The sequence below is a fragment of the Chryseobacterium cucumeris genome (assembly GCF_016775705.1).
In the GTDB taxonomy this organism is placed as follows: domain Bacteria; phylum Bacteroidota; class Bacteroidia; order Flavobacteriales; family Weeksellaceae; genus Chryseobacterium; species Chryseobacterium cupriresistens.
On record NZ_CP068760.1, the window covers coordinates 2,133,848 to 2,191,518 of the forward strand.

At 37.0% G+C, this 57,671-nt stretch carries 54 protein-coding genes, 1 tRNA gene and 1 pseudogene (2 of these 56 running past the window's edge); 29 read left to right on the top strand and 27 right to left on the bottom strand.

Features of this window, described 5'->3' with window-relative positions:
- The 4 genes from JNG87_RS09655 to JNG87_RS09670 all read left to right on the top strand — a co-directional run.
- A protein-coding gene (locus JNG87_RS09655; RefSeq protein ID WP_227942397.1) for a TPM domain-containing protein crosses the window boundary here: on the top strand, positions 1 to 313 show its 3' portion. Its footprint begins 116 nt before the window's first position; 313 of the gene's 429 nt are visible here — the last part of the coding sequence; its start codon lies beyond the left edge, outside the window; its stop codon occupies positions 311 to 313.
- A complete protein-coding gene (locus JNG87_RS09660) occupies positions 294 to 1,106 on the top strand; it encodes a TPM domain-containing protein (RefSeq protein WP_062675618.1) in 813 nt (270 codons plus the stop codon). The genes JNG87_RS09655 and JNG87_RS09660 overlap by 20 nt, the downstream gene beginning before the upstream one ends.
- Positions 1,107 to 1,300: 194 nt before the next feature.
- Complete coding sequence (locus tag JNG87_RS09665; RefSeq protein ID WP_110011719.1) at positions 1,301 to 1,822, top strand: NAD(P)H-dependent oxidoreductase; 522 nt, start codon at positions 1,301 to 1,303, stop codon at positions 1,820 to 1,822.
- Between the two features lie 3 nt (positions 1,823 to 1,825).
- Positions 1,826 to 3,715: a monovalent cation:proton antiporter-2 (CPA2) family protein gene (locus tag JNG87_RS09670; RefSeq protein WP_202843736.1), complete on the top strand. Its 1,890-nt coding sequence runs from the start codon at positions 1,826 to 1,828 to the stop codon at positions 3,713 to 3,715.
- A gap of 1 nt (position 3,716) precedes the next feature.
- Here the strand turns inward: JNG87_RS09670 and JNG87_RS09675 are convergent, their stop codons facing one another.
- A complete protein-coding gene (locus tag JNG87_RS09675) occupies positions 3,717 to 4,544 on the bottom strand; it encodes a GIN domain-containing protein (RefSeq protein WP_202843737.1) in 828 nt (275 codons plus the stop codon).
- A 185-nt stretch (positions 4,545 to 4,729) separates the two neighbouring features.
- Here JNG87_RS09675 and JNG87_RS09680 point away from each other — a divergent pair, with 185 nt between their 5' ends.
- Entirely contained in the window at positions 4,730 to 6,871 is a 2,142-nt protein-coding gene (locus JNG87_RS09680; RefSeq protein ID WP_202843739.1) for a M3 family metallopeptidase, read from the top strand.
- Between the two features lie 243 nt (positions 6,872 to 7,114).
- Positions 7,115 to 7,504, top strand: a complete 390-nt coding sequence (locus tag JNG87_RS09685) for a YchJ family protein (protein WP_202843741.1) — start codon at positions 7,115 to 7,117, stop codon at positions 7,502 to 7,504.
- A gap of 190 nt (positions 7,505 to 7,694) precedes the next feature.
- Here the strand turns inward: JNG87_RS09685 and JNG87_RS09690 are convergent, their stop codons facing one another.
- Complete coding sequence (locus JNG87_RS09690; protein ID WP_202843743.1) at positions 7,695 to 8,195, bottom strand: peptidylprolyl isomerase; 501 nt, start codon at positions 8,193 to 8,195, stop codon at positions 7,695 to 7,697.
- A gap of 146 nt (positions 8,196 to 8,341) precedes the next feature.
- Positions 8,342 to 8,590: a VF530 family DNA-binding protein gene (locus JNG87_RS09695; protein WP_202843745.1), complete on the bottom strand. Its 249-nt coding sequence runs from the start codon at positions 8,588 to 8,590 to the stop codon at positions 8,342 to 8,344.
- Between the two features lie 121 nt (positions 8,591 to 8,711).
- Between JNG87_RS09695 and JNG87_RS09700 the strand changes: the two genes are divergently transcribed.
- The 3 genes from JNG87_RS09700 (at position 8,712) to JNG87_RS09710 (ending at position 13,254) form a co-directional block, all read left to right on the top strand.
- Complete coding sequence (locus JNG87_RS09700) at positions 8,712 to 8,864, top strand: hypothetical protein (RefSeq protein WP_171006328.1); 153 nt, start codon at positions 8,712 to 8,714, stop codon at positions 8,862 to 8,864.
- Positions 8,865 to 9,009: 145 nt separating this feature from the next.
- On the top strand, positions 9,010 to 10,215 hold the full coding sequence (locus tag JNG87_RS09705) for an exonuclease SbcCD subunit D (protein ID WP_202843747.1): 1,206 nt from the start codon (positions 9,010 to 9,012) through the stop codon (positions 10,213 to 10,215).
- 3 nt (positions 10,216 to 10,218) lie between these two features.
- Complete coding sequence (locus JNG87_RS09710; protein WP_202843749.1) at positions 10,219 to 13,254, top strand: AAA family ATPase; 3,036 nt, start codon at positions 10,219 to 10,221, stop codon at positions 13,252 to 13,254.
- Positions 13,255 to 13,328: 74 nt separating this feature from the next.
- Here JNG87_RS09710 and JNG87_RS09715 read toward each other — a convergent pair whose 3' ends face one another.
- Positions 13,329 to 14,354, bottom strand: a complete 1,026-nt coding sequence (locus JNG87_RS09715) for an LLM class flavin-dependent oxidoreductase (protein ID WP_202843751.1) — start codon at positions 14,352 to 14,354, stop codon at positions 13,329 to 13,331.
- Between the two features lie 423 nt (positions 14,355 to 14,777).
- The gene (locus JNG87_RS09720) at positions 14,778 to 16,916 is read right to left on the bottom strand and encodes a S9 family peptidase (RefSeq protein ID WP_202843752.1); all 2,139 of its coding nucleotides are present in this window, start codon (positions 16,914 to 16,916) and stop codon (positions 14,778 to 14,780) included.
- Between the two features lie 528 nt (positions 16,917 to 17,444).
- Here JNG87_RS09720 and JNG87_RS09725 point away from each other — a divergent pair.
- Both JNG87_RS09725 and ygiD read left to right on the top strand, forming a co-directional pair.
- Complete coding sequence (locus tag JNG87_RS09725; RefSeq protein ID WP_110011802.1) at positions 17,445 to 17,957, top strand: YceI family protein; 513 nt, start codon at positions 17,445 to 17,447, stop codon at positions 17,955 to 17,957.
- A gap of 79 nt (positions 17,958 to 18,036) precedes the next feature.
- Positions 18,037 to 18,864 (top strand): 4,5-DOPA dioxygenase extradiol, encoded by an 828-nt coding sequence (ygiD, locus tag JNG87_RS09730; RefSeq protein WP_202843754.1) that lies wholly within the window; start codon positions 18,037 to 18,039, stop codon positions 18,862 to 18,864.
- Between the two features lie 71 nt (positions 18,865 to 18,935).
- On the opposite strand, the gene JNG87_RS09735 is transcribed toward ygiD, so the two are convergent.
- From JNG87_RS09735 to hutH, 3 genes are all read right to left on the bottom strand, one after another.
- Entirely contained in the window at positions 18,936 to 20,417 is a 1,482-nt protein-coding gene (locus JNG87_RS09735) for a S8 family peptidase (protein WP_202843756.1), read from the bottom strand.
- 91 nt (positions 20,418 to 20,508) lie between these two features.
- Positions 20,509 to 20,955: a GNAT family N-acetyltransferase gene (locus JNG87_RS09740; RefSeq protein WP_202843757.1), complete on the bottom strand. Its 447-nt coding sequence runs from the start codon at positions 20,953 to 20,955 to the stop codon at positions 20,509 to 20,511.
- An 88-nt stretch (positions 20,956 to 21,043) separates the two neighbouring features.
- Positions 21,044 to 22,531 (bottom strand): histidine ammonia-lyase, encoded by a 1,488-nt coding sequence (gene hutH, locus JNG87_RS09745; protein ID WP_202843759.1) that lies wholly within the window; start codon positions 22,529 to 22,531, stop codon positions 21,044 to 21,046.
- A 130-nt stretch (positions 22,532 to 22,661) separates the two neighbouring features.
- On the opposite strand from hutH, the gene JNG87_RS09750 reads away from it, so the two are divergent.
- On the top strand, positions 22,662 to 23,423 hold the full coding sequence (locus JNG87_RS09750) for a hypothetical protein (protein ID WP_110011807.1): 762 nt from the start codon (positions 22,662 to 22,664) through the stop codon (positions 23,421 to 23,423).
- Positions 23,424 to 23,510: 87 nt separating this feature from the next.
- A complete protein-coding gene (gene uvrC, locus JNG87_RS09755; RefSeq protein ID WP_110011808.1) occupies positions 23,511 to 25,304 on the top strand; it encodes an excinuclease ABC subunit UvrC in 1,794 nt (597 codons plus the stop codon).
- Positions 25,305 to 25,708: 404 nt separating this feature from the next.
- Here uvrC and JNG87_RS09760 read toward each other — a convergent pair whose 3' ends face one another.
- From JNG87_RS09760 to JNG87_RS09770, 3 genes are read right to left on the bottom strand one after another with little or no spacing between them, the layout of a single operon-like run.
- Positions 25,709 to 26,458, bottom strand: a complete 750-nt coding sequence (locus tag JNG87_RS09760) for a hypothetical protein (RefSeq protein WP_202843761.1) — start codon at positions 26,456 to 26,458, stop codon at positions 25,709 to 25,711.
- A 10-nt stretch (positions 26,459 to 26,468) separates the two neighbouring features.
- Positions 26,469 to 27,551 carry a PorV/PorQ family protein gene (locus tag JNG87_RS09765; RefSeq protein WP_110011810.1) on the bottom strand — a complete coding sequence of 361 codons (1,083 nt, stop codon included), beginning with the start codon at positions 27,549 to 27,551 and terminating at the stop codon, positions 26,469 to 26,471.
- Between the two features lie 13 nt (positions 27,552 to 27,564).
- Positions 27,565 to 28,443 carry a DMT family transporter gene (locus JNG87_RS09770; protein WP_202843764.1) on the bottom strand — a complete coding sequence of 293 codons (879 nt, stop codon included), beginning with the start codon at positions 28,441 to 28,443 and terminating at the stop codon, positions 27,565 to 27,567.
- 529 nt (positions 28,444 to 28,972) lie between these two features.
- On the opposite strand from JNG87_RS09770, the gene JNG87_RS09775 reads away from it, so the two are divergent.
- Positions 28,973 to 30,601, top strand: a complete 1,629-nt coding sequence (locus JNG87_RS09775; protein WP_110011812.1) for an acyl-CoA carboxylase subunit beta — start codon at positions 28,973 to 28,975, stop codon at positions 30,599 to 30,601.
- 63 nt (positions 30,602 to 30,664) lie between these two features.
- Here JNG87_RS09775 and JNG87_RS09780 read toward each other — a convergent pair whose 3' ends face one another.
- Complete coding sequence (locus JNG87_RS09780) at positions 30,665 to 30,862, bottom strand: hypothetical protein (RefSeq protein WP_202843765.1); 198 nt, start codon at positions 30,860 to 30,862, stop codon at positions 30,665 to 30,667.
- Between the two features lie 529 nt (positions 30,863 to 31,391).
- Here JNG87_RS09780 and JNG87_RS09785 point away from each other — a divergent pair.
- Positions 31,392 to 34,532 carry a SusC/RagA family TonB-linked outer membrane protein gene (locus tag JNG87_RS09785; RefSeq protein WP_202843767.1) on the top strand — a complete coding sequence of 1,047 codons (3,141 nt, stop codon included), beginning with the start codon at positions 31,392 to 31,394 and terminating at the stop codon, positions 34,530 to 34,532.
- Positions 34,533 to 34,560: 28 nt separating this feature from the next.
- Positions 34,561 to 36,216 carry a SusD/RagB family nutrient-binding outer membrane lipoprotein gene (locus JNG87_RS09790; RefSeq protein ID WP_202843772.1) on the top strand — a complete coding sequence of 552 codons (1,656 nt, stop codon included), beginning with the start codon at positions 34,561 to 34,563 and terminating at the stop codon, positions 36,214 to 36,216.
- 776 nt (positions 36,217 to 36,992) lie between these two features.
- Here JNG87_RS09790 and JNG87_RS09795 read toward each other — a convergent pair.
- Entirely contained in the window at positions 36,993 to 37,400 is a 408-nt protein-coding gene (locus JNG87_RS09795) for a YybH family protein (RefSeq protein WP_202843774.1), read from the bottom strand.
- Positions 37,400 to 37,648, bottom strand: coding sequence for a hypothetical protein (locus JNG87_RS09800; protein ID WP_202843776.1), 249 nt, complete (start codon positions 37,646 to 37,648; stop codon positions 37,400 to 37,402). Before JNG87_RS09800 ends, JNG87_RS09795 begins: the two co-directional genes overlap by 1 nt.
- A gap of 162 nt (positions 37,649 to 37,810) precedes the next feature.
- On the opposite strand from JNG87_RS09800, the gene JNG87_RS09805 reads away from it, so the two are divergent.
- From JNG87_RS09805 to arsB, 7 genes are all read left to right on the top strand, one after another.
- Complete coding sequence (locus JNG87_RS09805; protein WP_202843779.1) at positions 37,811 to 38,635, top strand: GyrI-like domain-containing protein; 825 nt, start codon at positions 37,811 to 37,813, stop codon at positions 38,633 to 38,635.
- 69 nt (positions 38,636 to 38,704) lie between these two features.
- Positions 38,705 to 39,826: an agmatine/peptidylarginine deiminase gene (locus tag JNG87_RS09810; protein WP_202843781.1), complete on the top strand. Its 1,122-nt coding sequence runs from the start codon at positions 38,705 to 38,707 to the stop codon at positions 39,824 to 39,826.
- 126 nt (positions 39,827 to 39,952) lie between these two features.
- Positions 39,953 to 40,894: a 3',5'-cyclic-nucleotide phosphodiesterase gene (locus JNG87_RS09815; protein ID WP_110009678.1), complete on the top strand. Its 942-nt coding sequence runs from the start codon at positions 39,953 to 39,955 to the stop codon at positions 40,892 to 40,894.
- Positions 40,895 to 41,078: 184 nt separating this feature from the next.
- A complete protein-coding gene (locus JNG87_RS09820) occupies positions 41,079 to 41,408 on the top strand; it encodes an ArsR/SmtB family transcription factor (RefSeq protein WP_110009677.1) in 330 nt (109 codons plus the stop codon).
- Positions 41,409 to 41,484: 76 nt separating this feature from the next.
- Positions 41,485 to 41,958 carry a DUF6428 family protein gene (locus JNG87_RS09825; RefSeq protein WP_110009676.1) on the top strand — a complete coding sequence of 158 codons (474 nt, stop codon included), beginning with the start codon at positions 41,485 to 41,487 and terminating at the stop codon, positions 41,956 to 41,958.
- Between the two features lie 12 nt (positions 41,959 to 41,970).
- Positions 41,971 to 42,582, top strand: a complete 612-nt coding sequence (locus tag JNG87_RS09830; RefSeq protein ID WP_202843783.1) for a low molecular weight phosphatase family protein — start codon at positions 41,971 to 41,973, stop codon at positions 42,580 to 42,582.
- Positions 42,583 to 42,584: 2 nt separating this feature from the next.
- A complete protein-coding gene (gene arsB, locus JNG87_RS09835) occupies positions 42,585 to 43,616 on the top strand; it encodes an ACR3 family arsenite efflux transporter (RefSeq protein WP_202843785.1) in 1,032 nt (343 codons plus the stop codon).
- A gap of 55 nt (positions 43,617 to 43,671) precedes the next feature.
- Here the strand turns inward: arsB and JNG87_RS09840 are convergent, their stop codons facing one another.
- The gene (locus JNG87_RS09840; RefSeq protein WP_202843787.1) at positions 43,672 to 44,964 is read right to left on the bottom strand and encodes a hypothetical protein; all 1,293 of its coding nucleotides are present in this window, start codon (positions 44,962 to 44,964) and stop codon (positions 43,672 to 43,674) included.
- Between the two features lie 328 nt (positions 44,965 to 45,292).
- On the opposite strand from JNG87_RS09840, the gene JNG87_RS09845 reads away from it, so the two are divergent.
- Positions 45,293 to 45,772, top strand: a complete 480-nt coding sequence (locus JNG87_RS09845) for a PhzF family phenazine biosynthesis protein (RefSeq protein ID WP_202843789.1) — start codon at positions 45,293 to 45,295, stop codon at positions 45,770 to 45,772.
- Between the two features lie 136 nt (positions 45,773 to 45,908).
- On the opposite strand, the gene JNG87_RS09850 is transcribed toward JNG87_RS09845, so the two are convergent.
- The gene (locus JNG87_RS09850; protein WP_202843791.1) at positions 45,909 to 46,361 is read right to left on the bottom strand and encodes an Hsp20/alpha crystallin family protein; all 453 of its coding nucleotides are present in this window, start codon (positions 46,359 to 46,361) and stop codon (positions 45,909 to 45,911) included.
- A 569-nt stretch (positions 46,362 to 46,930) separates the two neighbouring features.
- Here JNG87_RS09850 and JNG87_RS09855 point away from each other — a divergent pair.
- Entirely contained in the window at positions 46,931 to 47,503 is a 573-nt protein-coding gene (locus JNG87_RS09855; RefSeq protein WP_238349715.1) for a lysoplasmalogenase, read from the top strand.
- Positions 47,504 to 47,514: 11 nt separating this feature from the next.
- Positions 47,515 to 48,495 (top strand): sterol desaturase family protein, encoded by a 981-nt coding sequence (locus tag JNG87_RS09860; protein ID WP_202843794.1) that lies wholly within the window; start codon positions 47,515 to 47,517, stop codon positions 48,493 to 48,495.
- A gap of 62 nt (positions 48,496 to 48,557) precedes the next feature.
- Here JNG87_RS09860 and JNG87_RS09865 read toward each other — a convergent pair.
- Positions 48,558 to 48,642, bottom strand: a tRNA-Ser gene (locus JNG87_RS09865).
- Between the two features lie 283 nt (positions 48,643 to 48,925).
- On the opposite strand from JNG87_RS09865, the gene JNG87_RS09870 reads away from it, so the two are divergent.
- On the top strand, positions 48,926 to 49,297 hold the full coding sequence (locus JNG87_RS09870) for a helix-turn-helix transcriptional regulator (protein WP_317193504.1): 372 nt from the start codon (positions 48,926 to 48,928) through the stop codon (positions 49,295 to 49,297).
- A gap of 69 nt (positions 49,298 to 49,366) precedes the next feature.
- Here the strand turns inward: JNG87_RS09870 and JNG87_RS09875 are convergent, their stop codons facing one another.
- The 3 genes from JNG87_RS09875 to holA all read right to left on the bottom strand — a co-directional run bounded on the left by JNG87_RS09875 (position 49,367) and on the right by holA (position 52,411).
- A complete protein-coding gene (locus tag JNG87_RS09875; protein ID WP_202843797.1) occupies positions 49,367 to 49,579 on the bottom strand; it encodes a glyceraldehyde-3-phosphate dehydrogenase in 213 nt (70 codons plus the stop codon).
- 524 nt (positions 49,580 to 50,103) lie between these two features.
- On the bottom strand, positions 50,104 to 51,048 hold the full coding sequence (gene trxB, locus JNG87_RS09880; protein WP_202843798.1) for a thioredoxin-disulfide reductase: 945 nt from the start codon (positions 51,046 to 51,048) through the stop codon (positions 50,104 to 50,106).
- 325 nt (positions 51,049 to 51,373) lie between these two features.
- Positions 51,374 to 52,411 carry a DNA polymerase III subunit delta gene (gene holA, locus JNG87_RS09885; RefSeq protein WP_202843799.1) on the bottom strand — a complete coding sequence of 346 codons (1,038 nt, stop codon included), beginning with the start codon at positions 52,409 to 52,411 and terminating at the stop codon, positions 51,374 to 51,376.
- Between the two features lie 7 nt (positions 52,412 to 52,418).
- On the opposite strand from holA, the gene JNG87_RS09890 reads away from it, so the two are divergent.
- Both JNG87_RS09890 and JNG87_RS09895 read left to right on the top strand, forming a co-directional pair.
- The gene (locus tag JNG87_RS09890; RefSeq protein WP_062670636.1) at positions 52,419 to 52,850 is read left to right on the top strand and encodes a type I restriction enzyme HsdR N-terminal domain-containing protein; all 432 of its coding nucleotides are present in this window, start codon (positions 52,419 to 52,421) and stop codon (positions 52,848 to 52,850) included.
- A 202-nt stretch (positions 52,851 to 53,052) separates the two neighbouring features.
- A complete protein-coding gene (locus JNG87_RS09895; protein WP_202843800.1) occupies positions 53,053 to 53,796 on the top strand; it encodes a dienelactone hydrolase family protein in 744 nt (247 codons plus the stop codon).
- A gap of 59 nt (positions 53,797 to 53,855) precedes the next feature.
- On the opposite strand, the gene JNG87_RS09900 is transcribed toward JNG87_RS09895, so the two are convergent.
- The 7 genes and pseudogenes from JNG87_RS09900 to JNG87_RS21670 all read right to left on the bottom strand — a co-directional run.
- Positions 53,856 to 54,236, bottom strand: a complete 381-nt coding sequence (locus JNG87_RS09900; RefSeq protein ID WP_202843801.1) for a PEGA domain-containing protein — start codon at positions 54,234 to 54,236, stop codon at positions 53,856 to 53,858.
- 241 nt (positions 54,237 to 54,477) lie between these two features.
- Positions 54,478 to 54,849, bottom strand: coding sequence for a cupin domain-containing protein (locus tag JNG87_RS09905; RefSeq protein ID WP_079241244.1), 372 nt, complete (start codon positions 54,847 to 54,849; stop codon positions 54,478 to 54,480).
- Positions 54,846 to 55,373: a GNAT family N-acetyltransferase gene (locus JNG87_RS09910; protein WP_202843803.1), complete on the bottom strand. Its 528-nt coding sequence runs from the start codon at positions 55,371 to 55,373 to the stop codon at positions 54,846 to 54,848. Before JNG87_RS09910 ends, JNG87_RS09905 begins: the two co-directional genes overlap by 4 nt.
- A gap of 3 nt (positions 55,374 to 55,376) precedes the next feature.
- Entirely contained in the window at positions 55,377 to 55,979 is a 603-nt protein-coding gene (locus tag JNG87_RS09915; protein ID WP_062670647.1) for a DUF2911 domain-containing protein, read from the bottom strand.
- A gap of 204 nt (positions 55,980 to 56,183) precedes the next feature.
- On the bottom strand, positions 56,184 to 56,714 hold the full coding sequence (locus tag JNG87_RS09920) for a CDP-alcohol phosphatidyltransferase family protein (protein ID WP_202843805.1): 531 nt from the start codon (positions 56,712 to 56,714) through the stop codon (positions 56,184 to 56,186).
- Between the two features lie 59 nt (positions 56,715 to 56,773).
- Entirely contained in the window at positions 56,774 to 57,289 is a 516-nt protein-coding gene (locus JNG87_RS21665) for a methylated-DNA--[protein]-cysteine S-methyltransferase (protein WP_238349716.1), read from the bottom strand.
- A 21-nt stretch (positions 57,290 to 57,310) separates the two neighbouring features.
- Positions 57,311 to 57,671: pseudogene (locus tag JNG87_RS21670) on the bottom strand (bifunctional transcriptional activator/DNA repair enzyme AdaA); its annotated part runs 149 nt beyond the window's last position; the annotation flags it as partial.

Below are 57,671 nucleotides of genomic sequence, written 5' to 3' on the forward strand. Positions count from 1 at the left end.
CGATGCCAAGACTGCATTTGAAGTTTTCAAAAAACTGGCTATGGATAAAACAGCAGACAGAAATGCAGTACTCTTCCATGTCAATTTTGAACAGAAATATCTTACCATCATTGGAGATACCGGCATTCATGAAAAAGTAAAACAGTCTTACTGGGATCATCTTCACGATTATATCACCGCAGAATTTGCCAAAGGAAATTATTATCAGGCTCTGAAAAGTGCCATCCTGGAAACAGGACTTGAACTCAAAAAACATTTTCCTGTAGAAGGAGAAAACCCAAACCAACTTCCAAATGAAATTACGTTCTCTTAAAATAGTATTTTCATTTTTACTGCTCTGCTTTTACACTTTTGTATCAGCACAATATACCATTCCTGAAAAGCCAGCAGTGCTTTATCCTGTTTTTGATGAAGCCGGATTACTTTCCCAACAGGAAAAAGATGCACTTAATCATAAACTGATCAAGTTTGCAGATTCTACCTCAACGGAAATTGAAGTTGTCATCATCCGTTCTACCAAAGGAGAAGATGTAAATTTTCTGGCCACCATGTTTGGTGAAAAATGGAAAATCGGAAAAAAAGGAGTAGACAACGGAGTGGTTTTCCTTATCGCAACAGAAGACAGAACGATGTCTATCCAACAGGGGCGTGCCGTAGAGCAATACCTTACCGCTTCAGTAGCTGGACAGATCTTAGATTACATCGTCACCCCAAATTTCAAAAAAGGACTTTGGTATGAAGGGATCAATGGTGGAACCTCAGCGATTATGGAGGCTGTTGAGGGAAAATTCAAACCTGTAGCTACAACGGCTCCTTCCGGTAATGGAAGTGCCTTTAAAGTTCTTATCATTGCTTTTATTATTTTCATCATCATTGCTATCCTTTTTGGAAACAGAGGTGGTGGACGTGGCGGAAATAATGACGACGATGATGATGTGATCATCACCAGAAGAGGACGCAGAAATTATCCTGGCGGTTTCTTCCCATTCCCTGGCAGCTTCGGAGGAGGTGGCTTTGGCGGTGGAAGTTCAGGTGGCGGAGGCGGATTCGGAGGCTTCGGCGGCGGTGGAAGTTTCGGAGGAGGCGGTGCATCCGGTGGATGGTAATCAAGAAATATTCAAAAATGATATAGAATCAGATCATCACGATCTGATTTTTTTTATTTAAAAACCAAAATAATACTGATTTATTAACTTTTATTAATGTTAAATTGATATTTAGCTGTTAAAAAGTTAATAAAACATCATAAAAACCACCTTTTATTCAATATTTTTTCACTATATTTACGGAAAACAGGATTATGAAGAAGACGCTGGTAGTATTTGCACACCCTTATCTGGAGCACTCCAATTCGAATGTAGAGCTCATCAATTTCTACGTTCGCCACCAGCATTATACCCTGAGAGATCTTTACGAAGAATATCCTGACTTTCATATCGCAGCTTTCCGGGAAAGGAAACGCCTTAAAAACTATGAACGTTTTATCTTCCAGTTTCCCCTGATATGGTTCGGAATGCCTCCTCTTCTCAGATTATGGATTGATGAAGTTTTCGACAGAGACTGGCTGAAAGAGGGCGAACATAATCCACTCGAAGGAAAAGAAGTCTATATTCTGGTAACCACCGGCGGAAAAGAAAGATCTTTCAGCAAAACCGGAACTTATCAATATACCATAGATGAACTCATCAGCGGGCTTATTGTTTCATTAAAAGTTTTTAAAGCGGATATCAAACATATCAAAATTGTATACGAAGCCAATAAGCTCTCTAAAAAAGAAATTATTTTACACAAAAAAGAATTTACAGAACTACTCAATCAATAGCATATGGAATCCAGCTTAGCGATGAACACATTAATTTTCCTGGGTGTAGCCATTATCATGGTTCCATTGGCCAGGAAATTAGGGCTGAGTTCTGTCATCGGTTATATTTTAGGAGGAATTATCATAGGCCCTTATGTCCTTAAACTTACAGGAAACAATGTTAACGATATTATGCATGCCAGCGAGTTTGGCGTGATCATGCTTTTATTTTTGGTAGGTTTGGAACTGGAGCCACGGAAGTTCTGGGAAATGCGAAAGAAGATAATGGGATTGGGACTGTCACAGATGGCTCTTACCATTCTGCTGCTTTTCCTGGTATTCACAAGCGTAGGCTGGAGAGTAGACAAAGCCATTGCTATTGCCATGTGTTTTGCCCTATCTTCTACAGCTATTGTTCTGCAGACTTTACAAGAAAAAAACAACCTCAAGACTACCGCTGGAGAAGCTTCATTTTCTACCCTGCTGTTTCAGGATATTTCGGTAATTCCTATTCTGGCCATATTGCCTATTCTGGCCAATTATAAAGCCAAGCATCATGACAATGAAATTCAGATTCTGATCCAGAAACTCCCGGAATGGCTTCAGGCCGGGACGGTTATTTTCGGAGTAGCATTGCTTATTTTATTGGGGCGATATGTATTTGTTCCTTTTCTGCGCTATGTTTCAAAATCGGGAATGTCAGAGCTATTGACTGCTTCTTCATTATTTCTGGTTATTGGGGTTTCGGAGCTGATGGTGGTGATCGGCCTTTCACCTGCTTTAGGTGCTTTCCTGGCAGGAGTAATGCTTGCCAACAGTGAATTCCGTCATGAGCTGGAAGCACAGATTGATCCGTTCAAAGGCTTGCTTTTAGCTGTTTTCTTTGTGAGTGTAGGGTCTACCATTAATTTTAATATTATCCAGCAAGATCCCTTATTTATCTTCAGTACTGTTTTTGCCGTGCTGGCTGTAAAATTCGTGGTTTTATACACCATTGGAAAATTCTTCAGGATAGATACTCCCCAAAGTCTTTTTTATGCATTTGCCCTTTCTCAGGTAGGAGAATTTGCATTTGTACTGCTTAATTATGCATCGGATCTTTATCTTTTAGGGCCGGAGATGAATGCACAGATGATGGCTGTTACGGCAATTACCATGTGTATCACTCCTATTCTTCTCATCATCAATGACAAATTTATTACTCCGACATTTATCAAAGAAATTCCTGAAGAGGAACATGACTATAATATTCTTGACAGCAATGTTACTCAAAAGAAAATCATCATTGTAGGTTTCGGGCATTTTGGAAGTACCGTAGGACGTCTTTTAAAAGCCAATAAAATATCAGCTACCGTTTTGGACCGGGATTCTGACCGTGTGAAGCTTCTCAGAAGCTATGGTTTTAAAGTCTATTACGGTGACGCAACGAGAATTCCTATTTTAAGAGCGGCAGGAATTGAAGATGCTGAAATTCTCGTTTTATGTCTGGATGATCCGGATGATAATAAGTTTATTGCAGAACTTGTCCGTGAACATTATCCCAATGTGAAAATTTTTGTAAGGGCAAAAAACAGGATTGATGCTTATGATTATCTGAACAGCGGAGTCAATCACATTTACCGTGAAACATTAGGAACGGCTGTGGATATGGCTGTGGATGTACTTCATGAAACGGGAATGAGAAAATACGCAGCAAGACGTCTCGGACAAAGATTTATGGCTATTGATAAAGCGTCAATCCGGAAGCTGGCAAAAATGAAGGAAAATGATGAAGACATTACCCTGTTTACCACAAAAGAAATCCTCCAGCGAGAGGAGGAATTATTAGCTTATGATAATCTTAATTTTGAAAATAAAAACTGGGAAGGTTCCTCATCCGCAGATGAAGAAGATGAGGAAGAAACCCAGGATTAATTTATTGGATGTTTACGCTTCCACCGCTGCTTTCGTCTTTTATCACGCTCTTAAGCTCTCCTTTTTTCGAGATATCCACACTTCCACCAGATGATGCCCCGGCATTTACACTGGAAACAGCACTTATATGTATACTTGCTCCACTGGAAGCATCTGCCTCTACATCATCAGCGATAACTCCTTTAGCAGAAACGCTGCTCCCTGAAGAAGCACTCACGTCTACTTTTTTTGCTTTACCGGAGAGATCAAGAGTTGATCCTGATGAAGATTCAATATCAAGGTTTACGGCCCATATTTTACCATCGAAACTACTGCTGCTGCTTACATTGATATCCATATCATTCGCTTCAAGGTCTCCGGAAATACTTCCTGCACTTGATGCTTCGATATCTGTTTTTTCCTGGGTAAATTTATCTTTTACAATAATTCTTGCTGCTGAATCGGCAAGGAGTTTTTTAAAGTCTTTTGCATAAATCTTCGCTGTCACTTTACTGATATTCATCACTCTGATCCCCGGCTTATAATGAATGTGCAGTTTCCCGCCATCATTTTCTACCAGAATTTCATCAATGATACTTTGAGGGGCTGAGATTTCAACCTTCTCAGTTTCAGATTTTATAATTTCTGCTTCAATGGCCTGTGAAACCTGAATTTCATCAAAATCACCATTAAATTCCTTATGCTGTATCGGGCCGCTTTCTTTGCTCACTACTTTCTCTACCCAATTACTTTTGTCTCCTTCACGGTCTCTGTTTCTGTTCTCATGTTTATCATTACATGAGGCTAAAGCCACTAAGGCTGAAAAAATAAATAAAGTACTTGTTTTCATGCTTATTCCTTTTGTTAATTTTTTTATTGATTTCTTTATTTAAATAACAACTAATTTATAAAAAATATTACATTACATTTGAAAATACTGTAAATACCACAAAGGGCTTAAAGAAATACATCCGCCGAAATATGTTCTATGATACAAGTTTTTAATATCTTTATGCTTTAATAACAACTATATTTATGAAGAATATTTCATCGGTATTATTAATTTCTGCCTTGGCGTTCAATCAATCTTGTACTACAATGAAACAGACCGATATTCAGCAGGAGCTACCTGCACCTGACCCCTCTTTAGCTTCCAATCCTTTTATGAAGAAGAGTAAGCTTCAATACGAAGCTCCGGAGTTTGACAAAATCAAAAACGAACACTTCAAACCAGCTTTCAATTATGGTTTAAAGCAACATGAAGCTGAAATTATAAAAATTGCCAACAATCCGGCTGCCCCTACTTTTGAAAATACCATCGTTGCATTGGAAAAAAGTGGTGAAGTACTGAGAAGAGCACAAATTGTGTTTTCAAATCTTACCAGCGCGAACACAAACCCTACTTTACAGGCTCTGGATGAAGAATATGCCCCTGTTTTTGCTGCCCATTCTGATAAACTGTACCTGAATGAAAATCTTTTCAAAAGAATACAATCCATCAAAGAAGATGGTCTGGATTCTGAAAGCAAAAGACTTTTACAATATTATAAGCAGAATTTTGAAATCGCGGGAGCAAATCTTTCCGCAGCGGATAAAGAAAAATTAAAGCAACTCAATCAGGAACTGGCTTCTCTTTCTACTCAATATGCCAACAAATTACTGGAAGCAAGAAAGCAGGGAGGCGTATTTTTCTCTGATGCGAAAGAACTGGAAGGACTTTCTGCTGATGAAATTGCAGCTGCTGCAGCTGATGCCAAAACGGCAGGACAACCCGGAAAATATCTTCTGGCTTTACAGAATACAACACAGCAGCCTCTTTTACAAAATTTAAAAAACAGAGCAACCAGAGAAAAGCTATTTAAAGCTTCATGGACAAGAGCTGAGAAAGGAGATGCTAATGATACGAGATCAACCATCGAGCAGCTTGCTAAACTAAGATTGAAGAAAGCACAGATTTTAGGCAAGAAAAACTTTGCTGAATGGAAACTTCAGGATCAGATGGCAAAAACCCCTGAAGCAGCTACTAAACTGATGAACCAGATTGCTACTCCTGCAGTAGAAACGGCAAGACGTGAAGCAAAAGATATTCAGGATCTTATTGATCAGCAGAAAGGAGGCTTCAAAGTAGAACCGTGGGACTGGAATTTCTATGCTGAACAGGTAAGAAAAGCTAAGTTTGACCTTGATGAAAGTGAAATTAAACCTTATTTTGAAATTACAACCGTTCTTGAAAAAGGAGTTTTCTTTGCTGCTGAAAAATTCTACGGACTGACTTTCAAAAAGAGAACAGACCTTCCGGTTTATCATCCGGACGTAGTAACGTATGAAGTTTTCGATCATGATGGAAAATCTATTGCCATTTACTATCTGGATTTCTATACTAGGGATTCTAAAAACGGTGGTGCATGGATGAGTAATTTTGTAGAACAGTCTTATTTATTAGGAACAAAACCTGTAATCGTGAACTGTTACAATTACCAGAAACCCGCTCCGGGGAAACCTTCATTAATCAGTTATGATGATGTTTCAACTATCTTCCATGAATTTGGTCACTCTATTCACGGAATGTTTGCCAGCCAGAAATATCCTTCACTTTCAGGAACAAATGTACCGAGAGACTTCGTGGAATTCCCATCCCAGATTAATGAGCACTGGGCTTTAGATCCGGTTGTTCTGAAGAATTATGCTGTACATTATGAAACAAAACAGCCTATTCCGCAGGCTTTGGTAGATAAAATCAAAAAGGCCGCTACATTCAATCAGGGTTATATGACTACAGAATTGGTTTCGGCCGCTGAACTTGATATGGATTGGCATACGGTAAGCAATGAAAATCAGTTCATTCCTGTTTTAGACTTTGAAAAGCAGTCTTTAGCCAGCCATGGATTTAATCTGGCTACAGTTCCGCCAAGGTATCACACGCCTTATTTCGCCCACATCTGGGGAGGTGGATATTCTGCAGGATACTATGCTTATTTATGGTCTGAAACATTGGATAACGATGCATGGGAATGGATCAGTAAAAATGGCGGATTGACCAGAGAAAATGGTGACCGTTTCAGAAAATATATTCTTTCAGTTGGAAATTCTGTAGATCTGAACCAGGCATTCAGAGACTTCACAGGACACGATCCGGATATCAAACCTTTATTGAGAAACAGAGGGTTTATTAAATAAATCAAGGGAAGCATTCTTTAATCAGAGTGCTTCTTTTTTATACCTATCTGTGATAAATAAAATTTTCTATGTTTCGGCTAAAGCCGGTGGATTTTTGTTTATTTATTTTGAACGGGCTAAAGCCCGTTTCTATTGAATATAGAACAATTCAACATATTAATTCCATTATAAAATTCAAATAGGCAGAACTCCTTTCTAATGAGATTCATTATTTTTGCAGTTCAAAATTTAAAATACAATATAATGGACTGTCCGTGCTGTTCAGGAAAATCATATGAAGAATGCTGCAAACCTTATCACACAGGAGAAAAACATGCTCCTACCGCTGAAGCTCTGATGCGTTCAAGATTCTCCGCTTTTGCCATTCCGAATGGTGAATACCTGATGGAGACTACCCTACCGGGAAAAAGAAAATACCACAATAAAAAAGATCTGCAGGAATGGGGAGAGATCAACCAATGGACGAAACTGGAAATCATCAGAACTTCGGCTTTAAACCATGTAGAATTTAAGGCTTATTATACCGATCAGGACGGACATCCGCAAGTTCATCATGAGTTTTCTGTTTTTCAGAAGATGCACGAACGCTGGTATTATGTTTCCGGGGAGTTTTTGGATGAGGAAACGGATTGAGAAAATAAATTTAGTGATGCTTTGCGTATAGAACCACCCCGTCAAAAATTCTTTGAATTTTTGCCACCCCTCCACCGGAGGGGAATGCCAAGCAACCAATACCTATTTATCAATAAAAATGAGCCACAGGATTATCTGTGGCTCATTTTCTTATCTGAAACATGTCCGAAAAAATCGGGCATTTATATTTTTAGTGACCTTCAGTACCGTCAATTCCGTGAGCATGACCATGCGCCAGCTCTTCTTCAGTTGCCGGACGAGTGCTTAAAACTTCCACGTCGAAATCTAATACTTTCCCAGCCATCGGGTGGTTAAGATCTGCTACTACAACTTCCGGAGTAATTTCTACTACAAAAGCCTGGAAATTATTCCCCTGATTGTCTGATAAAGGAAGAATAGCTCCTACAGGCGGAAGTCCTGATTCTTTAAACATTTCCACTGGTAACTGTGCAATGGCATCCGGCTGTCTTTCACCGTAAGCTTCTTCAGGCTGAATTACAAAAGCCGCTTTGTCGCCAGCTTTTAAACCTAAGATATTCTGTTCAAATTTTGGAATCATCATTCCCACACCATACAAAAATGTAAGTGGATTTTCTGTTGTTGTTTCTTCTACAAGAATCTTACTTCCATCTGGTTCGATCGTATGAAGTATATACTTTACAGCTACAACGTGATTGTTTTCGATTGTCATATTTTTTCTTTTTTTCGTGATTTTCTTTCACGATTAATCATACAAATATACTCTTTTTGAAATGATTCAGTGAGCCTGGTGGCTGGAGGTTGGAAGAAGGAAGCTATGAAAGGCATAAAGAAATGGAGATTTTCTTTTTACAGCCTTTATTTTTTTCTACTTTCGTCTCTCTTTTTTTGTCTTAGCATAAAGAGATACAAGCTCTCGACTTTTGTTCTAGCCCACGGTGTTTTCCGCAGAAATTTAAGGGAAGAACTTATGCTTGGGTTATCTGTAAAACATTTAATATTGATCTGCTCGCCCAACCTTTCAAAACCTTTATAATATTCTACCAGTTCTTCCAGGATAGCATCAAGTCTTTTTCCGTGTAGAGGATCTTTGAACTGCTGTTCCATCTTTTTTTTACAAAATTAATTGATTATAAGTTTATATGGAAATCTACACCTCTTCTTCCTTTTTTGTTTCTTATTTTTGAAGAAGCTATTCCTTACCCATAAAAATTATCCGTTACAAAACATGAGCAAAAACAACGAAGCGAACAGGAAGAAAAATAAAAAGAAAATTGATCAGAAAAAACGTAAAATACAAAATGCAGAAGCTGAAAGAAAAGCAAGGTTAAAACAAATCCGGGAAGATTTCAAAGCAAGAGAAGCTGACAATAAGCTATAATTGTCTTGATCCGAAGTAAGGGAAACCTTAATTTTTAAAATGAAGTATTCTCTATCTTTACATTGTAATAACATCAAAATAATTCTCTGCGAAACAACTTGAAAATTACGCTGCATATATTCTTTTTAATTCTCAAATTTACATTATGAAAATCCTCCACACTGCCGACTGGCATTTGGGTAAGCGCCTCGACCGTTTTTCAAGACTTGAAGAACAGGTTTTGGTTATGAATGAAATTGTTAAGATGGCCGATGAGCAAAATGTTGATTTAGTTCTCATTGCCGGTGATCTTTTCGATAATTTTAATCCAGGTGTTGAGGCTGCTGAACTTTTTTATAAAACATTAAAACGTTTATCCCTGAACGGAAAACGTCCTGTAATTGCTATTTCCGGTAATCATGATTCTCCCAGCTTAATCAATGCTCCCGATCCTCTGGCAAGAGAGTGCGGAATTATTTTAATTGGTCATCCCAAAGCGGAAATTGTGCCTTTCGGTACGGAACATTTTAGTATCATCAACTCGAAAGAAGGTTTTATAGAGCTGAAAATTGATGGGATCAACTTTCCTGTAAGAATTCTTCATACTCCTTTTGCGAATGAGGTCCGGTTAAAGGAATACTTTGGTGAAAATAAAGAAGAAGAAATTAACAAAGTACTTGCACAGGAATGGAAAAATCTTGCGGATCAGTTTTGTGATGATTCCGGAGTGAATCTTCTGACAGCTCATTTGTATATGAATAAAAGAGGTGCAGAAATTCTGGAAGAACCCGAAGGAGAAAAACCTATTAAAATTGGAAATGCAGATCTGATTTTTTCGGACAGTATTCCTGAGCAGATTCAATATACGGCATTAGGTCACCTTCATGGCTTTCAGAATATAGGAACGAAGGAAAAGCCTGTGATTTATTCATCCTCTCCTCTGTGCTATAGTTTCAGTGAAGCGGGACAGACGAAGTATGTTTCCATTATTGACGCAGAACCTGGAAAAACAGTTTCCTACGAGAAGAAACTTTTGAAAAGCGGGAGAGCTTTAGTCCGAAAAACATTTACCGCCATTGATGATGCTGTTCAGTGGCTGGGTGAAAATCCCAATACATTTATTGAACTTACGCTGGAAAGTGAGACTTTTTTAACGGCAGACGAAAGAAGATTAATCTACCAGTCTCACAACGGAATTGTACACCTTATCCCTAAAATAAAAAATATGGAATTGGCAGAAAATCAAAACCAGGAGATCAATTTAAGCCAGGATATTGATATTTTATTCAAGGATTATTTTAAATCCAAAAACGGCGGGCAGGAAGCCAATGAAGAACTGATGAATTTGTTTAACGAAATTTTAAATGCATAAGCCATGATCCCTGTTCAATTAACTATCGAAGGACTTTACTCGTACCGGGAACGCCAGACCATTGATTTCAGAAATCTCACTGAGGCGGGTCTGTTTGGGATTTTCGGAGCTGTGGGTTCCGGAAAATCATCAGTTCTTGAGGCCATTTCGTTTGCTTTATACAGTGAAACGGAACGTCTGAATATGCGCGATAAAAGGGCTTATAACATGATGAATTTAAAATCAAACAGTTCTTATATTGAATTTGATTTTATCAATTATGAGAATAAACTTTTCCGTGCTTCCCGTGATTTTAAGCGAAATTCAAAGAAATTTGAAGAAGTAAAGCCTAACGCGGTTACATTTTATGAAAACATCAATGGCAAATGGATTCCTTTGGATCACTCGAATGCAGAACCTATTATTGGATTAAGCTATTCCAACTTCAAAAGAACCATCATTATTCCGCAGGGACAGTTCAAAGAATTCCTTGAATTGGGCGCTGCAGAAAGAACGAACATGATGAAGGAAATTTTTAACCTTCAGAAATTTGACCTCCAGAACAATGTTTCTGTACTCAATGTAAAAAACAGATCTGAACTGGATCAGCTGGAAGGACAGTTAAAAGGTTTCGAAGAAATCAATGAAGAGAAGATCCGGATTCAAAAAGAGCAGCTTGCAGAGGAACAAAAAAAGCTCTCCGAATCCAATGAAAAACTGGAAAAGGTTTCCCAGACCTATCAACAGCTAAAAAACCTGAAAAGTGACTTTGACAGTTTACAGCAAAACAAAGAAAAATTCAGTAAACTCTCAGAAGAAAAGCCTCAGATGGATGCTCTGGAAATGCAGGCAGAATTATACGACAGGATTTTCAGAATTTTCAACCCTTTGATTATTGAGAAAAATAAACTCTCAAAAGAAATTGCTTCAAAACGAAACGAAAAGGAGCAGCAAATCAAAGACTGGCAGGAAACTGAAAGGGCTTTTAATACTGTAAAAGAGCAGCTCATGACTCTTGAACCACAGTTTAAGGCATTAGAGCAATCCAGAATTCAGGAAAATGATCTGAACCTTATTATTCAGATCCTGAAATTTTCTGAAGAAATCAAGATCCTGAACGAAAGAACCCGGAAAGGTTCTGAAAAAGTAAAAGAAGTAAATCTTCATAAAGAGAAAATTCAAAAGACTATTGATGAGCTTTCCGCACAGATTAAAACCTTAAAAGAACAAAAACTGGATTCTGCCCTGCTTTCTGAAGTGGGCAACTGGTTTATTCAGCAAAAGAATTTAAAAAAATCGCTTCAGGAACAAGCTGAAAAGATCGGGAAACATCAAAAGCAGATCGGAGAAATTACAGAAGAATTAAAGCCTTTTGCTTATACCGAAAATTATAAAGAAGATTTCAGAATCAGAAAAGAAACCTTAGAGGCTCAAAAAAAGGAACTTTCCCAGAAACTGGATCATCTCAAAATACAAAAAGAACTTTCCCGTTTTGCCAGTGAACTTCATGACGGAGAAAACTGCCCGCTCTGTGGTTCTAAAGAACATCCGCATATTGTGGAATTTCATGATGTAAATACTGAACTGCAGGAAATTCAGGAGAAAATAGCATCGCTTGAACAGGAAGCAACAGGACTTCAAAAGCAGGAGGCTGAAATTGACAAGATTCTGGACCGTAAAAAGATCTTTGAGGAACAGCTTTTTTCGGAACAAAAAATACTGCTGCAGATTCAGAAGGATATTGAAAATCATCTGCTGAATTTCACCTGGAAACAATTTGCTTCCAACCAGGAAGAGGAATTTGAGAAAAAACGCTCAGACTCGTTTACGCTGGAGAAAAAGATTGAAGAAACGGAACGGAATATCGCTTTAGCAAGGGAAAATTTTGACAGAGAATCCAAAACACTGGAAAAATATAAGAGTGCTCTTGAAGCTTTCCGTCTGGAAGAAGTTTCGAAGCAGGAGCAAATTAATATCAGCCGTTCCGGTCTTAAAATTCTCGAATGGGATCTGTATGCTCAAAAGGAAATAAAAGAAATTGAAGAATCATATCAAAAGCTTGCTTATTCTAATAAAGAGATTGAAGAGAATTACCTGAAAACTGTAGAACAGGAAAAAATTCTTTCTCCGAAACTGGCAGAGCAAAAGGCTATTGTGAGCCAATCTGAAAAGCAGATTACAGAGCTGGAGAAGGAAATTTCAGGGAATGAAGAAGCAGTTGTCAAAGCATTGGCTGATCAAAATTTCACAGAATTTAAAGAAGTTGAGAATATTTTACTTCAGGAAATTAATGTTGAGCTGGTGAGGACTAAAGTTCAGCTTTTCAAAGTTGAATTTGAAGCTTTAAAGAAATTCATCGGAGAGCTGGAGTTAAAACTGAAAGGCCTTTCGTTCAATAACGAACAGTTTTCTATCGCTGAACAGCAGTTCACCGAAGCACAAACCGAACAAAAGCAGATTAGTGATTCTGTAGTCACAAAAACTGCTGAAATAGATCGTCTGGAAAAGGAATTTGTAAAAAAAGAGGAACTTCTGAAAGAACTTGCACAACTTCAAAAACGCTCAGAAAATTTAAAAATCATGATGAATCTTTTTAAAGGTGCGGGTTTTGTACAATATGTTTCATCTATTTATCTGAGACAGCTTTGTGATCATGCTAATGTGCGTTTTCACCGGATGACCAGAAATCAGCTGAGCCTCCAGCTGAATGAGAATAACGATTTTGAAATTATTGATTACCTCAACGAAGGAAAAAGCAGAAGTGTCAAAACACTTTCCGGAGGCCAGGCATTTCAGGTATCTTTAAGTCTGGCTCTGGCTCTTGCAGAAAGTGTTCAGGCCAATGCGCAGGCCGATAAAAATTTCTTCTTTATTGATGAAGGTTTTGGAACTCAGGATACGGAATCTGTGAATATCGTTTTTGAAACGCTCACCAACCTGATGAAAGAAAACAGGATTGTAGGAATTATTTCGCACGTGGAAGAACTGAAAGAGAAAATTCCTACAGCACTCAATATTATTAAAGACGAAGAAAGAGGAAGTCTGATTGAGATTGTTTAATACTATATTTAAAACAACAAAAGCCACAAAAGAAACAGATCTTTCGTGGCTTTCACACCTCACAAACTTTCCTGTTACAGTCCTTTTATAACAGGCTTCACTTCATTTCCAAACAATTCTATCGATTTCATCATCACATCATGAGCAGGATCTCCTACATCCATGTGGCCGATAAATCTTGTAATTCCGAAAATTTCTTTCATATAAGCAATCTTGTCTGCTACTTCCGCCGGACTTCCGATAAATAATGCACCATCTTTACTTCTTCCACCTTCATATTGTGCTTTTGTATAAGGAGCCCAACCTCTTGAAACTCCAATTCTGTCCATCTGTGATTTATAATTATGGAAATATCCATCCACTACTTTCTGATCATCACTCACAAAAGTATGGGAGTGAATTGCGATCTGCATTTTTGAAACATCATGTCCCGCTTTTTGGTATTCCTGCTTATAAAACTCGATCAGATTTCTAAACTGGATTGGCATTCCTCCAATAATAGCTACCACTAATGGCATTCCCAATTGTGCTGCACTCAAAACAGACTGCGGCGTTCCCCCAACGGCTCTCCAGATGGAAATTTTTCCGTCATTTTTTGCTCTTGGGTATACCGTCTGATTCTGCATCGGTGCACGAAGTTTTCCTGACCAGCTTACATTTTCTTCAGAATTGATTTTCAGTAATAATTCCAGTTTTTCATCAAATAGCTGTTCATAATCATTCAGTGAATAGCCATACAAAGGAAATGATTCGATGAAACTTCCACGTCCGACAAAGATCTCTGCTCTTCCGTCTGAAATTAAATCCAGCGTTGAAAAATCCTCATACACTTTTACCGGCTCCGAAGAACTCAAAACAGTAACTCCACTGGCCAGTTTTATATTTTTTGTAATGCTTGCTGCTGCTGCCAAAACAATCTCCGGAGAGGAAACAGCATAATCCGGACGGTGATGTTCTCCCATAGCAAAAACATCAATTCCTACCTCATCCATCAATTTTACCTGATCCAGTATTTCACGGATCTTAATTCCTGCATCTCTATATTTCCCGGTTGACTGGTCAAAAGCCAGATCACCGAACATTCCTATTCCTAATTCCATATTGTTGATTTTAGTGATACAAAGTTACCACTATGGAAAATCAAAAACATTGATGTTTGTTAAGATCGGAAGGGCTGTTGAATACTGATGATTCTTTTGTTGGAAAACGCAAAGGCGCAAGGAATTTTTATTTTTATGATTTTTTAAGGCGCAAGAAAATCAAAGATTTTCAGCAAAGGCAGAATGATATTTAGATTAAATTTTATCCCAAATCAAGCAGATTACGCAGATTTCCATTGCATCTGCTTAATCTGCAAAATCAGCGTGAAATAAAATTACAAATCATAAAATTTTATCGCAGATAAAATCCTTGCGTCTTACAACATAACCTATTTAATAATCTTGCGCCCTTGCGTTTTCCAAAAAACATAATACTTGTGTAGCAAAAACAAAAAATCCAGCCTTTCCGACTGGATTGTATTATTATTTCTTCAGATACAAATCAAAATAATCTGTAATTTTCTGCATCAGGTGAACTCTGTCTTTCCCGATCACATTATGCGGATGTCCCGGATAAGTAAAGTAATCCAGCTGAACTCCGTTATCAACAGCAGATTTGATGAATTTAATAGAATGCTGCCATACGACTACATCATCCTGTGCACCGTGAATCATCAGTAATTTTCCTTTCAGGTTCTGAACTTTATCCAATAGATTTGCAGCCGCATAACCTTGTGGATTTTCCTGCGGAGTATCCATATATCTTTCTCCGTACATGATCTCGTACATGCTCCAGTCGATTACAGGTCCTCCTGCTACACCCACTTTGAATACATCCGGCTTACGAAGCATAAAACTTGTTGTCATAAATCCTCCGAAGCTCCATCCATGAATTCCCATTTTATCTCCGTCTACATAAGGAAGAGATTTTAAGTACTCTACACCTTTCATCTGGTCGTTCATTTCTGTAGTTCCCAGGTTTCTGAATACAGCCTGCTCAAACTTCATTCCACGGTTAGAAGAACCTCTTCCGTCCATTGTAAAAATAATGTATCCGTTCTGAGCCATATATTCATACCAAAGGTTTCCTGAGGCCGGAAAGCTGTTCGTGATCAGCTGTAAGTGTGGTCCGTTGTACAGATAAACAATAGTCGGATATTTTTTGTTCGGATCAAAATTGGTTGGAAGAATAATTTTTCCATACAAAGGAGTTCCGTCATCAGCCTTTAACACTACGTTTTTAATTTCCGGTCTCTGATAATTTTTTAATGGATTTTCAGAAGTAAGGATATTCGTAGTTTTTAAATTAGCTGTATTGATAATGTTGGCAACTCTCGGTGAATTCGCATTGCTGTAAGCATCATACAGATAATTCCCATCGCCGCTCAAAGTTCCGATGTGCATTCCTTCTGCATTATCAAGCTTTTGCATTTTGAAGTTGGTCCAGTTGATTCTGTATAAATGTCTTTCCAAAGGAGTCTCTTTTGTTGAGGTGAAGTAGATCTCCTTTTTCTTTTCATTGAATCCTAAAATATCAGTTACCAGCCAATCTCCTTTTGTAATCTGAGCTACCAGTCCTTTTTCAAGACTATAATGGAACAAATGATTATATCCTGTTCTCTGGCTCTGCCAGATAAAGTCCGTATTAGAATTCGGGAAGAAAGTAAGCGGGTGCTGCGGCTCTACATATTTGCTGTCTGTTTCTTCAAATAATGTTTTTACCAATTCTCCTGTTACAGCATCATACTGATTCATTTTCATATGATTCTGGCCTCTGTTCAGAACCCCTACAAAGATATATTTTGAATCCGGGCTCCATGTAACCGCTGTCAGATATTGGTCTTTTTCTCCCTCCACCTTTAAGAAAGTGGTAGATTGGGTTTTAAGATTGAAAACGCCTAATGTCACCTGATGAGAAGTCTGACCAGCCATCGGGTATTTGATATTGTTGTTTACAGCAGGTGTTACAGACCAATCGATGATCGGGTAATCTGCTACCATGCTCTGATCCATTTTATAGAAAGCTACACTCTCAGAATTCGGGGCAGGAAAAATTCCGGTATCAATTCCGAATTCATTTCTATGAACTGCCTGACCACTGATTATATTTTCGTTGGCTTCGTTAGTTACAGCAATCGTTTTTCCGCTCTTGTTTACAAACAAATTATTCTTTACTGTGAAGGCAAAAGTCTGGTTATCACCAAACATTTTTAGGTTGGCGGCATCCTGATCAATGACAGCTGTACTTTTTATTTTCCAGTCATTTCCTGATTTTTCAATCCATGACATTTTACCTTCTGTAGTAAAGTATCCTTTAGAATTCCCTGTAAATTTGATTGCGGGAACAGTTTTAAGCTTATCAGCAGAAAGGTTTCTGTTCAGCTGACTCAAGGAGATCAGGGTATCCTGTTTGTTGGTCTTCAAATCTGTGATCAGATAACCGCCTTTCACCGCCTGGATATAAGATTTTCCGTCTGCAGCCCATGAAAACTGAGAGATATTTTTCACAGCAAGGTTGGTTCTCATCCCATTTACAGCCTCCGCCATGGTAAACTTCTGGGTTTGGGCAAATGCTGAACTGCCTACAACCAGCATCAATAAAGAAAATTTATGTAATTTCATTGTATAAAATTGAATCCTTCAAAAATAAGAAATAAAAATCATTCGTTAAGAAATGTTAAATTAAAACATTGATAAAATGGAATTCATGTATTCAAAGGAATTATTCCTTAACTTAATAGTAGAATTTTTAACGGGATTAGGATAGGTGAATTGTGAATAGTCAATCCGCTGCGCTGTCAATTGGATGTTGAAATAAATTCACCATTCACTTGCGAAGCGAAATTCACCATTGATTATTAAATGAGTCAATCATGAACTGTCAATCCGCTGCGCTTGTCAATTTGGATGTTGGAATAAATTCACCATTCCTTGCGAAGCAAAATTCATCATTGATTATTAAATGAGTCAATCGTGAACTGTCAATCCGCTTCGCTTGTCAATTGGATGTTGAAATAAATTCACCATTCACTTCCGGAGCAAAATTGACGATTGACAAAAAAACTCATTTCTTATCCTATATCAATGACTTGTATAGGTACGCTGTCCTAAATTTGCATTATTAATAACAAACAAAAAATACGAAATACAATGGCAACAAAATGGATTTTAGACCCTACGCATAGTGAAATTACTTTCAAAGTAAAACACATGATGATCTCTAACGTAAAAGGAAGCTTCAGAACTTTCACTGCTGAAATTGACTCTGAAGATGAGTTTTTTGCAAATGCTAAAACTACTGCTACTATCCAGACGGATTCTGTATTCACCAACAATACAGACAGAGACAATCACTTAAAGTCGGCGGAGTTCTTCAATGCTGAAGTTCACCCTACGATCACATTTGAATCTCAGGCATTAAACAATACTGTTGTAGGTAATCTTACCATCAATGGAATTACAAAACCTATAACACTTGATGTAGATTTCGGAGGAATTAATGTAGACCCATGGGGAAATACAAAAGCAGGTTTCTCTTTTGAAGGAAAAATCAGCAGAAAAGATTTCGGATTAAACTGGAATGCTGCTCTTGAAGCAGGAGGTGTAATGGTAAGTGATGATGTAAAAGTAGCTGGTGAATTACAGTTTGTAAAGCAAGCATAGTTAATAACATATATTTTAAAAGGTTCAGGGATTTTTCTAAAAGCCTTGAACCTTTTATTTTTTATAATCTTCAATATTTATGAACCTCAACGATCTTCAAAACATTAGCGACGGTTTTAAAAGTACACAGAGAATGCCTGTTTTATTTCTTGGACATGGTTCACCAATGAATGCCATTGAAGAGAATCAATTTGTACAGGGTTTCCGGAAAGCAGCCTCAGAAATTCCAAAGCCCAATGCAATTCTTTGTATTTCTGCCCACTGGTATACGGACGGAACTTTTGTAACGGCTATGGATATGCCGAAAACCATTCATGATTTTTACGGTTTTCCCAAAGCCCTTTTTGATGTGCAGTACCCTGCACCGGGAAATCCCGAACTGGCAAGAGAAACTGCAGAGTTACTTCTTCCTGTAGATGTGGAAGAAGATCATAGCTGGGGACTTGATCATGGGGCATGGTCTGTGATCAAACATATGTATCCTGATGCAGATATTCCGGTGATCCAGCTGAGTATTGATTATACAAAACCTCCTCAGTATCATTATGATCTGGCAAAAAGACTGAACAAACTTCGTGAAAAAGGTATCCTGATCATCGGAAGTGGAAATATTGTTCATAATCTTCGTCTTATTGACTGGAAAAACATCAATACAGTAGGAGCCGGCTGGGACTGGGCAGTGGAAGCCCGTGAAAAAACCAACAACTGGCTTCTGGATGGCAATTTTCAGAATATCATAGATTACCAGAAACAGGGTACGTTCTTACAATATGCTGTTCCTACTCCTGATCATTATCTCCCTCTATTATATACTTTAGGATTGAAAGATCAGGCTGAAGAGCTTACTTTATTCAATGATGAGCTTATCGGGGGTTCATTGAGTATGACAAGTGTAAGGATTGGATAGCCTTCTCTATATTAAAACAAAAAGGAAATACCTCAGCTGAGATATTTCCTTTTTTTTATAGGGTTATTATTTTATTGTACAGCTTTTAAAACATTGATATTTCCATAGCCATAGCTTGAATTAACATTTGGATAGTAGGTTGAAGCCTGTCTCATTTTAGTAAGAACCTGGTCTCTTGTCCATGATGGATTTTTAGCCCAAACGAGTGCCGCAATTCCCGCTGTAGCTGCTGTAGCCACTGAAGAACCACCCACATAATCTGCCTGACCATTGTAATAGCTCAATACAGGAACGGTATTTCCTGAAGATCTCTCCATCTGGAAGGTAAAATCAATCTGACTTCCCGAGTGGCACACATCACATTTCTGATTGGAAGTATTTTCTTTCACTCCCGTTATAGCCTGAGTTTCCGGCATGGATGCAGGGAAAATTACTCCGACAAAGCTGGTAAAGCTGGTTGAGGTACCTCCGGCGCAGAAAATCAGTTTTCCTTTAGAATAAGCATATTTAACACCGTCTTCAATTTTTCCAACGGAAAAGATGTGTCCCATCGACATAGAAATGATTTTTACATTGGTATTGTTACCCAATTCAGTGAAAGCCGTTTTTACAGCAGTTTGCTCACTGGATGTTTCAAGAACAACATTTTCTGCGGCTCTGTAAGCGATCAGATTGGCATTATAAGCTACTCCTACAGGTAATCCTGCATTATTTCTCGGAGCTGCTATTACAGAAGCCATTTTTGTTCCATGCCCGCACTGATCTCCTGATCCATCTGAATTATACACTCCGTATTTGCTGATTGTTCTTCCTGAAGAAGCTCCATTATTAAAACTTCCACCCAATAAAGTCTGTTCAGGAGAAACACCTGTATCAATAAGCCCGATGGTTACGCCTGCTCCGGTACTATAGCCCCAGGCTTCAGGAATGCTGTGTTTAGTAAAAGCCCACGGTATTTTTGCACCTGGCGTTGTTGAGGTATAGTCTGCAGTACTTAATGTAGATGATGAAAATCCACACCCTGACGAACCGCTTCCTGAAGATTTTGCAGCTGCATTATATTGAGCTTCAAATTCAAAATAATGATAATCTGCCGGTTCTACATATCGGATGTTCTTCATTTGGCGAAGTGCGGAAACAGTTTCCTCATTTTCAATGACAACATCCATCTGATTAAGATACTGATCTGAAAGAAGAAGGAAATTTCTTTCGTCTTTTCCTTCATACTTTTTGATCACAGAAAGAACTTCTTTTTCGATATCATTGCTGTTTGGAGATTTACTTCTATCGAAATCATCTTTAGAAGTTCCAAAACCGATCGATACCATTTTATTTCCGCGGAAAATAGCACTCCATACGAAATGATCGGATTCATTCTTCCAATTGAAAGTACCGTCCGTTTTAATCGCCTGATTGATCCTTTCGTTGATTTGTTTTGCAGTCAACGGATCTTTCTGGGACATTTCGGTTTTTACATTTTCGTTCTGAAGATCTTCTCTGGTGCACGAGTTTAAGGCAAAAAATATTGCCAGTAGGAATACAGTTTTTTTCATATGTTATAATTTTGGTTGAGACCACAATATAACACTTTAACGGGAATTAAAAATTGAAAAAAAATGAATTTAGCATTACATGAATATTAAATTACAATACTTTCTCGTAGCACACACTTTGCTCTATTCCAACGTATTGACCATAATTAGGTATTTTGTAAAAACCACTTTTTTCATACACCGAGATGGCACTCTTAAGGTCCCTGGAAGTTTCCAATACAGCTTTTGTAAAGTTCAATTCTGTTGCCCAGCTTTGAAGTTCTTTCACAATAGCGGAACCTAATCCTTTTTTTCTGAAATCAGGATGGGTAAACATTCTTTTTATTTCTATGGTATCTTCTGAAAATGGTTTGAATGCTCCGCAGGCTGCTGGAATATCATCTATATAGGCTACGATACAGTTTTTGATAGTATCTATTGTATTGAACTGAGCAAAGAAGTCATCATTTTCTCCATTATGTTCGGATAAAGTAGCGTCAAGGGATTTTACAAGAGTTTGAAAATCTGTATTGGCAGAATCTGTTCTGAGTATATTCATCTAGTTGATTTAACGATTTAAAAATTGAAGGATTTAAAGATTTGTGAAAACAAAAAGCTCCCTTCCGGAAGCTTTCAAGTATTTTGTATTAGTTGACAACAAATTTTCGTTCGTTAATCAATTCTGCAATGGCCAGCATATCTTTACCGATCAGTCTGTCATCTTCAAGCTTGGCAACTTTAGAACGAAGAATTGCAAAGTTTTCTTCAATTACTTTAGAGCATTTCGCAGGTCTCCTGAATTCAAGTCCCTGAGCGGCAAACATCAGCTCAACAGACAGAATATTCACAAGATTTCCCAGAACCTGATTGAATTTTCTTCCTGAAATACTTCCCATAGAAACATGGTCTTCCTGTCCTAAACTTGTTGGAATAGAATCTGCCGACGCCGGGAAGCATAATGTTTTATTTTCTGTAACCAAGGCTGCTGAAGTGTACTGAGGGATCATAAATCCGGAATTCAATCCTGAGCTTTCCGTTAATAATCTTGGAAGTCCATATTTTCCTTCTAATAATAAGTAGCTTCTTCTGTCTGAAATATTCCCTAGCTCTGCAGCTGCTAATGTAGCATAATCTAAAGGTAATGCCATCAGCTGTCCATGGAAGTTTCCACCTGAAATAGATTCTTCAGCACTTAATACGATCGGATTATCCGTAACGGAATTCAATTCTGTTTCTGCCATTCCTCTAAGATGCTCAAAAGCATTTCTGCTGGCTCCGTGAACCTGTGGTACACATCGCATGGAATAAGGATCCTGCACTCTTTCACAGTCTTCGTGAGCTTTCAAGTTTTCTGATCCCTTTAAGAACTTAAGCATTCTTGCCGCTACTTTTTTACTGCCTTCAAACGGTCTGATCTCATGAAGTTCTTTTTTGAAAGGGCTTGCAGAACCTCTGTACGCTTCAATACTCATAGCTGCCGTCATATCCGCCAGATCCAGTAAGTATTCAAATTTTTCAAGTCCTTTGATGGCATGGGCAAGGATAAACTGTGTTCCGTTGATCAGCCCTAATCCTTCTTTCGGACCTAAAGCCAGTGGTTCAAGGTCATGCTTTTTCAACACTTCCATGGTATCGGAAACCATATCTCCTTCCCAAACCTGTCCTAAGCCAAGTAAAGGCAATACGAGATGCGCTAATGGAGCAAGGTCTCCGGAAGCTCCTACAGATCCCTGTTCAGGAACCACAGGAATAATATCTTTCTCAAGCATCAGAATCATTCTTTCAATCACCTCCAGGGAAACTCCTGAAAATCCTTTAGAAAGAGCATGTACCTTAGCAATCATCATGATTTTGGAAAGTTCTTTATCAATAGGCTTTCCAACACCCACCGCATGAGAAATGATCAGGTTATATTGTAACTGAGCGGTTTCATCCGCTGAAATTTTCGTGTCACATAATGGCCCGAATCCTGTATTGATTCCATATACACATCTGTCTGACTCTACTATTTTCTGTACGTTTTTCTGAGATTTTAAAATTTGTTCTTTTGCAGCTTTGTTCAGCTTCGCTTTATTTGGTTTTTTACATATTTCCAGAACATCATGGAAAGTAAAAACATCTACCCCGTATATCATTTCTAAAAAATTTCCTTAAAATTACGCATTTAACAATAATTGGAAAAGCTAAATTTCAATCTTCTATATTTTTATAAAACAAGCGAATTAATTTACTACATTTAGCCCCGAAAATTAAAAACAATAATACATGAGACTGAAAACTCTACTCCTTGCTTTATGTGTAGCAAGCACAGCTGCTTTCGCCCAGAAAGTAAAATATTCAAAAGAAGAAAGAAAAGAAATGAACCGCTATCTGTTTAACGAAGGTTTCAATACCGCAACAGATAAAAAAGTTTCCACCATTATTTTAAAGGATAATACAGAACATCAGGGTTACAGCAAATCCTGGGAAAAACAGAGGGGACAGATTCTTTCCATCACCATTGAGGATGTTGATACCAGAAAGCCTATAAAATTCGAAGCAGCCGATATTGCTGAAATGTATTTATATGCGACAGAGACTGAAAAGTCGATGAAAGCGGCAAAGTTTATTTCAAACATGAGAAATTACAGCACAAAAAAGTACGGCAAATCTGTCACCGACGATGCCATTCCTTACGAAAACCAGATTGTTTCTTTAAAAAACAAGAAAGAGCCAAGAGCTTTTTTAATGCAGGTCATCAATCCTGAATTTAATGAGCTTATTACGGTTTATCATGATCCGTTTGCTTCAGAAACAGTGAGTACCGGGTTTGCTGGCGCACCTGCATTTGGCGGAGGTGTTATTAAATCCTATTATGTAAAGAAAGGCAATAAAGTAATGTGGCTTCACAAAGATGATTTTGAAGACAACTATGACTTTTTATTTGGTGACAATCCTGAATTCATGAAAAAATATCCAAAAAATTCTGTAGAGTGGAATTATTTAAGCTTTCTCATCTATCAGTATACCGAAATGAACCACGGATAGGATACACTGTCAAAATACCGGAACCTGTAGAATTATCTGCAGGTTTTTTCTTTTTTTAAATAGGGAAAGTTTCCTTAATTTTGTTATATGAATCCTTCTTTAGAATTACAGCTCAAAACCTTACCATCCGAACCCGGCGTTTATCGTTATTATGATAAAAACGAACAGCTTTTGTATGTGGGAAAAGCTAAAAATCTGAAAAAGAGGGTACTCTCCTATTTCAACAAAAACCTCTCAGGATACAGGATCAAAATAATGGTCAGCAAAATCCAGCGATTGGAAACGACGATTGTAAACAGCGAGTATGATGCACTTTTATTGGAAAATAATCTGATTAAAGAGTACCAGCCGTTTTATAATGTTATGTTGAAGGATGACAAGACCTATCCATGGATCTGCATCAAAAATGAAGATTTTCCAAGAATTTTTCTGACCAGAAATATGATTAAAGACGGATCCGAATATTATGGTCCGTATGCAAAAGTACGTCCTGCAAAAATATTGCTGGATACTATAAAACACATTTATAAGCTTAGAACCTGTAATCTGAATCTTTCCCCATCCAAAATTGCGGAAGGCAAATATAAAGTCTGCCTGGAATATCATATCAAAAACTGCGAAGGGCCCTGTGAAGATCTTGAAAGCAAGGAAGATTATGACGAAAAAATAGATGCCATCCGCGGAATTATTAAAGGGGATTTCCGTAAGGCAAAGGATTATCTGGTGAATCAGATGATGAAGCTGGCTTCCAATCTTAAATTTGAAGAAGCTCAGATCATTAAGGAAAGACTGGATATTCTTGAGGATTATCAGGCTAAAAATACCGTTGTAAATCCGAATATTGATGATGTAGATGTTTTCGGGATGACCAGTGATGAGACCGCTGCTTATGTCAATTTCTTTAAAATCAGAAACGGAAATATCATCCAGAGTTTTACCACCGAGATTAAAAAGATTCTTGAGGAAACGGATGAAGATATTATGGAAGAAGCTTTGATTGAGATCCGTCAGAAGTTTTCTTCCGATTCTAAAGAAGTTCTTTTACCGTTTCACCTTTCTGTAGAAATTCCCAATGTAAAACTGATTGTTCCTAAGGTTGGAGACAAAAAAAGAATTGTAGAACTTTCTGAAAAGAATGCTAAAGAATACCGTCTGGAAAAGCTGAAACAGGTTCAGATTGTAGATCCTGAAAGACATACCAACAGAATCATGGCAGAAATGCAGAAATTGTTGAGAATGCCTGTTGAACCAAGGCATATTGAAGGTTTTGATAACTCAAACATTCAGGGAACCAATCCTGTGTCTGCATGTGTTGTTTTTAAAGATGGAAAACCGAGCAAAGCAGATTACAGAATTTTCCATCCTAAAACGGTAGAAGGACCTAACGATTTTGCTACGATGGAAGAAGTAATCTACCGCCGTTACAAAAGAATGCTTGATGAGGGAGAAAGTCTTCCCCAGCTGATTCTGATAGATGGAGGAAAAGGACAGCTTTCTTCTGCTGTAAAAAGTCTCAGGTTATTGGGACTTTATGGAAAAATTACCATTGTAGGAATCGCCAAGAGGCTGGAAGAAATATTCTTTCCGGAAGATCCTATTCCTTTATATCTGGACAAAAAATCTGAAACGTTGAAAATCCTTCAGCGTGTTCGTGATGAAGCTCACCGGTTTGGGGTAAAACATCACAGAACGAGAAGAAAAAACTCTACGATAAAATCTGAACTTGAAGAAATTCCTGGAGTTGGAGAAAAAACAATCGAATTGCTTTTGTCTAAACTGAAGTCTGTAAAACGCATCAAAGAAGCCAATTTTGAAACTCTTGAAGAAATTCTGGGAAAAAGCAAAGCTAAAGTGATTTGGGAATTTTTTAATGCTAACTGATAAATTGATGCACTACGGCAGCTAATTTATCACAAACAAAATGAAGTTTTCATACAAAACTCATATACTTTTTTTATTTCCTCAATAAGAGACAAAAACCAACAATCCCCATTACAAAAAGGAAATTTATCAATGAAAAACACAAACGAATAAATATTTCATTAAATATTAGTATTATTTATATTTTTTCCATAAATTAGTATTATCAACTAATGACAATAATACTATGAAAATTCTTCTCTTTTTTATAAATCTATTCACATTTTCATTTGCTATTTGATACCCCAATTACTTTCATATCTATAGGGCTCTGTCTAAAATACTAAAAGAATGAAAAACACATCAACATATATATTATAAAAGGCTCTTTTTAAGAGCCTTTTATGTATTTTGTTATGTACAATTTATTTTGCAATAAAAACTTCTTTGGAAAATTTGCCATCGGCCTGGGGAATATCAATCACAATACTTCCATTTTCAAAATATCCTATTGTAGTAGTTGCGTCAGCTAGTTTAACTATGAAAACAGAATTCTTAGAAGTTGATTTGAAAACAGCAAATGGTACGGAACTTCCGGATTTTGCCAAAATAAACTGATTAGAGTCAATCTGTATTTTCTGAAGATCAAGTTTCCCGTTTGAATAGTTATTCGCCTCCGGAGTTATTGCAGATACAACGGTTTCAGAAACTGTATTCTGTACGTTTTCAGTAGCATCTGACATTTTAGCAGGTTTCATTTCTACCGGGCTGGAAAGTGGAACATGTGTCAAAGCCTGCTTTAAAGCATCAGGAAATCCTTCTTCAAATTCTTTTATATCTGAGCGCCCTTTAGATTCTAAAATGACCTTTTTATTGCAATCTTTGAACTGCAAAATCACTTTATTTGTAAATAAGCTCTTATCATTCAGCACTTCAGCATTAATTACATTACAGGAATTATTTCTAGCCTCAGATGGCCATTTGTCCATTGCCTCAGTTAAAATTTCATACTTCTTTCCCTGCAGCCCTTTAGCCAGATAAGCTTCCAATCCAAAACTGCTGTTTTTAAAGGTTTTAAATTTTTCGGGAATCACTACATATTTATAATCTGAAACCTTCTGCGTAAAAGCCATTGTTGAGCTTATTACCAACATCAGCATTAATAACTTTTTCATTTTTATAATTTTAATCGTTTCTAAATGCTCCCATATCCAGTTTTAAGGAGAAGAAATTGGAATAGAAATTAGATCCGCCAATCCCTGAATTTGTAATGGCATAATCCAGTGTAAGCCCTCTGTATCTTATTCCAAGACCTGCACTTGGCTGGAAAGAAACTTTTCTTTTAAGATCTTCTATATCTGTAATAGACTGGAATCTGTTGATCCCCAATCTCACAAAAATCATTTTCTGGTATCCCAGCTCAGCTCCTGCGTAAGGACTGATACTGGCAAAGTCTGTAGAAATTAAGGATGCTGTTTTAGCAAAATCCACATTTATACCTGCTTCCGGCAATACATATACGCTGCTGTTGATTTCGAATAATTTGCTGGCCCCTACATTCAGTTTAGGCATTGTAAGTTCCAGTTTATCTTTGGGAGCAGGGTTAAATTCTTCTCCATTTACAACAGTAGAAAGTTCTTTCTGATTGACCGTCCAGAAGTTGACAGTAGTTGTAATATCTCTCACCATCCCCCCGAACTTCCATCCGTTATCTGCTTTATAAATCGCCCCAACATCGAAACCAAAACCATAACCATTAGCAAATTTACCCACATTTCTATATACAATCTTAGCATTTATCCCGACATCTAATTTTGGATTTCCTCCTGGTCTGAATGCATAAGAAAGAATTGCAGCATAATCGGATTGAGAGAACTTTGTAATTTTATCATAATCAATATTCCCTTCAGAATCGATCATCTGGGTTGTATTTAAAATATTATCTACTCCCAGTCTTACTACGGAAACCCCAAAAACACCTTCCTCAAGTACTTTTGCATAAGCCAGATAGTCATATTTTGCAATAGACTCAAAGTATTCTGCGTGCATTGCTGCTCCCTGCCAGTCTCTTTCGATAGACATTAAACCTGCGGGATTCCACATAGGAGAATATACATCATCCTGGTTGGTAATTACCGCTCCTCCCATTGCAAGTCCTCTTGCTCCGGCTCCGATATTTAAAAATTCATTGGAATATTTTCTGATAATCTGAGATTGAGAAAGCCCAAACAACAGTGAAAATGCAAGTAAAAAATATTTTTTCATCATATAAATTTGATGCTTAGTTTAAGTTTTTAGTTTTTCTGGCTTTTATTAATCCGTTTGCAATGATTGCCAGTATCATAACACCTGAAGCGACATAAAATACAGGGCTCATATGTTCTGATTCCCCAAAGATAAAAAAAGCTAGTATAATTCCGTAGACAGGTTCTAAATTAACTGTTAAAATTAAAGTAAAAGGTGATATATATTTCATTAAATTCACAGATTCCAGCATGGGAAAAGCAGTAAAAACACTGGCTAACAAGCATATTAACGCCAGATCCCTGTAGTTTATTTCATTCATCTGAAAAATTTGCCCCGAAAGCAGATAAAATATCATTAAAATAAACCAACCACAGAAGATTTCATAAAAAATAATGTTTCCCGAACTTGTTTTCCCAAACATCTTACCATTAAAAACCGAAAAAACAGTCCCGAATATCGCACAAAGAATTCCATAAATAATACCTTCTTTAAAATGAAATTCTGTTTTAAAAATCAATAATATACAGGCCACAATAACAGTTCCCATTACCACTTCAGATATATCAATTTTCCTTTTGAAAATAATGGGTTCCAGAATCGAGGCAAAAAGCGTCGATAAGGAAAGGCAGCTTAAGGCAATTGAAACATTGGAAACTTTAATAGAATAAAAGAAACAATACCAGTGAAGTGCCATTGCAAAGCCTATAGCAGCCAGCTGAAAGAATATTTTCCTGGAAACCTTAATGCTTTCCTTTTTGAAGAATCTGATAAATACATACAAAAAGATTGAGGCAAACAACATTCTGTAAAACACAAGAATCTGAGCATTGGCCTGAATCAGTTTTCCTAAAATTGCGGTGAATCCCCATAAAAAAACTATTAAATGTAACCTGAAAAGCGCCAATTTATGCATAACCTATCCCCTTTTGATTTTAACGTGCAAATTTACAAATACGCTTTTATAAATCTTACAAAAAAACATAAATTTATATTAATAAAAAGATGATAAATAATGTTTTTAATAGTTTTTACTCTTAATTCAGGACGTTTTATAATAATTTAGTAAAAATCAAAACCAATATGATATTAAGACAGGATTGAAATCAAAACAACATCTGACCAAAACGGTCTCGTAAATATCATATAGAAAGTATTACTGGCAAACGCATATAGATGTAAAAAACCCTGAAAATTTGTTAAACTTTCAGGGCCTTCAAATAATAAACTATTAAAAAAATAAACTAGGAACTTAGAGTATTTTGCAGAGAATATCACCTCTGTTACTCTAGTGTAAAGTTAGAAAAAATATAAATTATTTAAAAATATTTTTTAGTTAAAAATTTCACAATTTACTAGAAACCAAATAATTAAACATCTGTTTTACTTCCAATTTATATTCCTCATAAAAATAGTATCTTTAAGCGTAAAAAATTGAAAATTTTATGGACATCGAATTCAATAAACGGGAGGATCAGAACAGATTAAAATTATCTGAAATAAATCGCTTACTCACTGAGATTAAAAAAGGAGGTGGTGAGAAAAGGCTTCAAAAGCTTCGTGATGAAGGAAAAATGACAGCAAGAGAAAGAATAGATTATCTTCTCGATAAAGATTCAGATTCCATAGAAATTGGAGCATTTGCAGGATATGAAATGTATCAGGAGCATGGAGGATGTCCTAGCGGAGGTGTTGTAGTTGTTATTGGCTACGTTTCCGGAAGACAATGTATTATTGTCGCTAATGATGCATCTGTAAAAGCCGGTGCATGGTTTCCTATCACAGGAAAGAAAAACCTGAGAGCACAGGAAATTGCTATGGAAAACAAGCTTCCCATCATTTATTTAGTAGATTCTGCAGGTGTTTATCTTCCTATGCAGGATGAGATCTTCCCGGACAAGGAACATTTTGGACGAATTTTCAGAAATAATGCTAAAATGAGTTCTATGGGAATCATCCAGATCTCTGCCGTTATGGGGAGTTGTGTAGCTGGAGGAGCTTACTTACCCATCATGAGTGATGAAGCTATGATTGTGGATAAAACAGGCTCTATTTTCCTTGCAGGAAGTTATCTGGTAAAAGCAGCTATCGGAGAAAGTATTGATAATGAAACACTGGGTGGGGCAACCACTCACTGCTCTATTTCAGGAGTAACGGATTATAAAGCTAAAGATGATAAAGATGCTCTGAACAGAATCAAAAACATCATGAAATCTGTCGGAACTACTGAAAAAGCAGGCTTTGACAGAATAGAAAGTTTCCCGCCAAAAGAAAATCCTGAGAATATTTTCGGAATTATGCCGGTCTCAAGAGCTGAACAATATGATACCTACGAAATTATCAAATGTATTGTGGATAACTCCGAATATGAAGAATACAAACCAGACTATGGTAAAAGTATTATCTGTGCAACAGCAAGAGTTGACGGCTGGTCCGTAGGGATTGTAGCCAATCAGAGAAAGCTGGTTAAAAGCGGTAAAGGAGAAATGCAGTTCGGAGGAGTGATCTACTCTGATTCTGCGGATAAAGCAACCCGATTTATTGCCAACTGTAATCAAAGAAAAATTCCTTTAATTTTCTTACAGGATGTCACCGGATTCATGGTGGGTTCAAAATCAGAACATGGCGGAATTATTAAAGATGGCGCCAAAATGGTAAATGCGGTTTCCAATTCCGTAGTTCCTAAATTCACTATTATAACAGGAAATTCTTATGGAGCAGGAAATTATGCAATGTGTGGAAAAGCTTATGATCCCAGATTAATTGTTGCATGGCCCTGGGCAGATTTAGCAGTAATGGGTGGTGCACAGGCAGCAAAAGTACTGGCTCAGATTCAGGAATCTACTTTAAAGAAGCAAGGAAAAAATATCTCTGAAGAAGAGCATAACGAAATTCTGGATACCATCTCAAAGAAATATCAGAAACAAACTGAATCTACCTATGCAGCAGCAAGATTATGGACTGATGCCATCATCAATCCTGCTGATACCAGAAAATGGATTTCTATGGGGATTGAAGCAGCAAACCACTCTCCTATCACTGAGAAGTTCAATCTTGGAGTAATACAGGTCTGATAAATAACCCCGGCTATTTTAATTTGAAATAGCCGGGGTTGTTTTTTTAATTATATGATATAATTAGTTGCCGTATTCCTCTTTACAAAATTCTTCAGGCCCACCAAGTTTCATACAGCATTGATATTTGCTTAAACAGATTCCATTTGGCCATCCCGGAGGATAGCACATTCCAAACGCCGGATCATCCGGACATCCAGGCCCTCCGCTTCCTTTTAGTGATTTTAAACTCTCCCTTGAAATCTTTACTAGATTTTTCATAGTTATTTAGCTTTTGATAATTCCTACTCTATTACAGCTTTTCGGATTCCACTTCCTCTAAAATACTATTTTTTCTATACATAGTGAAATTTAAGTGAAAATTTTTAATCTAAAAATATAATTAATAATACAATTTAAAATAAATTGTTTGCTTAGGCTCCTAAGGAATTACATTGCTTATGCGTGGTAGGATTTAAAGGAAAAAACATCCCTTATCACATTGGTAAGGGATTTTTTATATCCATTCTAGAAATTGACAATAAAAGTACTTTATAACCCTTTATTTAACAGACAAAAAGCTTATATCATATAAAAAAAGCAAAAAAAATAAAATTCACAGATAAGTAATATATGATCTTTTTTTATATTTTCAATATTGTCAATTGCAGAATATTATACATTAAAATCAACATTAAACAATAAAAAAACAAAACATTAATCACTGATAACCAACATCTTATATTTAAATTTATAATATTCGTGCCATATTTTTTTTTAATATTGCAGTAATAAGCAAATGATGAACAAAATGAAACAATTAAGTACAAGACTTCCCTTGGCTGTTGGTGTTTTTTGTTTTCTATTGGGTACAAACCACCTAAGTGGTCAAAATTCAAAGAAGGATTCTATAAAGAATAAACAAATTGATGAAGTTGTTGTTACTGCACTTGGGATAAAAAGAGATCAGAGAAAACTAGGCTATGCCATTACCAAAGTTGAGACCAAAGACATTACCCAGGCTGGTGTCGTTAACCCCATGGAGGCTCTTCAGGGAAAACTTCCTGGTGTGGAAATAACAGCAGGATCCGGAGGTCCGCAGTCCAGTGCCAGAATACAAATCCGTGGAAATACATCATTAGGCAACAATAACCAGCCGCTGATAGTAGTTGATGGAGTAATTATTGACAATGGAGTAACCGGTGCGGATTCCTGGGGTTCCGGTTACGATTTCGGTAATGAAATGAAAAACCTTAACTCAGATGTTTTTGAGTCCGTTTCCATATTAAGAGGTGCTGCAGCATCTGCACTTTATGGTTCACGGGCTGCTAACGGGGTTATTGTCATTACAACCAAGAAAGGAAAAGGTACGAATGGATTAGGTGTCAGGATAAATTCTTCTCTTACTACACAGCACGTCTATAGCAGCCCCAGGTTTCAGAATGAATTTGGTGCCGGTTTTGGATCCAACTTTTCAACGGATACTAATGGAAACCGTTTTATAGATCCCAACAATTTTTTTTACAGCTACGGGCCAAAATTTGACGGAAAACCTGTACAGGATATTGATGGAAGAACAATTCTATGGAATCCTCAGCCGGATAATTATAAGGATATTTATCAGGTAGGATTTGATCGTAAAAATTCATTCGAACTCTCCGGAGGAAATGATAAATCTACTATTCTGTTGAGTTATACCAATCAGGAAGCTGAAGGTATTCTTCCCCGTAATAAGTTTATAAAAAACGCTTATTTTATCCGTGCAACCCATCAGTTTAGTAAATATTTGCAGGTAGATGCAAGTTTCAACTATAACCGGTCTTTCGGGCAGAACCCCGTACCTCAGGGAGGAAATGAAAGTCCTCTCTTCAGTTTTATATATGGCACTCCAAGAAGTTTTGATGCTGTTTATTGGAAAAACAATTATCTGGATCCTGTAAATGGGGGAAGGAAACAAGACAGTGCGGATCCTTATGGTATGACGTCTACTTATTTTAACATTTTCCAGAACACAAGAACCCAGAAAGAAAACAATTATATAGGCAGGCTTGAGCTCAAATCTCAGTTAACAGACTGGTTAAACTTAATGATATCAGGCAACTTCAATAATTTTGATTTTCTGAATGAATCTAAAATACTTGGAGAAAACCCCGGATTCAATGGCGGTGGGTATAGCATTTTGGAAGGGAGAAAGGAGCAGTATACAACGAAATTTCTACTGAATGCCAACTTTAAATTAACAGAAAATCTTACCCTTAACGCCTCTTTTGGTGGAGAAGATTTCAGATCCAAATATAAAGCCACAAGGCAATGGACTAATGGAGGACTTAATTCTCCGGGCGTTTTCCAGATCCAGAACTCAATAGATCCGGCAGGAAGCGAGGCCTATTATACCGATGGGAATCAGTCCCCGAAAAGAATTCAGGGGTTGTATGCTTTTGCTAATTTCGCCTGGAAAGATCAGCTATTCATTGACATTACAGGTCGCAACGACTGGTCTTCCACATTGGCATACCCTGATGGACATGGAAGTATAAGCTACTTCTATCCTTCATTTGTTGGAAACTGGATATTTTCTAATTCTTTTAAGCTTCCAAAATGGATCAATTCCGGAAGTTTGAGAGGAAGTCTGGCATGGGTGGGAAGAGATACTTCGCCATACAACACAAGCTCCGGCCTCTATTACAGACACGACCCTTCTGCTTATAATTCCCCTGATGGCGTGCGCATTCCGTTAGTGGGTTTCAATAGTAATTCTCTTGCGAATTTAAATTTAAAAAATGAATTGAGCAGATCCATAGAATTTGGATTAAATATGGCCTTTTTCAATAACCGGCTGGATTTTGATGTTTCTTTTTATAAGACCAATACTACCAATCAGCTGTTAACACTTCCTTTACCACAAGAATCAGGACTCAGTCAGCAGCAGATTAATGCCGGAAATCTGCAAAATCAAGGCATAGAGGTAATTGTCAACGCAATTCCGGTGAAACTACCTAACTTCAAATGGAATACCACAGTTACATTTTCTCAAAACAGGGATAAACTTATTGAGCTCTATCCAGGAGTTACGGAATATGTCCTGAACTGGGCCATGGGCACTGACGTAAAAAGTATAGCAATACCTGGCCAGCAATACGGTTTGATACAGACCAAATATGCCTATGCAAGATATCAGGCATTAGATGCGAATGGTAATAAAATTGATGATCCCAGAAATGGAATGAAAGTTCTGAAAGCTGATGGCTCTTACATGAGATCAGATTCTTACCAAAACCAGGGATATACTACAGTAGGAAAGTTAACTCCCGATTTTTTAGCCAGCTTCAGAAATACTTTCAGGTATAAAAATTTATCTTTAAGTCTACTGATTGATGCAAGAGTAGGGGGTGATATTCTTTCTGCCACATACAATTATGGTGTTCAGTTTGGCAACCTTTCATCCACATTAAAGTACAGAGATGAAGAAAGAGGTGGAATCAAATATATTGATTCGCAGGGCAACACTCAATACGGGGTAATTCCCGATGGAGTATTCGGCCAGAATTCTATCATAAAGGATAAACAAGGAGTCACCAGAGATGTAAGCGGTATGACTTATCAGGAAGCTTATGAAAAAGGGTGGATCAATCCCGTAAAAACATCTTCCTACTACAACAGATTAGCCTCATGGGGAAATGGTATCCGGGAGCAGGCTGTATTTGAAAATACATGGGTTTCCCTACGTGAAGCACGCCTGACCTATTCTTTTAAACCGGAGATGATTAAATCTCTTGGAGTCAATACTCTCAACCTCTCCCTTATCGGCAGAAACTTATTCTATATCTACAATAAATTACCGGATGGGATAAATCCTGAAGGAAAATATTCCAACAGCGCAGGCAGCTTTGCGGAGTACGGAGGTGCACCTATGTCAAGGTATATAGGATTTAACCTGGATTTCTCATTCTAGCTATTTATTATTCTAAAAATTAACAAAAATGAAAAAAATACTTATACTTACGCTGTCGATTTCTCTGTTTGTATCTTGTACCAGTGATTTTGCTCAGATTAACACCAATCCGGTAGATCAAATAAAAGCTACACCAGAAGAACTTCTGCCTTTAGCAATGATGAAAGGATTTGATGGCAGCTTTGAATATTATTATGATTACTACCGCAGAATTATGCCCTGGACTCAGACGTTGGTTCCCAGCACAGGCAATTCTCCTCAGTTTATGGCTGACGGCTCCAATATGAATCAAAGAAAAGATATCTTTTATGGAGATCATGGTGCTTTACTTACAGACATTATATACAAAATTGATCATATGCCGGCTGAAGATCAAAAAAAATACGTGAACATTAAAAGTATTGCCACGATTTTAAAAGTTTATTATGCATGGTATGTAACAGATGTGAATGGAAGTATAGCTTATACAGAAGCATTTCAGGCCCGTTACGGGGGAACACAAACTCCTAAATATGAAACACAGGAACAATTGTATGATATTTTTGACAAGCAGTTAGACAATATATATACTGCAATTCAAAGTGCTGATCAATCTGTACAGGTAAATCCGGGAGATAAAGACTTATTCTTTAAGGGTGATATAAGCAAATGGAAACGGGTAGCTAATTCACTCAGATTAAAAATTGCGTCAAGACTCATGAAAAGGAATCCTGCCAGACTGACTGCCATTGCTGTGCAGGTTTTATCAAGGGATGAGATTAGCAGTACAGCAGAGAGCTTCATGTTACGGACTAAAAGGCTAACGGAGCATGGTAATTTCAATCCTGCAGGTATGTCTGCTGCAAAACCTATGGTTGACTTTATGAATGAAAGCAAAGATCCCAGAATATCGATATTTTTCCAGCAAAATGATTATTCCCAGGAAAACATAGATAAGCTGGTAGCAGCCGGTAAAATGAAAAAAGCTACGGAAAGCCAGCGTTATGTTGGTGGTTTTGTCAGCCCTAACATGGTTTCAGCGGATATGAGCCGTTATTATACTTCAGCAAAAAGATTATTAAACGGAGTGAATTATGATACCATTTCCAGATTACAATATAGAATATGGAGGCCGGAAAATACTTCAAAAGGTATCATTGGGACAGGAAATGCTATATTCCCAATTCTTACCTATGCTGATTATTCACTGTTGAAAGCAGAACTGTCTGCAAGAAATCTTATTCCTGGTAATGTAAAAGATCTTTATGAACAAGGAATCAGAGCATCTATTGAAACCTATAATTATATTGCCAAAGAAGCATTGGTAGATGATTATAAAACAGCCTATGATACCGATATTTTAGCTTATCTAAACCAGCCTCAAATCAAATTTGATCCATCATTAGCCCTGGAACAGATTATCATTCAGGAATATTTAAACTATTTCAAGCAACCCAATGAAGTATGGGCATTGATTAAAAGAACAGGATTGCCTAATGTATCGACTGCGCTTAAACTGGAAAATCCATTCAGTGAATCCGGAGTTCTGTTGATAATGCCAAGAAGAATTGTTCTTCCCACTCCTTCAAAAGATAATCTAAATTATCAAAATCAAAAGGAAGCACTGGACCAAATGAAGCAGGATCCTGAATTTGGAACCAGTGAAAGCGATATACAAGGCCGAATTTGGTGGGATAAAAAATAATTCCATTAATATCCACTTTTATTTTGTAATACGGAAAAGTGCAGCATAACATCATCATAGCTATTCAGTTAATTGAAAGATTATTCAAACAGATAAAATTTATCTATTAGCAATAGAATTTTTACAATTTTTAAGTCATCCTTAGGGTCCAAGCGTCATACTTTACAATCTTCATTATTTTAGGCTCTTGGATCTAGAGGATGATAATTTGAATTATGGAGATTAACAAAATAAATGAAAGATGCTATCAGGAGCTGTTTCCCGCTATCCATTCATACTCCTCGCGCCTGCGCTCCCGCCCTGAGCAAAGCCGCAGGGTCCCACGCTCCAACCCATTCACCCTCCAACCCAGCTGCGGGGTAACCATTCCTATCGGGGCTAGGATGGTGAATGAATCATCAATGATAAATTATAAAATGATGTAACGAAGTCCGGGATACCGATTCCGTGTTTATCTTTCAATGGAGTTATTGGTTGCAATGGCGTCTTTCTTTTTATTTGGCCTGCTTCTTTCCTACTGTGTCATTCCGCAGGAATCCAGCCTCCTTTATTAGAGTCTTTATGATTTTTTTAACTCACAAGTGCATATGAAAAATAACGTGAAATTAAAAACATACAAAAAACAAAATCAGAATAGGAAAATTCCTACTCTGATTTAAGTATATTTGAAATATTAAACTAGTCAACCTTTTTCAGGACTAGTCAGTTTCTGAAAGACTTTATCCCCACCCTTGTCAAGGTTTAAAACCTTGACAAGGGTACAATTATTTCAGAATTTATACCAGATTGTCATTTTTAAGCACAGCAGAACCGAAAGGATTGTCAACCAGCCACAGCCACTCTCCTTCTTCATTTTTTTTCATGATACAGGAAGTATTGCCTGTCATATGAATAGAATGCCCATCCGGAGCAGTTCCCGTTATTTCCCACTGATCCTGCCACATCGCCAGATCATTTACAACAGTGATATGTGGAGTTTCACCTTGAATATCCAGTTGTAAGCGGCAAATCTCATTCATTGCCCTTTCTATCTGCTCAAACCCTCTCCACTCTCTTCCATCGCGGTCTATGTAGACTGCTTCAGGATGAAAACAACTTAATGCTCCTTTTACATCTCCGTTTCTGATGCAATGCCGAAAATAGGCTACAGCACCAGTTTCTGTTTTTCTGTTAAATTCCTGCATTACTTCACATTTCTGGAGTCCATTTCCCTTTTCAAGCCTTTCTTACCTTTATTCCAGCTGTTGGCCACAAAAAAAGCAAGAAGTATCGGTAAAAAAGTAGTGAAACTGACCCCTTTGGTTATGGTACTATAAATAGCAATTCCAGCCAATACCCCCAGGATGATAGCATTCACAACATTTCTGGATTCAATAGTTCTTTTTTTCTCTATCAGCTCCTGATCCGTTAATTCTGACAAATCTTTTTCCATATTTAATAGTATTTCTTGGTTTTTCGTTTTAGAGCGGTAAAATTCATTTTTTTTAAATCTATTTTTACCGAAAGCTAAATTACAATATTGTCAAGATATTTTTTTATTTCTTTTATTTGTAATTTATTTCATATCACCAGTTTCTGAAAAAGTTCAATGCTTATGGAAGACAACCTGAATTGTATTTACAGAGTTATCAATTTTATGGAGAAGAATTACGACCAGCCTGTTTCTGTAAAGGAACTGGAAGACATTTCTCATTATTCTTACCGGAATATCCAGCGCATTTTCAAGTACAGCTGTGGGGAGACAATAGGTACTTTCCAGCAAAGATTAAAAGTAGAAAATGCCTATAAACGCATTCTTTATACTCAGGAAAATCTTACCTCCATTGCCATTGAAGTTGGTTTTGCCAATATCGCTTCCTTTTCCAAAGCTTTTAAACAACATTTTGGGATTTCCCCTAAAGCTGCAAGACAAAGTAAGGAACAACTCCTTTGTGGAGGTGCCATCATTCCTGTTACCTCAGAGGTCTTGCTGGAACCCGAAATTGTTTATCTGAAACCTGTCCAGGTATATTATCAGAGCATTAACACCTGTTATAACAATGAAGAGATTGAAGTGCTGTGGGAAAAGTTCATGGAAAATGATTTTCCTGACTCCGGGATAGAATATTTTGGAGTTATAGCCGATGAACCATTAATAAAAACAGAAATCAACTGCCGCTATGATGCATGCTCATCCGTTCAGTCCGGAAATAAAAAGCTACCTTCAAAAATGATGTTCGGAGGTAAATATGCCCGTTTTACCCATCATGGAAGCTACGAAACAATAGACGACACGTATACGAAGATCTATTCACGCTGGATTTTCAATTCAGGTCTTGAGTTTTCACACACTCCTATCATTGAAAAGTATGAAAATCATGCTGAAAACGAAGATGATCAGGAAAAACAACTGACCTATATTTTATTACCTTTGAAGTAAGTTGTCAATTTGGGACAACTTTAAGAAAAACAATCGATCTAATTTTGCCCTGTTAAAAATAGATCAGTTATGCAAAAAAAGAAAATCATGTTCCCATTATTACCTCTTCTTCTATTATCCTGCTCATCAGCGGACTTAACAGAATTACCGGGTACGGTAAATCCGGAAACCATTGTTTACAAAATGCCTGAAGAATCAGCTCCACATGAAGGAACCTGGCTTCAATGGCCTCATCAGTATCAGTATGGAGTGACTTACCGCAACAGACTGGATGCCACCTGGGTAGCGATGACCAAAGAACTTGTACAAAGTGAAAAAGTTCACATTATTGCTTATGATGGTGCAGAAAAGAATCGTATTATAGGCCTGCTCAACAATGCTGGAGTTTCCCTCACCAATATCAACTTCAAAATTTATCCAACGGATGACTTCTGGGTAAGAGACAATGGTCCTATCTATGTAAAAGACCAGAACGGGCAGTTATTCATTCAGGACTGGGGATTTAACGGTTGGGGAAACAAAGCCGATTACAGCAAATGTAACGTAATACCTTCTAAAATAGCAGCCGATACCAATATACCAAAAATCAATCTTAACTCAGTGATGATCAATGAAGGCGGAAGTGTGGAAATTGACGGAAACGGAGTGTTGATGGCTTGTAAAAGTTCTATCCTGAATAATAACAGAAATCCGGGAATGACGCAACAACAGGCAGAGGCTATATTTACTAAAAACCTAGGAGTAACCAAATTTATCTGGCTGAATGGAAAAGCCGGTCTTGATATTACCGATATGCACATTGATGGTTTTGCCCGGTTTGCCAATTCTTCTACCATTATTACAATGAGTCCTGATGATCTGGCCTACTGGCAGGTACCGGACGGAGATATTGATAAACTGTATGATGCTACTGCGAAAAACGGTTCTCCATATCAGTTTGTAAAAGTGCCTTTAACAAGAAATGATGTGATTACTACGTACGGAAAAAATGTAGGGCGTGCTTCTTACATCAATTATTATATTGCGAATAACCGTGTATTGGTTCCTAATTATAACGACCCTAACGATGCAGTTGCCAACAATATTATCCAACAGCTTTATCCTGGCAAACAGGTGGTTGGTATAGACTGCCGGAATTTATTTGCCAATGGCGGAATGGTACATTGTGTCACCCAGCAACAACCTCAATAAAATAATCGTAAGAATAAAGCCTGCTCATTTCAGCAGGCTTTACTGATAGACAGCTTCAGTCGTCAAAAAAATAGCGTAAATTTGCCCTGTCCATCCCGAAAAAGATGGTTTTCTATTATACGTATTATGAAAAAAACAGCACTTTCTTTATTGGTTCTTCTGAATATGGTTTGCCAGGCACAGAATTTTGATGTAATTCCCTTAGGAATATATGGTGGTGAGCAGGAAGACAATTTATCAGCCTATCTGGTAGGCGCTCCGAAAGACAATGCATTTCTCTGCCTTGATGCCGGTACGGTAAATGCCGGAATCCGGAAAGCAATCGAAATGAAAAGCCTTGAAGGAACTACAGAAACAGTTTTGAAGGATCAGATCAAAGGATATTTTGTATCTCATGGCCACCTGGATCATTTATCAGGGCTCATCATCAATTCTCCGGCTGATTCGAAGAAAGATATTTTTGCGATAGCTCCTGTGATTCAGATTCTTCAGAATCACTACTTTATCACGGATACCTGGATCAATTTTGCTGATCAGGGGCAAAAACCTATCCTTGGAAAATACCATTATAATGAACTGCAGGAAGGAAGTGAAATTCCCGCCCCAAAAACCCCCTTTTTTATAACCGGCTATGAACTAAGCCATGTAAATCCTTATAAGAGCAGTGCAGCCTTGGTAAGAAGAGATGATCACTATCTGCTTTATCTTGGAGATACGGGCGCTGATCGTATAGAAAAATCTGACCGCCTGGATCAACTTTGGAACGAAGCAGCTCCACTTGTTAAGAAAAAACAGCTCAATACGATATTAATTGAAGTTTCCTTCCCTAACAGCCAGCCGGAACATCTGCTGTTCGGACACCTTACTCCTAATCTGCTGACTGAGGAATTGAGTAAACTTAAAGAAAAGACCGGACAAAGCAGCCTTGAAGGCCTTAATATTGTGGTTACTCATAGAAAGCCGACAGGTGATAATCCAGAATTGATCAAAAAGGAATTATTAGAGAACAATCCTCTAAAAGTGAGGTATATCTTCCCGGAACAGGGTAAAAAGATTAGTTTACCCTAACAATAAATTAAAAGATGAAGCGGAAACAGGCTTCATCTTTTTTGATTTACAACTGTATCATTCATAACAAAACAATTTTAATATACTGAAATTCAATAATTTAATTTTATTTATCTGAAATTAATAAGTTTTTTCATGGTTATATTAATTTATCATCGTAATATTGCAATATAAAATTACAACAATGGGAGTTACTAAAACAGACTTTTATACTGAAGAACAAAATAAGCTGGCTTCTCTGCTTAAAGTTTTGGGACATCCGGCAAGAATCGCTATTTTACAGTACATCATTAATCAAAAAGCGTGTATCTGTAATGATCTTGTTGAAGAACTAGGATTGGCACAGGCCACTATTTCGCAGCATTTAAAAGAGCTTAAGAATATAGGAATCATCAAAGGTTCCATTGAAGGAAAGTCTGTATGTTACTGCATTAATGAAAGTACATGGAAACAGTTTCAGAATGAATTCAACCTGTTTTTTAATCAGGATGTTACTATAAAACAATGCTGTTAAGGCATTTTTTTGAACACAAACATCGTAATATTGCAATATGTCATTACAAAATTATAACACTAAATTTTAATCTACTATGAGACTATCAGAAATCAAAGAAATTCTTCCTGCATTGGAAAATGTTGAATTTCAATTAGAAAACGGAAATTTTGTTCCAGAACATTTCCACGTAACAGAAGTGGGTCAGATCACAAAAAATTTCATCGACTGCGGCGGGGTCATCAGAAATGAAAAAGTGGTTAATTTTCAACTTTGGGATGCTGATGATTACGAACATCGTCTAAAACCTGGAAAGTTACTTCATATCATTCAGCTTTCCGAAGAAAAGCTTGGAATAGAAGACTCGGAAATTGAAGTTGAATATCAGGGAGAAACCATTGGTAAATATGACCTTGAATTTAACGGAAAAAACTTCGTACTGAAAAGCAAAACAACAGCATGTCTTGCTCAGGACGCCTGCGGAATTCCTTCCGAAAAACAAAAGAAAAATCTGTCTGAACTATCTGTAACCCCAACATCGGCCTGCACTCCGGGATCCGGCTGCTGTTAATTTTTATTAATTATGTATCAGGAATTATTAAACACGATTCAATCTCTGAAATGGGAAAGTATAGATGCCGACAGAAAAGAAGTTCTGGAGCCTTTGATCAGTTTTATCCAGCAAAAGGTGGATGACCGCAAAGAAATCAACCTGAATTTTATCTGTACCCACAATTCACGCCGGAGCCATCTGGCACAAGTTTGGGCACAGACAGCGGCTTCTTTGTTTGCCATTCCGGAAGTTCACTGCTATTCCGGAGGCACGGAAACAACGGCATTATTTCCTAAAGTCGCGGAAGTCCTGGCGAAACAAGGCTTTTCGGTTTTCAGCATTGCTGAGACCACCAATTCTGTATATGCTGTAAAATATGATGACAACAGTCTTCCGGTAATTGGTTTTTCAAAAAAATATGACAGTCCGTTCAATCCTGTATCTGATTTTGCAGCAATTATGACCTGTTCGCAGGCAGATGACGGATGTCCTTTTATCCCTGGTGCGGAAAAAAGAATTCCGATCACCTTTGAAGATCCAAAGATTTCAGATAATACACCGGAACAGTCAGCAATATATACTAAAAGAAGCTTACAAATTGCAGAAGAAATGTTGTATGTTTTTTCTAAAATCAAAAAATAATCATGCAGCCCAGACTAAAATTCTTAGACCGTTATCTTACCTTATGGATCTTTCTGGCTATGGGGACAGGGATTGCTTTGGGGCATTTTTTCCCGGCTATACCTGATATTATCAATTCACAGTCTCTTGGAACCACTAATATTCCTCTGGCCATCGGTCTCATTCTGATGATGTATCCGCCACTGGCAAAGGTTGATTATACTCTCCTGCCCTTGGCTTTCAGGGATAAAAAAGTAATCGGCATTTCTTTATTGCTCAACTGGATTATTGGTCCGGTTCTGATGTTTGTTCTCGCTATTCTTTTTTTAAGACATGAACCTGATTATATGTCCGGATTAATCCTCATTGGACTGGCCAGATGTATTGCTATGGTGATTGTCTGGAATGACCTCGCTAAAGGAAACAGAGAATATGCGGCATTGCTGGTTGCTTTAAACAGTATCTTTCAGGTATTCACCTATAGCTTCCTGGTATGGCTGTTTATCAATGTCCTTCCCGATCAGTTAGGTCTTGCAAGCTTTAATGTGAGTGTTTCTATGCAGGATATCACAGAAAGTGTATTGATCTACCTTGGAATTCCTTTTCTTGCAGGTTTTCTTACCCGATATGTCCTGATCAAATCAAAAGGTGCTGAGTGGTACAACAGAAAATTTGCACCTAAAATTTCTCCTGTGACATTGTACGCTCTGTTATTTACCATCGTACTCATGTTTAGTTTGAAAGGCTCTAAAATACTGGAATTGCCAATGGATGTCATTAAGGTAGCAGTCCCCTTGGTAATCTATTTTGTTCTGATGTTTTTTGTAAGTTTTATCATCAATAAAACATTAAAAATTCCTTATGATAAAAATGCATCCATAGCCTTTACTGCTACCGGAAATAATTTTGAACTGGCTATTGCTGTGGCCATCTCAGTCTTTGGTATTCATTCGCCTCAGGCATTTGTAGGGGTGATTGGTCCATTGGTAGAGGTTCCAGTATTAATACTTCTCGTAAAAGCCAGTTTATTTATGAAAAAGAAATGGTATCATTAATTTCATTACCAAAACAAGAAGCATCGCCGAAACAGTGATGCTTTTTTTATGGATATCAGTTCTTACTCAATTTATAATTTCCACTGCCTTCATCTTTAGTGATTGTATAACCATGCTTCAGTTCAAGAGTCCATCCGTCACCTGACACTTTTCTATTTTCAGTTTTCACTGGATTGGATATTGAAATTTTATCCCAGTTTGGACTCATTAATGCTCCGTCTTCAATTGTCAGAATACCCCACAAATCAGTAATCCGGATATTGGGATATACTGTCCCTAGATCTTCTACAGGCATAATATTTCTCGGATCAAAGGAAACATTCATTTTTTCAAATTTGATTTCAAAATGAGGCTGTTGAATGAATTTCAGCTTGTATTCAGCAATAAGCCTCTTAGTTTGTTCTTCTCTTTCGGTTTCCTCCTTTATAATTGATTGTCCGTTATAATGATCAGATCGTTTCTTAACTTCTTTTTGCAGGTCAGCCTGAATTCTTATATCGAGTGCTTTACTGAAATAGCTGGTCAAGTTAGTTTTTGCATCAATTTTTTTATTCCAGTCCGGATCTTTTTGATACAGCAAATATCCATAAACAGGTGTTGTATAATAAGCAAATGAACGTACAAATGTGGGATTTTTCATAAAACCATCAATACCATTCAAAAGAGAAGACCTTGCCTGCTCTTTATTTCTGCCGCTCACAATGAGCCCCGTAAACTCAGCAATTCCTTCATTCAGTTCCAGCAGATTTTCTGTTGTTTCAGAACCTTTGTAAAGTGTATTCCTGTATTTCCTAAAAGTAAAGGCACTGGTGAGATGCTGCTTCATTTCTTTTTCTGAATTTGAGCGGATTGCCTGCTTTAGCGCTTCCAATTCGAGACGCAGGTAAATCCTGCCCTTCTTCTGATCCAGATGATTATTTTCCGCATTGTTAAGCGTAAATCCCAATGAAGGCTGAATGCTATGAAAAGATTCATGAGCCAAAAGATTAATCCTGTTTTCTTTATTTTCAGAAAGGGGGAGCATAGCCATTGCCCATCTTTTTCCACCCCAATTGACCGCGGTATTGGCAATATTGACAGCAGCAGGTAAAATTCCAGAATAAGTAGTACCGTTACCTTTCAGAATGCCCTCCAAATCCGGCTCATTGGCAAAAAGCTCCCTGGTTTTCGGATCAATTAAAATCATAGGACCATATAAATCTTTGTTCCAAAGTCCGATATTCTTCTTTGAAGCTGTTTTTAACTCATCGAAAAAAATAGAAACTGTATCAGGGGAAGTAGATTGCGTTTGTGCTTTTACACCTAATACAAACAAGAAAAAGAAAGCTGTAGCAACAGTCTGCTTCATGGTTAAATTCTTTATGGTTAAGTTTTTCTCTAAAATAGATGGCTGCATCTACAATAGTACGCACATGATAAATGCAAATTAAATACTTTAGAAAGCTAATATAATGAATTATAGCAATCAAGAACAATTACAGCCCCAAAAAACATCTGTAAGAAAATGGCCATCCGGTTGTGGAAAAATTATTACAAACCGGAGAACGAAGGAATAAATATTTATCTGTATAAGAAAATAAATCAGAGACCATTAAATGTTGTATGGAATTATAGACAAATAAGGACTTTATCTCAGAAATAGATTATCTTTATAGGGAACGAAATTTTTATTAATAATGAAGTTAGAATTATATCAGATAGATGCTTTTACAGAATCTGTTTTCCATGGAAATCCGGCATGTGTTGTGCCATTAAAAAACTGGTTACCCGATGAAATCCTTTTAAAAATAGCCCGTGAAAATGCAGTGGCAGAAACCGCCTTTTTCATTGATAACGGTGATAGCATTCACCTGAGATGGTTTACCCCTGAAATTAATCTTGATCCGGGTGGTGTTATTGTAACATCGGAAGGTACCGACAGTGATTTTGTTTCAAGGTATTTTACCCCGCAGTCCTCCATTCTTGAAGATCCGGTTACCGGCTCTGCACACTGTTCACTTATTCCCTTCTGGTCATCAAGGTTAGGAAAAGATCAGCTTTTTGCCCGTCAAATCTCTGAAAGAGGCGGACAGCTCTATTGTGAGAACAAAAAAGAAAGGGTCATTGTGGCGGGGAAAGCCCAAACATATTCTGTCGGACATTTCCGGGTAGAGTAAGAGAAGAGAATACAATACTGCAATATTAATAATAAAAACCTTGAATCATTCGATTCAAAGATTTAAGTTGATCTGCATTTTCAAAAATTATAAAAAAAATTGGCTACTCTTTTGGTAGCCAATTTTGTAATTATTTCTATGATATTTCAATCATTCTTGGTGGTTTCTGCTTCGCATCTTCTTTTTTCGGGATGGTTAACATTAAAAGGCCATTTTCATATTTTGCATTAATATTATCCTGATCCACAACATCTTTTGGAAGCTCAAAACTTCTCTGGAAAGATTGGTAACTGAATTCTCTTCGTGTGAAGTTTTCATCTTTTGTCTCTTTACGATCTTCCTTCGTTGATGAAATAGTAAGCAGGTTACCATCCAGCCTGATCTGAAAATCATTTTTATCCATACCTGGTGCTGCAACCTGAACTTCATAAGCTTCTCCGTTCTCCTTTATATTGACCGATGGTACGGTTGTACTGGTAGATGAGTAATTGTTATTGCCCCAGTTAAAAAGTTCACGACCAAAAAAATCATCAAAGACACTTGAAAAGCCCAAGTTGCTGTTTCCGTTTCTTCTTATTAGATTATTCATAGCAATCATTTTTAATTAAGTTTAACAATCATTAAAAAACACGTCAGCTGGCCAGCTGTACATAAAAATTTACAAAAAAAATACCATTTGAGTACGAATGAAATTTTTTCCGGTTTTCTGTCATTTTTTCAGAATTTCTGACACAAAACACTGATCCTGAGAACATTCACCACTTTTAATAGTAGTCATGCAACCCTAAAGTTCAAAGAGGAAGAATTTTTTCAAAAAATTCGAAAATTACTTTGGAAAAGATATGATTAAACTGCATAAACTTAAATAATATTTCTAATAATAGTCTATTTCTAAAATATAAAATAAACTAAAGTGTGATGCATTGTATTTTTATATTTCAAAAGTACTTTATCTTCATTTTATTTGTAATTTAACAATATTAGATAAGTGTCACATATAGAATAACTTGGTACAAACCTGAGATATATCCATATTGTAACAAGAAAAAGATAATTAAAGAATTGCAATAAAATAATACCATGATAAAATCTTTCAATATCAAATTGTTATTAGTTCTTCTGTCCATTGTTTTTGCATTTGATTTAGTATTTATTGCTATGGATCATAGTTCCTGGCGGTTTTTTACCAAGCCACTGTTGTTACCTATTATTATCTGGTTTTATTTTACTTATTCTAAGCAAAACGTATGTCTGATCAACAAATGGTTTTTATCTGGATTAATTCTGAGCTTTTTGGGTGATGTGTTTTTGTTATTTGGATGGGGATTTATGCCCGGTTTGGGAAGCTTTTTGTTGGCTCATATTTGTTACATCGTTTATTTTTTAAGGATTAAAAAGAAAAATGTCTGGATTTGGCTTCCCTTTGTTTTGCTTTATTTAGGCTCATTTATTTACTATATATTTCCTTATTTAAACGAAATGAAAATACCCGTGGTGATTTATGGAATTACCATTGCTACGATGCTGTATTTTAGTATCAGAACTTATTCTTTATTATTAATCCTGGGAGCTGTTTTGTTTGTAATATCAGATTCCGTATTAGCCATTAATATGTTTGTACAGCGTAGTATTGGGAAAGAACTTGTTGTGATGATTACTTATGTTTTAGCCCAATTGATTTTGGTGTTGGGAGTGGTTGGTATTGAAAAAAAGAACAGAATTATCCGATAAAATCAAGACTTATGAAAAGAAAAGATAACCGGTTTTTTCATAGTATTGCCCTATTCTATCCATTGGATTTTACTGATCCTGTTACTTATTTTATTCCTGTGTTTATCTTGTTGATAGTAGGGGAAATATTTTTGTATCAGATTCCTCAAAAAGTATTCACCAAAAGACTCATCAAAGATAATGTATCGAGTATCGGATTGGGGATAGGGGCAGTAATGTTAGACTTTGGGATGAAAGCTATTTCATTATCCTACTTTTTTTGGATTTACAATCATTTTAGGCTTACTGATATTTTCGGGATCAAAGATTTCAATAAATTCTTCACTTTACAATGGCATGCAGATCACTGGTGGCTTTGGTTATTGGTTATGATTGTTCAGGACTTTGGCTTTTACTGGCATCATCGGTTGAGTCATAAAATCAGATTGTTCTGGACAGGTCATGTCAATCATCATTCGGCTACTCATTTGAGTCTTGCTATTGCATTGCGTCAGGGATGGTTTGAAATTATATATCGGGACATTTGGTATATCCCTTTTATCATTATTGGTTTTCATCCTATTATGATGGCTATGATGCATCAATTTAACCTGATTTTTCAATTTTGGCCGCATACCAATGCTATTGGAAAATTAGGGTGGTTCGATAAGGTATTCAATTCTCCATCCAACCATCGGGTACATCATTCCCGAAAAATTGAGGATTTAGATAATAATTATGGGGGTATTTTGATGATTTGGGATCATCTTTTCGGCACGTACAAAGCGGAAGAAAAGAAAACGACGGATTACGGAATCTATCATAACATTCATACTTATAATGTTTTTCATATCGTCTTTGATGAGTTTGGAAATATGATAAAGGATGTCCGGAATGCACCGACATGGAAAGCGAAACTGGGGTATATATTCAATGCTCCGGGCTGGCATCATAACGATAAAGATGAGCGGATTTCTACTTTGAAGCGGGAATTAGAAGAAAAGATGAATTGACCGGAAATCAAGCCATTTAGGACATAAAAAAAGGAGACGTTAATAAATAAACGTCCCCTAAGCGGAGAGTGAGGGATTCGAACCCCCGGACCTGTTACAGTCAACAGTTTTCAAGACTGCCGCAATCGACCACTCTGCCAACTCTCCCTAAACTCCGGCTATACCGTTGTTTTCAGTGGTGCAAATATAGAACGATTTTTAATTTCTGCAAAACTTTTCCCCCACAAATTTTAACAAAACTTAATAATAGACTAGGAATCAGGGGAATTATTTTTCACTCTTTCGCTAAAGTTTCAATATAAAAATCTAAAACACCCATGTTTTGGGGAATCCCATCATAGAAAGGCTTTTGTATGACAAAACTTACAGCTATATTTACAAACACACATATTTTTCACTACATTTGTAAAAACACAGGTATCCTATGACAATGGAAAAACTAAGAACTTTAAGAAAGCAGAAAGGCTATACTCAGCAGCAGATTGCTGATCTTCTTGCCACCGATGTCTCCAACTACAGCAGAAAAGAAAATGGAGATGTCAGAATATTTGATGACGAATGGGAGAAACTGGCTAAAGCTTTGGAGGTTTCTGTAGAAGATATTAAAGAAGAGAAAGAACCGAATGTTGTACAGAAAAATGAAAACATAACATTTAATGACACTAGTTCTTTTCACCAGTCTGGTATTTATAATTGTAATGTTCCCAATTACTTATTAGAAAACCAACAGGAATACATTAATCTTCTGAAAGAGCAGATTAAAGCTTTAAAAAAAGAAAATGAAAAACTAAAAAAGGGATAATCACCACCACATAAAGAACAAAACGGCTTCCAATGGAAGCCGTTTTTATTTTATACCTGTAAAAGCTACCTATTCCCGATCAACAATGGAAATAAAACTGTTTTTTAAAAAATCAGACGGATATACAAACTGATCTCCATCTTCTCCCTTTACTACAATTGCGCCCTGTTCATCATTAAGGCATTTGTCCAGCTGGGTTTTCATGTCATTAAGGGCTCCATTGGTAACTTCAATGATGTAAGTTCCGGTAACGTGTGTAACTTTTATGATTTTTGTTTCCATTTTGTTTTTGATTACGGGCTAATTTAGGGATTTTACTTTACGCAAAACAAGATGATCATAATAACTTAACTATCACTTTTACTCAATTGTATAGTTTTAACCACCCCGTCAAAAATTCTTTGAATTTTTGCCACCCCTCCACAGGAGGGGAATGTGTACGTCTTCAGTTGTTATATATGTGGTCATGAGGATTTTGGAAATATTTCTGGAAAATAAAGCTATTTATCTAATTTCTTAGCGAATATTGGGTATGGAGAGATGTTAAATGTTGTAAGTGCAAAGGCGCAAGTAATATTAAAAAAAGACTGTTATAAGGTGCAGAGATTTTATCTCCGATAAAATTGATAACGTATATTCTTTACTGAAAATCTCATATTGAGCGAAGTCGAAATGTTCTTACACCTTAAAATCATACATAAAGTGAAAAAAAACTTTGCGACATTGCGATTACCCAACAAAGCTCAGGTATATAGGAACAAAAAAGCGCACCCTTCGGGTACGCTTTGTATTGTATACACTGAATACTATCCGTGTAATTCAGCTAAATATTTTTCTGCATCCATTGCCGCCATACATCCGCTTCCCGCAGCTGTAATAGCCTGTCTGTAGATATGATCCTGAACATCTCCGGCAGCAAATACACCCGGAAGATTGGTTCTTGAAGACCCTTTTTCAGTCACAATATATCCGTTTTCATCAAGATCTACCTGACCCACAAAGATATCTGTATTCGGTTTGTGACCAATGGCAATAAAGATTCCTTCAACATCTACTGTAGATTTCTCCTGAGTCTGATTGTTGATGATTACCGCTCTTTCTACAAGGCTGTTTTCTCCTTCAATCCCGATTAATTCATGGTGGAATTTCACTTCGATATTCGGCGTATTTTCCACTCTGTGAACCATTGCCTTTGACGCTCTGAAAACATCTTTTCTCACCAACAATGTTACTTTTTTACAAAGTTTGGCAAGGTAAGTAGCCTCTTCAGCAGCTGTATCTCCCGCTCCTACTACCACCACGTCTTTTCCTCTGTAGAAGAAACCATCACACGTAGCACAAGCTGATACACCGCCTCCTGCATATTTTTTCTCATCTTCAAGACCTAAATACTTTGCTGTAGCTCCTGTAGAGATAATAACTGTTCTGGCAAGGATCTCTTTGTTTCCTGCATATAATTTGTGAACACCGCCTGTTTCCTTAGAGAATTCAGCTTTAGTGATCATTTCGTAATGAACTTTGGTATCAAATCTTTCTGCCTGTTTTTGCAGATCCATCATCATTTCAGGACCTGTAATCCCGGCTGGATACCCTGGGAAGTTATCCACTTCAGTAGTGGTTGTTAATTGTCCGCCCGGCTCCAAACCTGTATACAATTCAGGTTTTAAGTCTGCTCTTGCTGCGTAGATAGCAGCTGTGAAACCAGAAGGCCCAGATCCAACGATCACACAATCTAAAATGTTTTGCTCCATAATTTGCTTTGTTCGAAAAGATTTAATTTGAATTAGACCGCTAATTTCGGAATTTTTAATTTCTTTTTAAAGTTATTTTAATGATACTTGTCAATATCTGATATGTTGTATTTCGATGGTAACTGTTGTGGGGTGATTTCCGGGGTCCGGGGTTCGGGATTCGGGGTTCGGGTTATTGTGTTACGGAATTAGATTGGCAGAAAATTTAAAACTTTTTTAATGTCCTTTACCCATCATATCCCGAATCTCACTATCTCGCAACACGCATCACGCAACACGCAACACGCTACCTCGCATCACGCGACTCGCTACCTCGCAACTCGCCTCACACCTTCATCTTAATCTTATCTACATTGATAATCTTATACACAAGTTCCCGAATCAGCTCAGCTTCTCCCATATTTACCGCTCCGAGCCCTTTACCTTTCATATCGAATTCACGGAGAATAGAAATCACTCTTGTAGCATGTTTCAAAGGGTAAAGTCTGGCACTTTCCGCATAGTCTTTGATAAAATAAGGGTTCACTCCCATTTGCGAAGCAATCGTCTGTGGAGACTGCCCTGCCATGGTCTGATAAATAATAACGTTGGAAAAATAATTATAAAGGCTTGCCAGCATCATGACAAAAGGATTATTCTTCGGGTTTTTACCCATAAAATGAGCAATCTTAAAGGCTGCATTGGCATTTTTAGTTCCTAAAGCCTTCTGGAGCTCAAAAATATTATATTCTTTGCTGATCCCGATATGATTTTCAACGATGGTTCCGTCAAGGATTTCACCTTCTTTAAGGATCATCTTCAGCTTGTTCAGCTCGTTGGCAATTCTGGACAGGTCATTTCCCAGATATTCTGCCAGCAGATGGGAAATATTGGGAGCTGTATTGATTTTAAGCTTTACACACTCATCTGAAATCCATTTCGGCAGATTGCTTTCCTTTACAGATTCGCTAAGGAAAAGAACTTTGGCTTTATCTAAAGCTTTGGCAGCCTTTTTTCTGCTATCCAGTTTCTTGTGTTTATGAGCAAAAACCAATACCGTTGAAGGAACGGGATTTTCTACATAGGCTTCCAGAATTCTGTTTTCCTCTTCATTGAATCGTAAATCCTGAGCTTCTTTCACAATAATCACCTGTTTGTCTCCCATCATCGGAAACTGTCTTGCCAGGGAAAGAACTTCCTGATAAGAAGTATCTTTTCCATAAGTAACTGTCTGGTTGAAAGCTTTTTCATCTTCTTCCAAAAAGTTATGTTCAAGAGCCTTTACAGCGACATCAATAAAGTAAGCTTCTTCTCCGTGGAAAAAATAAATAGGTAAAACTTCTTTATTTTTAATATTTTTGAGGATTAAATCTAATTCTTTCATCTTATTAATGGAACTTCCAAAACTGAATTTTCAGGAAACTTTTGATTTTAAATTCAAGAAAGACAAAGATAAGTTTTTTATTTATGATTTGGTCCGCAAAACTTATCTTCTGCTCACTCCTGAGGAATGGGTCAGACAACATTGGGTACATTATTATCTTACTGTAAAATCCTACTCAACATCGGCTCTGATTACCGAAAAAAAGATTATCCTGAATGGTCTTACCAAAAGAATTGACCTTCTGGTTACTGAAAAAACCGAACCCATAATTCTGATTGAATGTAAAGCTCCGCAGATCAAATTAACGGAAAAAACTTTTGAACAGACTGCCCGATACAATTCTATTATCGGTGCCAGGGAAATTATTTTAACAAACGGTTTGCAGCACATTAATGCCTATTATGAAAATGAGCAATACCAGTTTTACAAACCTGAGTAAGGCTTATAACATCAGATAATTTCTGAAAAGTATTAAATAATATTCTATTAATATTCTTTCTGAGTTATTTTTATTAATTTCGATAAGATTTCTTTTCAACACTAATATCACAAATTTTTACACGAGAATTGCACAATTGTTATTGGTTGTATTTGTGAAAAGGATTAGTGTACTAATCTGTATTAAAATTAAATTACAAAATATGATACGTTCCATCTTATTAACTGCAATGATTATGGCTTCAGGAAATCTTTTCAGTCAGAAACTTAAACCTGTTTCCTACCAGGACGGTTCCCAGAAACTTAATGGTCTCATCACTTCCAATGCCGGAAAAAAACTTCCCGGAGTACTGATTCTTCCAGCCTGGAAAGGTATTGACGAAGAAGCTAAAACAGCCGCTATTGAACTCGAAAAGCAAGGGTATATTGCTTTTATTGCTGATATTTACGGTGAAGGGAAAATTCCTGCAGATAACGAATCTGCTGCAAAAAGCTCAGGGTATTACAAACAGAATTATCAGGAGTACCAGAAAAGAATTTCGCTGGCGTTGGAACAACTGAAGAAAAACGGAGCCATTTCTGATAAGGTAGCGGTAATCGGCTACTGTTTCGGAGGTACGGGAGCATTGGAATCCGCAAGAGGTCATCTTCCTGTAGCGGGTGTTGTTTCCATCCACGGAAGTCTGGGCAGAGATCAGAGCAGAAAAAATGAAGCTTTGACGGCCAAAATTCTTGTTGAAAATCCGGCTGATGATAAAAGTGTAACTCCTGAGGATTATAATAACCTCATCAAAGAAATGAATGAAGGAAATGCCGACTGGCAGATTATCACGTATGCCCATTCCAAACATACTTTCACAGATCCGAAATCACCGGATTATAATCCGGCAATGGCCAAAAGAGCATGGAACCACACATTGCTGTTCCTGAAAGAAATTTTGAAATAAACATAAAAAAGGCAAATTCGTGAATCAATGAATTTGCCTTTATTTTTTACCTGAATCAATTATGGTTGAGCCTCCAGCTCAACATCATATTTTTTTGGAGAATATTTGGTAAGAGAACCTGTTGCAGCATCAATTCCCACTCCTATTGCTCCTCCAAGAATAATATTGAGTAAAGTTACGGCATTAAAAGTTTTTGTCAGTTTTACTTCTTTCTTCTCAAATCCTTCTTTTTCAAATGTAACCATTTGCTTACCCAAACCTCTTGGAATTTTGGTTGTACAAGGTGTTGTACATTTTTCAATTCCCTTGTGAAATACTTTTGCCCCTTCAGGGTTTGAAGTAAAAGCTATTGGATCCTGAGTTCCTGTAAAAATGGTTGCACATGAAGTGGTAGAAAGCGCAATACTCAGGGACAGCACAATTGATAATTTGTTTTTCATAGATCTTAGTCGTTCATTTTTTAAGTCCGCGAACTTACAAAATAATTCAAAAATCAGTACTATCAATCAGAACAAATATTTCAAAAAATATAGTATTAACCTATGTTCTCATTACCTGCTTCCTGAAATCTGATCTCAAAAGACCCAATACCATACAATTGCATCGTCTTTTGAAAATTGGGAATAAAAAAACAAACCCACTGATATGCAGATTTGCTTTTATATTTTTTTAACAGCTTTTTTAGTCTACGCCTTCCTCTTCCCTATGCACCAATTCCATAGAAAATGCAGGAAGGCAAATCGCAAGATATTCACATGGTTCTGAAAACGGATTACTATAACGGATTCTTGCTCCTTTTTCAATAAGGATGCTCTGTCCTTTTTCAAGAACAACAATTTCTCCGTCTATTTCAAATTGCTTTTTTCCTGAAATAATGTAGGTAAATTCATCAAACTCAGGAGTCTGGTGAGGCTCACTCCAATCCGGAGGTGCTACCATATGAGCAATGGAAACAGTAGAATTTCCTGTAGAGTTTCCCCAGTGTTCTTCAATCAGTTTTCCGTCTGTAGTAGGAACTACAAATGGTGACTGCTGGATTTTATATTTTTTCATATCCAATCTTCTTTTTTAATTTCATACACGAAATTGGTTCTTGTAGGTTCTGCAAAATAAGCCACTTCTTCTTCAGCAATCTTTTGACCTCCCAGTCTTTCCAAAGCTGTCTGCGAACGGTAATTCTCTTTTCCAATGTGAAAATGAACTTTGTCTACAAACTGGAAGATATAATCCAGCATCAGCTTTTTAACCTTAGGATTAATGCCTTTTCCCCATGATTTTGTTCCGTAGAAAGTATATCCAATGAAAATATGATTGTTCTCTTCATCAAAATCATAATAACGGCTGCTTCCCAATACATCTCCGGTAGCTTTCTCCATAATTTTGAAAGCACCTTTACTCTCCATAGCTCCTGTGAAAAAGTTTTCAAAAACTTCTCTCTTATAACGGTCTTTGTTAGGATGCTGTTCCCAGACTTTAGGATCGGAAGCCACTTCATATAAAGATTCAAAATCCCCTTGCTGTAAGGGGATTAATTGAAATTCTTCATTCTCTAAAACAGGCTGAACAGAAAAATTCATTGCTTAGCCTTTTTTAGTAGAATCTGATTCTATTTTCTTGATTTCTTTCAACTTGTCGGAAATCTTGATGACAGTGTCTAATTTGGACGGTTTCAAAGGAACTTCTGCCTGAGCCATATCCCATTTGATAACCAGGTTTCCTGAGTTTTCATCTGTAGGATTTAAAGTGATTTCAAACCATTCCTGTTTGTCTGTCAGTTTGTTAACCGGTACCGTAACGTCTACTACATCCTGTTTTGGATCGTAAGTATAAGCTCCCCATTGCTGGAAATCTTTATTAAGGATAACTTTCCATTCTTTTTCTGTAGGAACGATGAACAATCCGTATGTTCCTGCAGGCACTGTTTTCCCACCGAAGTTAACGGCCTGTCCGAAAGTAATTTTTGTAGAAGAGTTCGCTCCCGCTCTCCAAACCTGGCCATAAGGAACCAGTTCTCCGAAAATTTTACGTCCCTTCACTCCCGGTCTCCCATAATCAATGGTAATTTTAGACATTGAAAACTGCTGCTCAACCTTCTGGCGCGGACTTGCTGCCGGCACAGAATAATCCTGAGCAAAACTGAATGCTGAAACTGAAATGCAAACTGCTGCTAGTAACTTTTTCACGTGTAAATTTTTGTTTAAAATTACAAAATTCAGAGCGAATTAGCTTTCATAAACTTCGTTAAAATTTGTTTTACCGATATTTTTCTATACAGGTATTTTTTAACCAAATCCTTTTTAAAATTAAATAATCAACTATTAAATATTTTACTTTTCTTAATCGTTTTCCCTTTTCTTAGTTGAATGGAATGAAAAACAGAAGGAACATCATTCGTCCAGGTTTTCAATATAAAAAGAATAGCAATAATCTCTGCCCTTGTAAGCAGGCCAACCCAAAAACAAAGGTTGAACAGAATGACAGACTGACATTGTAAAAATAACCTGAATTAATGTTCCAAAAAGTAATAAAGTCCAGATCTTGGCACCAATAGAATGGGTAGCAACTTCTTTTCTGAATTTTAAAAAGCTTACCAGATAAATAAGAGCTTCGGCTCCTGCCAGAATACTTATTTTGTAAACATGGGTTTCAAAGAAAACAGGGCACTGGATATACGTAGCCACTCCCACTGATATAAAAAATATCTGGTCAACTGTAGAATCAAGACGTCTGAGTTTCTGAGTTGAGACATCAAGATATCTTGCTATAATCCCATCAAAGATATCAGTCAGTAAGCCTATGGATAAAAGGACGGCAGCAATTATCTGATAATTTTCTACCTTAATAAGGCTTAAAGAAATGATGATAAAGCCAATTATGAGTCTTGCAAAAATGAGAATTACCGGAATTTTCGATTTCATAAAAAGATGGAAAACGTTTTGTAGCAGCGAAAGATAAGAATAAATTACTTTTTATATTTCTAAAATAATATAGCCTTTTCCAATTCCAGCAGCTTTTGTTTTCTCCAGATTCCACCTCCATAGCCTGTTAATTGCCCGTTGCTGCCAATTACGCGATGACAAGGGATTATAATGGATATCTTATTCAGACCATTAGCATTGGCTACAGCTCTTACGGATTTAGGATTTCCCAAAATATCTGCCTGTTCCTGATAACTTCTTGTTGCACCATAAGGAATTTCCTGAAGAATAGCCCAGACTTCTTTCTGAAAAGCTGTTCCTACAGGGGAAATAGGAACTGTAAATGCGGTTCTTTTTCCTTCAAAGTACTCTTTTAATTCTTCTTCCAGAGTAATAAAATGAGGATTTTCTCCTTGTATAATATTTGCTTTAAAATATTCCGCAACACTTTTTAATTCTGTTGGAAGCGCTTTTCTGTCGGAAAATTCTAAAAGACAGATTCCATGTTCATCGGCACAGGCTATCATTGTTCCCAGCATGGTTTCTATTCTCTTCAGATCAATGATCTTTTCCATGGAATTATTCTTAGGTGATACTCCAAAAATATTTTTAAAACTCTCATTAAAACCACTCAGACTTTCATATCCTGTGTCAAATGCAACTTCTGTAACCGATTCTCCCTGTTGAAGTTTTTTAAATGCTGTATTGAGTTTTGACATTCTCTGGAAAGCATGAAACGTAATCCCATGGTGTTTCAGAAACCATCTGCGGACTGTTGCGGGTTCCAATCCTCTTTTTACAAGATCATAATCTTTAAGCTTTAATGTGGGGTCGTCGGCAATTTCTTTCAATAAATTTTTGATATACGGAGGTGTGGCGTTGAGATTTTCCAAAGGTCTGCACACTTTACACGGGCGATATCCTTTGAGCATTGCATCTTTGGTATTGGAAAAAAAC

What these genes read in the sequence shown, in the direction of transcription:
- JNG87_RS09660 (WP_062675618.1), top strand. Translation starts at nt 294, where the DNA reads ATGAAATTACGTTCTCTTAAAATAGTATTTTCATTTTTACTGCTCTGC.
- JNG87_RS09665 (WP_110011719.1), top strand. Translation starts at nt 1,301, where the DNA reads ATGAAGAAGACGCTGGTAGTATTTGCACACCCTTATCTGGAGCACTCC.
- JNG87_RS09670 (WP_202843736.1), top strand. Translation starts at nt 1,826, where the DNA reads ATGGAATCCAGCTTAGCGATGAACACATTAATTTTCCTGGGTGTAGCC.
- JNG87_RS09675 (WP_202843737.1), bottom strand. Translation starts at nt 4,544, where the DNA reads ATGAAAACAAGTACTTTATTTATTTTTTCAGCCTTAGTGGCTTTAGCC.
- JNG87_RS09680 (WP_202843739.1), top strand. Translation starts at nt 4,730, where the DNA reads ATGAAGAATATTTCATCGGTATTATTAATTTCTGCCTTGGCGTTCAAT.
- JNG87_RS09685 (WP_202843741.1), top strand. Translation starts at nt 7,115, where the DNA reads ATGGACTGTCCGTGCTGTTCAGGAAAATCATATGAAGAATGCTGCAAA.
- JNG87_RS09690 (WP_202843743.1), bottom strand. Translation starts at nt 8,195, where the DNA reads ATGACAATCGAAAACAATCACGTTGTAGCTGTAAAGTATATACTTCAT.
- JNG87_RS09695 (WP_202843745.1), bottom strand. Translation starts at nt 8,590, where the DNA reads ATGGAACAGCAGTTCAAAGATCCTCTACACGGAAAAAGACTTGATGCT.
- JNG87_RS09700 (WP_171006328.1), top strand. Translation starts at nt 8,712, where the DNA reads ATGAGCAAAAACAACGAAGCGAACAGGAAGAAAAATAAAAAGAAAATT.
- JNG87_RS09705 (WP_202843747.1), top strand. Translation starts at nt 9,010, where the DNA reads ATGAAAATCCTCCACACTGCCGACTGGCATTTGGGTAAGCGCCTCGAC.
- JNG87_RS09710 (WP_202843749.1), top strand. Translation starts at nt 10,219, where the DNA reads ATGATCCCTGTTCAATTAACTATCGAAGGACTTTACTCGTACCGGGAA.
- JNG87_RS09715 (WP_202843751.1), bottom strand. Translation starts at nt 14,354, where the DNA reads ATGGAATTAGGAATAGGAATGTTCGGTGATCTGGCTTTTGACCAGTCA.
- JNG87_RS09720 (WP_202843752.1), bottom strand. Translation starts at nt 16,916, where the DNA reads ATGAAATTACATAAATTTTCTTTATTGATGCTGGTTGTAGGCAGTTCA.
- JNG87_RS09725 (WP_110011802.1), top strand. Translation starts at nt 17,445, where the DNA reads ATGGCAACAAAATGGATTTTAGACCCTACGCATAGTGAAATTACTTTC.
- ygiD (WP_202843754.1), top strand. Translation starts at nt 18,037, where the DNA reads ATGAACCTCAACGATCTTCAAAACATTAGCGACGGTTTTAAAAGTACA.
- JNG87_RS09735 (WP_202843756.1), bottom strand. Translation starts at nt 20,417, where the DNA reads ATGAAAAAAACTGTATTCCTACTGGCAATATTTTTTGCCTTAAACTCG.
- JNG87_RS09740 (WP_202843757.1), bottom strand. Translation starts at nt 20,955, where the DNA reads ATGAATATACTCAGAACAGATTCTGCCAATACAGATTTTCAAACTCTT.
- hutH (WP_202843759.1), bottom strand. Translation starts at nt 22,531, where the DNA reads ATGATATACGGGGTAGATGTTTTTACTTTCCATGATGTTCTGGAAATA.
- JNG87_RS09750 (WP_110011807.1), top strand. Translation starts at nt 22,662, where the DNA reads ATGAGACTGAAAACTCTACTCCTTGCTTTATGTGTAGCAAGCACAGCT.
- uvrC (WP_110011808.1), top strand. Translation starts at nt 23,511, where the DNA reads ATGAATCCTTCTTTAGAATTACAGCTCAAAACCTTACCATCCGAACCC.
- JNG87_RS09760 (WP_202843761.1), bottom strand. Translation starts at nt 26,458, where the DNA reads ATGAAAAAGTTATTAATGCTGATGTTGGTAATAAGCTCAACAATGGCT.
- JNG87_RS09765 (WP_110011810.1), bottom strand. Translation starts at nt 27,551, where the DNA reads ATGATGAAAAAATATTTTTTACTTGCATTTTCACTGTTGTTTGGGCTT.
- JNG87_RS09770 (WP_202843764.1), bottom strand. Translation starts at nt 28,443, where the DNA reads ATGCATAAATTGGCGCTTTTCAGGTTACATTTAATAGTTTTTTTATGG.
- JNG87_RS09775 (WP_110011812.1), top strand. Translation starts at nt 28,973, where the DNA reads ATGGACATCGAATTCAATAAACGGGAGGATCAGAACAGATTAAAATTA.
- JNG87_RS09780 (WP_202843765.1), bottom strand. Translation starts at nt 30,862, where the DNA reads ATGAAAAATCTAGTAAAGATTTCAAGGGAGAGTTTAAAATCACTAAAA.
- JNG87_RS09785 (WP_202843767.1), top strand. Translation starts at nt 31,392, where the DNA reads ATGAAACAATTAAGTACAAGACTTCCCTTGGCTGTTGGTGTTTTTTGT.
- JNG87_RS09790 (WP_202843772.1), top strand. Translation starts at nt 34,561, where the DNA reads ATGAAAAAAATACTTATACTTACGCTGTCGATTTCTCTGTTTGTATCT.
- JNG87_RS09795 (WP_202843774.1), bottom strand. Translation starts at nt 37,400, where the DNA reads ATGCAGGAATTTAACAGAAAAACAGAAACTGGTGCTGTAGCCTATTTT.
- JNG87_RS09800 (WP_202843776.1), bottom strand. Translation starts at nt 37,648, where the DNA reads ATGGAAAAAGATTTGTCAGAATTAACGGATCAGGAGCTGATAGAGAAA.
- JNG87_RS09805 (WP_202843779.1), top strand. Translation starts at nt 37,811, where the DNA reads ATGGAAGACAACCTGAATTGTATTTACAGAGTTATCAATTTTATGGAG.
- JNG87_RS09810 (WP_202843781.1), top strand. Translation starts at nt 38,705, where the DNA reads ATGCAAAAAAAGAAAATCATGTTCCCATTATTACCTCTTCTTCTATTA.
- JNG87_RS09815 (WP_110009678.1), top strand. Translation starts at nt 39,953, where the DNA reads ATGAAAAAAACAGCACTTTCTTTATTGGTTCTTCTGAATATGGTTTGC.
- JNG87_RS09820 (WP_110009677.1), top strand. Translation starts at nt 41,079, where the DNA reads ATGGGAGTTACTAAAACAGACTTTTATACTGAAGAACAAAATAAGCTG.
- JNG87_RS09825 (WP_110009676.1), top strand. Translation starts at nt 41,485, where the DNA reads ATGAGACTATCAGAAATCAAAGAAATTCTTCCTGCATTGGAAAATGTT.
- JNG87_RS09830 (WP_202843783.1), top strand. Translation starts at nt 41,971, where the DNA reads ATGTATCAGGAATTATTAAACACGATTCAATCTCTGAAATGGGAAAGT.
- arsB (WP_202843785.1), top strand. Translation starts at nt 42,585, where the DNA reads ATGCAGCCCAGACTAAAATTCTTAGACCGTTATCTTACCTTATGGATC.
- JNG87_RS09840 (WP_202843787.1), bottom strand. Translation starts at nt 44,964, where the DNA reads ATGAAGCAGACTGTTGCTACAGCTTTCTTTTTCTTGTTTGTATTAGGT.
- JNG87_RS09845 (WP_202843789.1), top strand. Translation starts at nt 45,293, where the DNA reads ATGAAGTTAGAATTATATCAGATAGATGCTTTTACAGAATCTGTTTTC.
- JNG87_RS09850 (WP_202843791.1), bottom strand. Translation starts at nt 46,361, where the DNA reads ATGAATAATCTAATAAGAAGAAACGGAAACAGCAACTTGGGCTTTTCA.
- JNG87_RS09855 (WP_238349715.1), top strand. Translation starts at nt 46,931, where the DNA reads ATGGATCATAGTTCCTGGCGGTTTTTTACCAAGCCACTGTTGTTACCT.
- JNG87_RS09860 (WP_202843794.1), top strand. Translation starts at nt 47,515, where the DNA reads ATGAAAAGAAAAGATAACCGGTTTTTTCATAGTATTGCCCTATTCTAT.
- JNG87_RS09870 (WP_317193504.1), top strand. Translation starts at nt 48,926, where the DNA reads ATGGAAAAACTAAGAACTTTAAGAAAGCAGAAAGGCTATACTCAGCAG.
- JNG87_RS09875 (WP_202843797.1), bottom strand. Translation starts at nt 49,579, where the DNA reads ATGGAAACAAAAATCATAAAAGTTACACACGTTACCGGAACTTACATC.
- trxB (WP_202843798.1), bottom strand. Translation starts at nt 51,048, where the DNA reads ATGGAGCAAAACATTTTAGATTGTGTGATCGTTGGATCTGGGCCTTCT.
- holA (WP_202843799.1), bottom strand. Translation starts at nt 52,411, where the DNA reads ATGAAAGAATTAGATTTAATCCTCAAAAATATTAAAAATAAAGAAGTT.
- JNG87_RS09890 (WP_062670636.1), top strand. Translation starts at nt 52,419, where the DNA reads ATGGAACTTCCAAAACTGAATTTTCAGGAAACTTTTGATTTTAAATTC.
- JNG87_RS09895 (WP_202843800.1), top strand. Translation starts at nt 53,053, where the DNA reads ATGATACGTTCCATCTTATTAACTGCAATGATTATGGCTTCAGGAAAT.
- JNG87_RS09900 (WP_202843801.1), bottom strand. Translation starts at nt 54,236, where the DNA reads ATGAAAAACAAATTATCAATTGTGCTGTCCCTGAGTATTGCGCTTTCT.
- JNG87_RS09905 (WP_079241244.1), bottom strand. Translation starts at nt 54,849, where the DNA reads ATGAAAAAATATAAAATCCAGCAGTCACCATTTGTAGTTCCTACTACA.
- JNG87_RS09910 (WP_202843803.1), bottom strand. Translation starts at nt 55,373, where the DNA reads ATGAATTTTTCTGTTCAGCCTGTTTTAGAGAATGAAGAATTTCAATTA.
- JNG87_RS09920 (WP_202843805.1), bottom strand. Translation starts at nt 56,714, where the DNA reads ATGAAATCGAAAATTCCGGTAATTCTCATTTTTGCAAGACTCATAATT.
- JNG87_RS21665 (WP_238349716.1), bottom strand. Translation starts at nt 57,289, where the DNA reads ATGGAAAAGATCATTGATCTGAAGAGAATAGAAACCATGCTGGGAACA.